The 57,671-nt window shown below is 38.7% G+C and carries 54 protein-coding genes and 1 riboswitch (1 of these 55 running past the window's edge); of the genes, 10 read left to right on the top strand and 44 right to left on the bottom strand.

Annotation, left to right across the window (positions count from 1 at the left end; all coding sequences use genetic code 11):
* Positions 1 to 139: 139 nt before the first annotated feature.
* The 10 genes from BK577_RS05600 to BK577_RS05645 form a co-directional block, all read right to left on the bottom strand.
* Positions 140 to 1,150, bottom strand: coding sequence for a LacI family DNA-binding transcriptional regulator (locus BK577_RS05600; RefSeq protein WP_078432025.1), 1,011 nt, complete (start codon positions 1,148 to 1,150; stop codon positions 140 to 142).
* Between the two features lie 183 nt (positions 1,151 to 1,333).
* Positions 1,334 to 2,941 carry a CTP synthase gene (locus tag BK577_RS05605; protein WP_078432026.1) on the bottom strand — a complete coding sequence of 536 codons (1,608 nt, stop codon included), beginning with the start codon at positions 2,939 to 2,941 and terminating at the stop codon, positions 1,334 to 1,336.
* A gap of 346 nt (positions 2,942 to 3,287) precedes the next feature.
* Positions 3,288 to 3,851: a DNA-directed RNA polymerase subunit delta gene (rpoE, locus tag BK577_RS05610; RefSeq protein ID WP_078432027.1), complete on the bottom strand. Its 564-nt coding sequence runs from the start codon at positions 3,849 to 3,851 to the stop codon at positions 3,288 to 3,290.
* Between the two features lie 459 nt (positions 3,852 to 4,310).
* Positions 4,311 to 7,571, bottom strand: a complete 3,261-nt coding sequence (gene icmF / locus BK577_RS05615; RefSeq protein ID WP_078432028.1) for a fused isobutyryl-CoA mutase/GTPase IcmF — start codon at positions 7,569 to 7,571, stop codon at positions 4,311 to 4,313.
* A complete protein-coding gene (locus BK577_RS05620; RefSeq protein ID WP_078432029.1) occupies positions 7,572 to 8,216 on the bottom strand; it encodes a TetR/AcrR family transcriptional regulator in 645 nt (214 codons plus the stop codon).
* A 191-nt stretch (positions 8,217 to 8,407) separates the two neighbouring features.
* Positions 8,408 to 9,547: an acyl-CoA dehydrogenase gene (locus BK577_RS05625; RefSeq protein WP_078432030.1), complete on the bottom strand. Its 1,140-nt coding sequence runs from the start codon at positions 9,545 to 9,547 to the stop codon at positions 8,408 to 8,410.
* Between the two features lie 27 nt (positions 9,548 to 9,574).
* The gene (locus BK577_RS05630; protein ID WP_078432031.1) at positions 9,575 to 10,717 is read right to left on the bottom strand and encodes an acyl-CoA dehydrogenase; all 1,143 of its coding nucleotides are present in this window, start codon (positions 10,715 to 10,717) and stop codon (positions 9,575 to 9,577) included.
* Between the two features lie 32 nt (positions 10,718 to 10,749).
* On the bottom strand, positions 10,750 to 11,601 hold the full coding sequence (locus BK577_RS05635; RefSeq protein WP_078432032.1) for a 3-hydroxybutyryl-CoA dehydrogenase: 852 nt from the start codon (positions 11,599 to 11,601) through the stop codon (positions 10,750 to 10,752).
* Between the two features lie 34 nt (positions 11,602 to 11,635).
* Entirely contained in the window at positions 11,636 to 12,814 is a 1,179-nt protein-coding gene (locus BK577_RS05640; RefSeq protein WP_078432033.1) for an acetyl-CoA C-acetyltransferase, read from the bottom strand.
* A gap of 125 nt (positions 12,815 to 12,939) precedes the next feature.
* Positions 12,940 to 15,054 carry a (Fe-S)-binding protein gene (locus BK577_RS05645; RefSeq protein ID WP_078432034.1) on the bottom strand — a complete coding sequence of 705 codons (2,115 nt, stop codon included), beginning with the start codon at positions 15,052 to 15,054 and terminating at the stop codon, positions 12,940 to 12,942.
* A 359-nt stretch (positions 15,055 to 15,413) separates the two neighbouring features.
* Here BK577_RS05645 and cls point away from each other — a divergent pair, with 359 nt between their 5' ends.
* Together cls and uvsE are read left to right on the top strand one after the other, a co-directional pair.
* Positions 15,414 to 16,616 (top strand): cardiolipin synthase, encoded by a 1,203-nt coding sequence (cls, locus tag BK577_RS05650; RefSeq protein WP_139367272.1) that lies wholly within the window; start codon positions 15,414 to 15,416, stop codon positions 16,614 to 16,616.
* A gap of 21 nt (positions 16,617 to 16,637) precedes the next feature.
* Positions 16,638 to 17,594, top strand: a complete 957-nt coding sequence (gene uvsE, locus BK577_RS05655; protein ID WP_078432035.1) for a UV DNA damage repair endonuclease UvsE — start codon at positions 16,638 to 16,640, stop codon at positions 17,592 to 17,594.
* A gap of 186 nt (positions 17,595 to 17,780) precedes the next feature.
* On the opposite strand, the gene argS is transcribed toward uvsE, so the two are convergent.
* The 5 genes from argS to speE all read right to left on the bottom strand — a co-directional run bounded on the left by argS (position 17,781) and on the right by speE (position 22,908).
* Positions 17,781 to 19,451: an arginine--tRNA ligase gene (argS, locus tag BK577_RS05660; RefSeq protein ID WP_078432036.1), complete on the bottom strand. Its 1,671-nt coding sequence runs from the start codon at positions 19,449 to 19,451 to the stop codon at positions 17,781 to 17,783.
* Positions 19,448 to 19,879, bottom strand: a complete 432-nt coding sequence (locus BK577_RS05665; protein ID WP_078432037.1) for a YwiB family protein — start codon at positions 19,877 to 19,879, stop codon at positions 19,448 to 19,450. Before BK577_RS05665 ends, argS begins: the two co-directional genes overlap by 4 nt.
* Positions 19,880 to 20,083: 204 nt before the next feature.
* Positions 20,084 to 20,794 carry a CAP domain-containing protein gene (locus tag BK577_RS05670; RefSeq protein ID WP_078432038.1) on the bottom strand — a complete coding sequence of 237 codons (711 nt, stop codon included), beginning with the start codon at positions 20,792 to 20,794 and terminating at the stop codon, positions 20,084 to 20,086.
* A 344-nt stretch (positions 20,795 to 21,138) separates the two neighbouring features.
* Positions 21,139 to 22,017 carry an agmatinase gene (speB, locus tag BK577_RS05675; RefSeq protein WP_026563061.1) on the bottom strand — a complete coding sequence of 293 codons (879 nt, stop codon included), beginning with the start codon at positions 22,015 to 22,017 and terminating at the stop codon, positions 21,139 to 21,141.
* Between the two features lie 60 nt (positions 22,018 to 22,077).
* Positions 22,078 to 22,908, bottom strand: coding sequence for a spermidine synthase (gene speE / locus BK577_RS05680; protein ID WP_026563060.1), 831 nt, complete (start codon positions 22,906 to 22,908; stop codon positions 22,078 to 22,080).
* A 202-nt stretch (positions 22,909 to 23,110) separates the two neighbouring features.
* Here speE and BK577_RS05685 point away from each other — a divergent pair, with 202 nt between their 5' ends.
* Positions 23,111 to 25,180 carry a transglycosylase domain-containing protein gene (locus BK577_RS05685; protein ID WP_078432039.1) on the top strand — a complete coding sequence of 690 codons (2,070 nt, stop codon included), beginning with the start codon at positions 23,111 to 23,113 and terminating at the stop codon, positions 25,178 to 25,180.
* Between the two features lie 296 nt (positions 25,181 to 25,476).
* On the opposite strand, the gene BK577_RS05690 is transcribed toward BK577_RS05685, so the two are convergent.
* The 5 genes from BK577_RS05690 to BK577_RS05710 form a co-directional block, all read right to left on the bottom strand.
* Positions 25,477 to 25,989, bottom strand: coding sequence for a YwhD family protein (locus BK577_RS05690; RefSeq protein ID WP_078432040.1), 513 nt, complete (start codon positions 25,987 to 25,989; stop codon positions 25,477 to 25,479).
* 27 nt (positions 25,990 to 26,016) lie between these two features.
* The gene (locus BK577_RS05695) at positions 26,017 to 26,691 is read right to left on the bottom strand and encodes a site-2 protease family protein (protein WP_078432041.1); all 675 of its coding nucleotides are present in this window, start codon (positions 26,689 to 26,691) and stop codon (positions 26,017 to 26,019) included.
* A 102-nt stretch (positions 26,692 to 26,793) separates the two neighbouring features.
* The gene (locus BK577_RS05700; protein ID WP_078432042.1) at positions 26,794 to 27,315 is read right to left on the bottom strand and encodes a YwgA family protein; all 522 of its coding nucleotides are present in this window, start codon (positions 27,313 to 27,315) and stop codon (positions 26,794 to 26,796) included.
* Positions 27,316 to 27,356: 41 nt separating this feature from the next.
* Complete coding sequence (locus BK577_RS05705) at positions 27,357 to 28,655, bottom strand: HD domain-containing protein (protein WP_139367273.1); 1,299 nt, start codon at positions 28,653 to 28,655, stop codon at positions 27,357 to 27,359.
* A 154-nt stretch (positions 28,656 to 28,809) separates the two neighbouring features.
* Positions 28,810 to 29,034, bottom strand: a complete 225-nt coding sequence (locus tag BK577_RS05710) for a YuzB family protein (protein ID WP_078432044.1) — start codon at positions 29,032 to 29,034, stop codon at positions 28,810 to 28,812.
* Between the two features lie 287 nt (positions 29,035 to 29,321).
* Here BK577_RS05710 and BK577_RS05715 point away from each other — a divergent pair, with 287 nt between their 5' ends.
* Together BK577_RS05715 and BK577_RS05720 are read left to right on the top strand one after the other, a co-directional pair.
* Positions 29,322 to 30,122 (top strand): RsfA family transcriptional regulator, encoded by an 801-nt coding sequence (locus BK577_RS05715; RefSeq protein WP_078432045.1) that lies wholly within the window; start codon positions 29,322 to 29,324, stop codon positions 30,120 to 30,122.
* Positions 30,123 to 30,242: 120 nt separating this feature from the next.
* Positions 30,243 to 31,064: an EcsC family protein gene (locus BK577_RS05720; protein ID WP_078432046.1), complete on the top strand. Its 822-nt coding sequence runs from the start codon at positions 30,243 to 30,245 to the stop codon at positions 31,062 to 31,064.
* A 106-nt stretch (positions 31,065 to 31,170) separates the two neighbouring features.
* On the opposite strand, the gene lipL is transcribed toward BK577_RS05720, so the two are convergent.
* From lipL to pta, 3 genes are all read right to left on the bottom strand, one after another.
* The gene (gene lipL / locus BK577_RS05725; RefSeq protein WP_078432047.1) at positions 31,171 to 32,013 is read right to left on the bottom strand and encodes an octanoyl-[GcvH]:protein N-octanoyltransferase; all 843 of its coding nucleotides are present in this window, start codon (positions 32,011 to 32,013) and stop codon (positions 31,171 to 31,173) included.
* Positions 32,014 to 32,092: 79 nt separating this feature from the next.
* Positions 32,093 to 33,502 carry an NAD-dependent succinate-semialdehyde dehydrogenase gene (locus BK577_RS05730; protein ID WP_180321211.1) on the bottom strand — a complete coding sequence of 470 codons (1,410 nt, stop codon included), beginning with the start codon at positions 33,500 to 33,502 and terminating at the stop codon, positions 32,093 to 32,095.
* A 558-nt stretch (positions 33,503 to 34,060) separates the two neighbouring features.
* Positions 34,061 to 35,029 carry a phosphate acetyltransferase gene (gene pta / locus BK577_RS05735; RefSeq protein WP_078432049.1) on the bottom strand — a complete coding sequence of 323 codons (969 nt, stop codon included), beginning with the start codon at positions 35,027 to 35,029 and terminating at the stop codon, positions 34,061 to 34,063.
* Positions 35,030 to 35,325: 296 nt separating this feature from the next.
* Here pta and hemQ point away from each other — a divergent pair, with 296 nt between their 5' ends.
* Positions 35,326 to 36,078, top strand: a complete 753-nt coding sequence (gene hemQ / locus BK577_RS05740; RefSeq protein ID WP_078432050.1) for a hydrogen peroxide-dependent heme synthase — start codon at positions 35,326 to 35,328, stop codon at positions 36,076 to 36,078.
* A gap of 192 nt (positions 36,079 to 36,270) precedes the next feature.
* Here the strand turns inward: hemQ and BK577_RS05745 are convergent, their stop codons facing one another.
* Positions 36,271 to 36,774 (bottom strand): GNAT family N-acetyltransferase, encoded by a 504-nt coding sequence (locus BK577_RS05745; protein WP_078432051.1) that lies wholly within the window; start codon positions 36,772 to 36,774, stop codon positions 36,271 to 36,273.
* A 369-nt stretch (positions 36,775 to 37,143) separates the two neighbouring features.
* Here BK577_RS05745 and gerQ point away from each other — a divergent pair, with 369 nt between their 5' ends.
* On the top strand, positions 37,144 to 37,602 hold the full coding sequence (gerQ, locus tag BK577_RS05750) for a spore coat protein GerQ (RefSeq protein WP_078433474.1): 459 nt from the start codon (positions 37,144 to 37,146) through the stop codon (positions 37,600 to 37,602).
* Between the two features lie 59 nt (positions 37,603 to 37,661).
* On the opposite strand, the gene BK577_RS05755 is transcribed toward gerQ, so the two are convergent.
* From BK577_RS05755 to BK577_RS05780, 6 genes are all read right to left on the bottom strand, one after another.
* Positions 37,662 to 38,033 carry a DUF423 domain-containing protein gene (locus BK577_RS05755; protein ID WP_078432052.1) on the bottom strand — a complete coding sequence of 124 codons (372 nt, stop codon included), beginning with the start codon at positions 38,031 to 38,033 and terminating at the stop codon, positions 37,662 to 37,664.
* A gap of 304 nt (positions 38,034 to 38,337) precedes the next feature.
* Positions 38,338 to 38,637, bottom strand: a complete 300-nt coding sequence (locus BK577_RS05760; RefSeq protein ID WP_245823437.1) for a hypothetical protein — start codon at positions 38,635 to 38,637, stop codon at positions 38,338 to 38,340.
* Between the two features lie 96 nt (positions 38,638 to 38,733).
* Entirely contained in the window at positions 38,734 to 39,033 is a 300-nt protein-coding gene (locus BK577_RS05765) for a YwdI family protein (protein WP_078432053.1), read from the bottom strand.
* Between the two features lie 13 nt (positions 39,034 to 39,046).
* Positions 39,047 to 39,226 carry a uracil-DNA glycosylase gene (locus BK577_RS05770; protein WP_078433476.1) on the bottom strand — a complete coding sequence of 60 codons (180 nt, stop codon included), beginning with the start codon at positions 39,224 to 39,226 and terminating at the stop codon, positions 39,047 to 39,049.
* 13 nt (positions 39,227 to 39,239) lie between these two features.
* Entirely contained in the window at positions 39,240 to 39,911 is a 672-nt protein-coding gene (locus tag BK577_RS05775; RefSeq protein ID WP_078432054.1) for a uracil-DNA glycosylase, read from the bottom strand.
* Positions 39,912 to 39,924: 13 nt separating this feature from the next.
* Positions 39,925 to 40,728 (bottom strand): glycosyltransferase family 2 protein, encoded by an 804-nt coding sequence (locus BK577_RS05780; RefSeq protein WP_078432055.1) that lies wholly within the window; start codon positions 40,726 to 40,728, stop codon positions 39,925 to 39,927.
* Between the two features lie 150 nt (positions 40,729 to 40,878).
* On the opposite strand from BK577_RS05780, the gene BK577_RS05785 reads away from it, so the two are divergent.
* Complete coding sequence (locus tag BK577_RS05785) at positions 40,879 to 41,202, top strand: YflT domain-containing protein (protein ID WP_078432056.1); 324 nt, start codon at positions 40,879 to 40,881, stop codon at positions 41,200 to 41,202.
* A 159-nt stretch (positions 41,203 to 41,361) separates the two neighbouring features.
* On the opposite strand, the gene galT is transcribed toward BK577_RS05785, so the two are convergent.
* The 3 genes from galT to BK577_RS05800 are packed head-to-tail and all read right to left on the bottom strand — an operon-like array spanning position 41,362 to position 45,109.
* Positions 41,362 to 42,894 carry a UDP-glucose--hexose-1-phosphate uridylyltransferase gene (galT, locus tag BK577_RS05790; protein WP_078432057.1) on the bottom strand — a complete coding sequence of 511 codons (1,533 nt, stop codon included), beginning with the start codon at positions 42,892 to 42,894 and terminating at the stop codon, positions 41,362 to 41,364.
* Positions 42,895 to 42,924: 30 nt separating this feature from the next.
* The gene (gene galE, locus BK577_RS05795; RefSeq protein WP_078432058.1) at positions 42,925 to 43,914 is read right to left on the bottom strand and encodes a UDP-glucose 4-epimerase GalE; all 990 of its coding nucleotides are present in this window, start codon (positions 43,912 to 43,914) and stop codon (positions 42,925 to 42,927) included.
* Positions 43,915 to 43,933: 19 nt separating this feature from the next.
* Positions 43,934 to 45,109 (bottom strand): galactokinase, encoded by a 1,176-nt coding sequence (locus tag BK577_RS05800; protein WP_078432059.1) that lies wholly within the window; start codon positions 45,107 to 45,109, stop codon positions 43,934 to 43,936.
* Between the two features lie 231 nt (positions 45,110 to 45,340).
* On the opposite strand from BK577_RS05800, the gene BK577_RS05805 reads away from it, so the two are divergent.
* Positions 45,341 to 46,195: an AraC family transcriptional regulator gene (locus BK577_RS05805; RefSeq protein WP_078432060.1), complete on the top strand. Its 855-nt coding sequence runs from the start codon at positions 45,341 to 45,343 to the stop codon at positions 46,193 to 46,195.
* 125 nt (positions 46,196 to 46,320) lie between these two features.
* On the opposite strand, the gene BK577_RS05810 is transcribed toward BK577_RS05805, so the two are convergent.
* The 7 genes from BK577_RS05810 to BK577_RS05840 form a co-directional block, all read right to left on the bottom strand.
* Positions 46,321 to 46,881, bottom strand: coding sequence for an ECF transporter S component (locus BK577_RS05810; RefSeq protein ID WP_078432061.1), 561 nt, complete (start codon positions 46,879 to 46,881; stop codon positions 46,321 to 46,323).
* A gap of 175 nt (positions 46,882 to 47,056) precedes the next feature.
* A riboswitch (FMN riboswitch) is annotated at positions 47,057 to 47,188 on the bottom strand.
* Positions 47,189 to 47,366: 178 nt separating this feature from the next.
* Positions 47,367 to 47,621, bottom strand: coding sequence for a hypothetical protein (locus tag BK577_RS05815; RefSeq protein ID WP_078432062.1), 255 nt, complete (start codon positions 47,619 to 47,621; stop codon positions 47,367 to 47,369).
* Positions 47,622 to 47,693: 72 nt separating this feature from the next.
* Positions 47,694 to 48,605 carry an NAD(P)/FAD-dependent oxidoreductase gene (locus BK577_RS05820; RefSeq protein ID WP_078432063.1) on the bottom strand — a complete coding sequence of 304 codons (912 nt, stop codon included), beginning with the start codon at positions 48,603 to 48,605 and terminating at the stop codon, positions 47,694 to 47,696.
* A 371-nt stretch (positions 48,606 to 48,976) separates the two neighbouring features.
* Entirely contained in the window at positions 48,977 to 49,882 is a 906-nt protein-coding gene (locus BK577_RS05825; protein ID WP_078432064.1) for an SDR family oxidoreductase, read from the bottom strand.
* A 91-nt stretch (positions 49,883 to 49,973) separates the two neighbouring features.
* Complete coding sequence (locus tag BK577_RS05830; protein ID WP_078432065.1) at positions 49,974 to 51,272, bottom strand: DPP IV N-terminal domain-containing protein; 1,299 nt, start codon at positions 51,270 to 51,272, stop codon at positions 49,974 to 49,976.
* Positions 51,273 to 51,434: 162 nt separating this feature from the next.
* Positions 51,435 to 52,184: an oxygen-insensitive NADPH nitroreductase gene (gene nfsA / locus BK577_RS05835; protein WP_078432066.1), complete on the bottom strand. Its 750-nt coding sequence runs from the start codon at positions 52,182 to 52,184 to the stop codon at positions 51,435 to 51,437.
* A 68-nt stretch (positions 52,185 to 52,252) separates the two neighbouring features.
* Positions 52,253 to 53,461, bottom strand: coding sequence for an MFS transporter (locus BK577_RS05840; protein WP_078432067.1), 1,209 nt, complete (start codon positions 53,459 to 53,461; stop codon positions 52,253 to 52,255).
* 377 nt (positions 53,462 to 53,838) lie between these two features.
* Here BK577_RS05840 and BK577_RS05845 point away from each other — a divergent pair, with 377 nt between their 5' ends.
* Entirely contained in the window at positions 53,839 to 54,117 is a 279-nt protein-coding gene (locus BK577_RS05845) for a spore morphogenesis/germination protein YwcE (RefSeq protein ID WP_051475795.1), read from the top strand.
* A 276-nt stretch (positions 54,118 to 54,393) separates the two neighbouring features.
* Here the strand turns inward: BK577_RS05845 and qoxD are convergent, their stop codons facing one another.
* The 4 genes from qoxD to qoxA form a co-directional block, all read right to left on the bottom strand.
* Positions 54,394 to 54,678 (bottom strand): cytochrome aa3 quinol oxidase subunit IV, encoded by a 285-nt coding sequence (qoxD, locus tag BK577_RS05850; RefSeq protein WP_078432068.1) that lies wholly within the window; start codon positions 54,676 to 54,678, stop codon positions 54,394 to 54,396.
* A 2-nt stretch (positions 54,679 to 54,680) separates the two neighbouring features.
* Positions 54,681 to 55,277, bottom strand: coding sequence for a cytochrome aa3 quinol oxidase subunit III (qoxC, locus tag BK577_RS05855; protein ID WP_078432069.1), 597 nt, complete (start codon positions 55,275 to 55,277; stop codon positions 54,681 to 54,683).
* Positions 55,278 to 55,279: 2 nt separating this feature from the next.
* Positions 55,280 to 57,223, bottom strand: coding sequence for a cytochrome aa3 quinol oxidase subunit I (gene qoxB, locus BK577_RS05860; RefSeq protein ID WP_078432070.1), 1,944 nt, complete (start codon positions 57,221 to 57,223; stop codon positions 55,280 to 55,282).
* 105 nt (positions 57,224 to 57,328) lie between these two features.
* Positions 57,329 to 57,671: the end of a cytochrome aa3 quinol oxidase subunit II gene (qoxA, locus tag BK577_RS05865; RefSeq protein WP_078432071.1), read on the bottom strand. It continues 602 nt past the right edge of the window; only the last 343 of its 945 coding nucleotides appear in the window; the start codon falls outside the window, past its right edge — the gene reads right to left on this strand; its stop codon occupies positions 57,329 to 57,331.

The following is a 57,671-nucleotide window of genomic DNA, read 5'->3' on the forward strand; positions in this document are numbered from 1 at the left end:
CTAAATGAGCATGTTTCATGAGAATGATTATGTCTATATATTTAATCCATAAGAGCTGTAGATAGCCATAAATTCAAGCAATCTCCTCGACTAATTTTCTCAGACTAAAAAAGATCAGCCCAGGATGAGCTGACCTACCTTATTTTTTACTAGATTCCCTTATAATGAGTTCCGTATCAATAAAAACAGGTTTTAAGTCTGTTTCACCGTGAATTAAATCATGTAGCATATGAGCAGCAAGCTTTCCTAATTGATCTTTATTTTGCTTAACTGTTGAAAGCTTTGGACTACTGTAACGACATGCATCTATGTCATCACATCCAATAACTGATATATCTTCAGGTACATGTAATCCTTTTTCTTTAATCGCTGCAATGGCACCGAAAGCCATTAAATCAGAAGCCGCAAAAACTGCTTTCGGAGATGTCGTGTCTTCAAGCATCTTGTTCATTGCAACATAGCCGCTCCCTTCTTTAAAATCACCGTATTGAAACCATTTTGGAGTGAATTGAATCCCTAGTTGATCCATCGCATCTTTAAATCCTTTTTCACGCAGCTCGGTAATGAGATAATGCTCTCTTCCCCCGATAAAACCAATTTCACGAATTCCTTGTCCGTAAAAGTGTTGAACAACCTTTCTGGCAAGGTTTACATTATCACTCATAACATAGCTTGCTTTAGGTCCTTGTAGCTCTAAGTCAATCCCAAGACTTGGGATACCTTCCCTAACAAGCTCATAAATGTCTTCCTCGATATCTTCCCCTGAGATAATGACACAACCATCTACTTGAAAGTGTCGACATCTCGCTAGATAGCTTCCATGATCTTTGGAGATTTGTTCATTTGAAAACATGATAATGTCGTAGCCCAATAATCCAATAGCTTTTTTAAAGGATGTGACGACTTCATTAAAAAAAGGATGAGTGAAATCCACATTTACTTTGCCGGCGTGTATAAGACCGATTAAATTGGATTTTTTCGTCGCTAAGGCTTTAGCAAAAAAGGTGGGCTGATACCCGGTCTCTTTAATAATGTCCATGACTTTTTTTCTTGTGTTTTCACTAATACCACTGTAGTTATTGATGATTTTCGAAACAGTTCCCGGAGAAACTCCGGCCATTTCAGCAATATCTTTTATCGTTAGATTCATTGCATTCCCTCTATTATCATCTGCATTTTTTAGTTACTTTCAACATTACTATGATTTGTTCTTTTATTCAATTCACTTTTAAAAGCCCTTACATAAAGGATTGTCGATTACCACTCCAACAATAAAAAAACTACCCTCGTCCCACTTATTAATAGTAGGTATGAGGGTAGCGTTATTTATGACTTATAATTTTTCTGCTGCTATTAATGATGCTTGAACAAAGTCACGGAATAATGGTTGTGGTTTTGTTGGTCTTGATGTGAATTCCGGGTGGAATTGGGATGCCACAAACCATGGGTGATCTTTAAGTTCGACGATTTCCACTAAGCGGCCGTCAGGTGTTGTTCCTGAGAAAACAAAGCCTGCTTCTTCCATTGCTTGGCGGTATTCGTTGTTAAATTCATAACGGTGACGATGGCGCTCATAGATGACTTCATCCTGATATGCTTCAAAAGCACGAGTGCCTTCTTGAAGCTTACTTGGAGATAAACCAAGACGTAATGTCCCGCCTAAATCTTCAATATCCTTTTGTTCCGGTAAAAGATCGATAACAGGATATTTTGTGTTTGGATCAATTTCAGATGAGTTTGCACCTTCCAATCCTAGTACATTACGTGCATACTCAATTGATGCAACCTGCATACCTAAGCAAATGCCTAAGAATGGCACTTTGTTTTCACGCGCATATGTTGTAGCAAGGATTTTTCCTTCTACTCCACGATCACCGAAGCCGCCAGGTACTAAGATACCATCAACATCTGATAGTTCATCTTTCACTGTTTCCTGTGTTAATTGTTCAGCATTTACCCATTTGATTTCAATATCCGAATCGAATGCATAGCCCGCATGGCGTAATGCTTCAACAACTGAAATATAAGCATCCTGCAGTTCAACATATTTCCCTACAAGACCGATTTTTGTTTTTTTGGATAGGCTTGTTACACGTTTTACAAGCTCTTTCCATTCTGTCATGTCTGCCTCATTGCAGTTCAGTTTTAAATGGTTACAAACAATTGTATCCAGGTTTTGTTCTTGTAGATCTAAAGGAATAGAGTAAAGAGTTTCTGCGTCACGACATTCAATAACCGCATTTGTATCGATGTCACAGAATAATGCAATTTTGTCTTTCATGTCTTGAGAAATTGGCATTTCTGTACGAACAACGATGATATTTGGCTGAATTCCTAAGCTGCGTAATTCTTTTACACTATGTTGTGTTGGTTTTGTTTTTAATTCACCTGCAGCTCTAATATAAGGCACAAGCGTACAGTGGATGTACATCACATTGTCACGGCCAATGTCACTTTTAATTTGGCGGATGGCTTCAAGGAATGGAAGGGATTCTATATCCCCAACTGTTCCACCGATTTCTGTAATAACAACGTCTGCACCTGTTTCTTTTCCGGCACGGAAAACACGGTCTTTGATTTCATTTGTGATATGAGGAATAACTTGAACAGTTCCTCCAAGATAATCACCGCGACGTTCTTTCTTTAAGACAGTAGAATAAATTCTTCCTGTTGTCACGTTGTTAAATTTTGTTAAGTTTACATCAATAAAACGCTCATAGTGACCTAAGTCCAGGTCAGTTTCAGCGCCATCACTTGTAACAAACACTTCCCCATGCTGGTATGGGCTCATTGTCCCCGGATCAACATTTATGTACGGGTCGAATTTTTGGATTGTTACACTCATGCCGCGATTTTTTAATAGTCTACCCAGTGATGCTGCTGTGATCCCTTTTCCTAGAGATGACACAACGCCACCTGTTACAAAAATATACTTTGTCATGGTCTTCCCCCTCAGAAGCTTGTATGTTTTTTATTTTGTACAAAAGATGAAGAAATCATTTAAGAACATAAAATGGGTTCATCTGAAAAACCAATAATATAGAAGCGTTACTTAAAAATATTGGAAAAACTTGGCTTATCGCCAAGTCCTAATGGTGAAAGCCTTAGTTTTTCTTATACTATCATCAATAAATTCTAATACTTTCTGATAGTATAAAATAAGAAAGCTCCCTTCCAAAACCATTTGAAAGGGAGCTGTAATTGTGTAATTGATAAAACAATTGCTTTTTTAAGAGCCCAAAATAGATTCTACCTAGTTAGAAATAGAAAGTCAAGACGATTTCTTTTTATTTTTCGTCATCGTCTAAATCGTCATCTTCGTCTTCATCATCTTCGTCATCTAAATCATAGTCCTCATCATCATCGTCAATGAGATCTTCATCATCTAGATCTTCATCATCATCATCATCTGCGTCATCCAGATCATCAAAATCTTCATCTTCGTCATCATCTGTGTCATCGAAGTCATCTAGATCATCATAATCCAGATCTTCTTCAAGCTCATCATATACATCATCCAGATCTTCTTCATCATCAGTCTTTTTAGCTTTTTTCTTCTTCGGTTTAGCGACCGGTACAATTTCTTCTTCAATTTGCTCATATGGATACCACGTACGTAGTCCCCACATGTTTTCACCTACACAAATAAAGCGGCCATCAATGTTAATATCTGTATAGAATTGTGCGATTTTATCTTCAACTTGCTGCTTTGTTAAACCTAGCAATCCTTTTATTTCCTCTACTAATTCACTGAAAATATAAGGTTTTTTGCTATCTTCAAAAAGCTCATAGGCAACTTCTACCATTGCCATTTCTTTTATTTGTTCGTCTGTTAATTGTTTTAGACTCAAGTTCCGGCACTCCCTTTCAAGGTCATCAATATCTATCGGCTAACCTCTTAACCTTCTAGCATTAGAGTAAGAAAGCCGCAATCATAAGATTATGTACAAAATAAACCTAACAAATCATACCATTCATTATAAACAATTTCTAGCGGTTTATGCCACCTTTATCAACTAAAAATTTGGTTCTTTCAAAGTTGGCTATTTTCGTAAACTTTCATGTTTAATATAATTTGTATTGCTTGTCGGGGCTGATCAAGGCGCTTCCGCATTTCTAGCAGGAGTCTCGCACCTTCCACGTAAATCAACCTTATTTGGTTTAGTTCTCAAAAAAGATCAAACAGGATAAACAGTACTGAGATAAATAGATCTAATTACTATACTAGCTACAAAAACTTATGTTTTTTAATTCAAAAATTGAAAACTAGAAAAGAAACCGACTACTTACCGGTTTCTTTCTAGTTTAAATCACATATTCCGTCTATATTGTCCTCCAACTTCGTATAGTGCTTGGGTGATTTGGCCGAGGCTTGCTACTTTTACTGTTTCCATTAGTTCAGCGAATATATTTCCTTTATGAATGGCTGTTTGTTTCAGTTTCGTTAATGCCTCGCTTACTTCGTTTTCATGTGTTTGATGGAATCTTTTAAGGTTTTGAATTTGGGTTTCTTTTTCCTCTTTTGATGCACGGGCAAGTTCTATTGTATCCATCATTTCTTCAGTTGGCGGGTTTGGGTTTAAGTAGGTGTTGACTCCAATGATCGGCAGCTCTCCCGTGTGCTTTTTCATTTCATAGTGCATTGATTCGTCTTGAATTTTTCCACGCTGATATTGAGTTTCCATTGCACCCAGCACACCGCCGCGTTCATTGATTCGATCAAATTCCTGAAGGACAGCTTCCTCTACTAAGTCTGTTAATTCTTCTACGATAAATGAACCTTGTAGAGGGTTTTCATTTTTGGTTAATCCATGCTCTTTTGTAATGATCATTTGAATGGCCATCGCACGACGAACCGATTCCTCTGATGGCGTTGTTATGGCTTCATCGTAGGCATTTGTGTGGAGAGAGTTGCAATTATCATGAAGTGCCATCAATGCCTGCAGTGTTGTACGAATGTCGTTAAAATCGATTTCCTGTGCATGCAGGGATCGTCCAGATGTTTGGATATGATACTTTAATTTTTGACTTCGTTCATTTGCGCCATACTTATCTCTCATAACCGTAGCCCAAATTCTTCGGGCCACCCGGCCGATGACGGTATATTCCGAATCCAATCCATTACTAAAAAAGAACGACAGATTTGGTGCAAAAGAATCGATATCCATTCCTCTGCTTAGATAATATTCTACGTACGTAAATCCATTAGAAAGGGTAAAAGCCAGCTGTGAAATAGGATTTGCACCTGCTTCTGCAATATGATAACCGGAGATGGACACTGAGTAGTAATTTCTCACATTTTGATCAATAAAGTATTGCTGAATGTCTCCCATAAGCCTTAAGGCAAATTCTGTTGAGAATATACATGTATTTTGACCTTGATCTTCCTTTAAAATATCAGCTTGAACCGTTCCCCTTACAGTTTGGAGGGTGTACGCCTTTACTTCGCTTACCTCCTGAGCTGTTAAAGCACGACCTATCTCGGCTTCCTTCACTTTTATCTGCTGATCAATCGCTGTGTTCATAAACATCGCCAAAATAATTGGAGCCGGACCATTAATTGTCATCGAAACAGAGGTGGATGGTGCACATAAATCAAAGCCTTCATACAGTTTTTTCATATCTTCGAGCGTACATACACTTACACCGCTTTCACCAATTTTCCCATAAATATCAGGGCGGTAAGCAGGATCTTCACCATATAATGTAACAGAATCAAAGGCTGTGCTCAGACGCTTTGCTGAATCATCTTTTGATAAATAATGAAAACGCCGGTTTGTCCGTGCAGGTGTTCCTTCACCTGCGAATTGTCTTTTCGGATCCTCACCTTCTCGTTTAAATGGGAAAACTCCTGCAGTAAACGGAAAAGCCCCTGGTACATTCTCTTTGTATAACCAAGTTAAAATATCACCATCATTTTTGTATGTTGGTAAAGCAACCTTTGGTATTGAAAGACCGGAAAGTGAAGTCGTACGTAGCTTTATGACAATTTCTTTATTGCGAATAACGGTTGTAAATTCAGTTTGTGCATACTTTTCTCTTAAATCCGACCATTTAGCCAACAGTTCCTTTGATTGTGGTGTCAGCTGCTGTTCAAGCTTATGTTGAAGTACTCGTAATGAAGTCACAACTTCCTCATTTTTTTCATGCTCTGTTAAAGCTTCAAGAGTTCCTTTTACTTGAAAAATCTTTGTGGCAAGATCTGCTTGCTTTTCTGCAAGATGATGATAGTTTCTGACGGTTTCACTAATTTCTCTTAGATAATATCTTCGTTCTGGCGGGATGATGACATTTTGCTTTTCAACTTCTTTGACGACAGGTAATGTTGACTGCCAGTTCAAGCTCGACTTTTCATTTATCATCTCTAAAATTTTAGCAAATAACGTGTTTGTTCCCAGATCATTAAACTGACTTGCAATGGTGCCAAAAATGGGCATATCATCTAAAGATTTATCAAAAAGCATCCGGCTGCGTTGATATTGCTTTTGTACTTGGCGCTTTGCATCCTCTGATCCTTTGCGCTCAAATTTATTAATAACGACCAGGTCGGCATAATCGAGCATGTCGATTTTTTCTAATTGAGATGGTGCTCCAAATTCACTTGTCATCACATACATTGAAAGATCACAAACCTCAGCGATCTCTGCATCACCTTGACCGATTCCACTCGTTTCCACGATCACAAGATCAAATCCTGCTGCCTTCACAATGGAAATTGCATCGTGAATCGCAAGGGAAATCTCTGACTTGGATTGACGGGTTGCCAAGCTTCTCATAAAAACCTGTGGGGAGAAAATGGCATTCATCCTAATTCGATCTCCGAGTAATGCCCCCCCTGTTTTTTGCTTTGTAGGATCTACAGATAAAACAGCAATTCGAATGTCTTCGATTTCATTAAGAAACCGTCTGATTAATTCATCAGTCAGCGAGCTTTTTCCCGCTCCACCGGTTCCCGTAATGCCAAGAACGGGTATGTTCTTAGTTTGTGAGATCATTTCCTGGAAAATAGGTTCTACGTTCTCAGGTAATGCTTGCTGTGAAATTTTCGCTTCAGCATAGGATATCAGTTTTGCAACTGTTTTTATATCACCAGATGTTAGCTGATCGACCTTCACATCATCCTGACCTACTGGAGAAAAATCACATTCCTTTAACATGTAGTCAATCATTCCCTGTAACCCAAGCTCCCGGCCATCTTCAGGTGAAAAAATCTTCGCAATTCCATACTCGTGAAGTTCTTTTATTTCTCTGGGAATAATAACGCCGCCTCCGCCACCAAAAAGGCGGATATGTCCTGCCCCTTTTTCCTGCAGCAGATCATACATGTACTTGAAAAATTCAACATGTCCTCCTTGATAAGAAGAAATCGCAATTCCTTGGACATCCTCTTGAATAGCAGCAGAGACAATTTCTTCTACAGAACGATTATGTCCTAAGTGAATCACTTCTGCTCCGCTTGCCTGCAAAATCCGCCGCATAATATTGATTGATGCATCATGACCATCAAACAAGCTTGAAGCTGTGACAAATCGAATATGATGTGTTGGTTTATAACTTTTAACTACTGCCATCTAATCACCCCTTTGTTCGTGCTGTTCCTCTCCTACCCCTTGTAAAATCACCTTTGTTTGCAGCTCAATATATTCGTCTATTGTATATATTTTTTGGAGAGCCCACCTGCGAAATCCCCACATTTGTCCTTGTACAAAGATGTTATGGGCAATTAATTCAGATTCTTTTTCCGAAAGTGTGAGCTCTCCATTTTTTACGCAGCAATCGATGATGTGTTTAAACATCCCGACCATTTCAATTTCTTTTTTTAATACATAAGGCAGAGCATCTTTTGAAAGAGATTTTGCTTCCTGGTACATGACAAGGACTTCATCCTGCATATCATCCATCACTTTAAAGTAGTTTTCAATCGCCTGCTTGAGGCTTTCGATTGTTCCTTGCTTTGTATCAAGGTTTTCTTCAAGTCGGATGTGGACCTGGTCATAAATCCTGTCACAGACCAGGTACAGTACATCTTCTTTTTGTCGGATGTATTCATATAATGTGCCGATGCTGAAGCCTGCCGCCCGGGCAATTTCTCTTGTTGTTGTTCTGTGAAATCCTTTTTCTTTAAAAAGGGTTACAGCACCCTTGATCATTTGCTCTCTGCGTTTTTCAATTAATTTTTCATCTTTTACAGATGCGACAACTTCTCGTTTTTTCATCTGTGTTTCCCACCTAACATAGACACTTTCGCATACTTTGTTGATTTTCAAAATAGTTGACGGTAAAAAATAGTTCGTTCCATTGCGCTCCAGACACTCACTTCCCGCAGGAGTCGAGTGTCTTCCGCTCCATTTCACTCTTGTTTTAGAATGAGATTCTAAAGCAACAAACACTAAAGGACTTATAAAATCTATTTCGTTAGCATTCTAGAAATCACCAGTCGTTGAATTTCTTGGGTTCCTTCGTAGATTTGGGTTATTTTTGCGTCTCTCATGTAGCGTTCTACAGGGTAGTCTTTTGTATAGCCGTAGCCTCCGAATACTTGGACTGCTTCTGTTGTGACCTTCATTGCTGTGTCTCCTGCAAAGAGTTTTGACATAGCCGATTCTTTTCCATATGGAAGTCCCTTTGATTCAAGCCATGCCGCTTGATAGGTTAACAGACGTGCTGCTTCAATGCTTGTCGCCATATCAGCCAGCTTGAAGCTAATTCCCTGCTGTGCGGCAATGGGCTTGCCGAACTGTTCACGTTCCTTTGCATAGGCAACAGCTGCATCTAGTGCGCCTTGTGCGATTCCTACTGCTTGTGCGGCAATTCCGTTTCTACCGCCATCTAATGTCATCATCGCAATTTTAAAGCCTTCACCAATTTGACCTAATATGTTTTCCTTTGGCACTTTGCATTCTTCAAAGATAATTTCTGTTGTTGGTGAGGAACGAATGCCCAGTTTGCTTTCTTTTTTACCGACAGAAAAGCCTTCAAAATCTTTCTCAATAATAAATGCGGTTGTGCCTTTATGTTTACTTGAAGGGTCCGTTATGGCAAAAACGATATAAAGGTCGGCAATTCCACCGTTTGTAATAAAGATTTTTGATCCATTTAATACGTAGTGATCTCCGTCTTCCCTGGCATGTGTGCGCATTCCGCCGGCATCCGATCCTGAACCGGGCTCTGTTAATCCGTAGGCACCAATTTTTTCGCCAAGTGCCATAGGCGTTAAATATTTTTGTTTTTGCTCCTCTGTTCCGAATTTATATAAAGGCCACCCCGCCAGCGATGTGTGGGCTGATAATGTCACACCTGTTGATGCACATACCCTTGAGAGCTCTTCAACTGCAATCACATAAGCTAAATAGTCACTGCCGATTCCTCCATATTCTTCAGGCCATGGAATTCCCGTTAAGCCCAATTCCGCCATTTTCTTAAAAATGTTCATGTCAAATCGTTCTTGTTCATCTCGTTCAGCTGCTGTTGGTTCAACTTCTTTTCTAGCAAAATCCCGAACTGTTTTTCTTAACATTTCATGTTCTTCAGATAGCTTAAAGTACATTGTGTTCTCCCCTTTGTACCGCATAATTTATCGTTCTCTTAATAGATGCTTACTGATGACGATTCGTTGGATTTCACTTGTGCCTTCATAGATTTCACATACTTTGGCATCACGGAAATACCGTTCAACAGGGTAATCCTTTGTATAGCCGTAGCCTCCAAACACCTGTATCGCCTCTGTTGTGACGCTCATTGCCGTTTTGGAAGCAAATAATTTGGCCATTGCGGCTTGCTTTCCACAAGGCATGCCCTGGTCCTTTAACCAAGCTGCCTGATAGACTAATAGTTTCGCCGCCTCCACATTTGTCGCCATGTCAGCAAGCTTAAAAGAAATACCCTGTTGAGCAGAAATTGACTTGCCAAATTGCCTTCGCTCCCCGGCATATTGTACAGCTTTTTCAAGTGCGGCTTCCGCAATGCCCAATGCCTGTGCGGCGATGCCAATTCGGCCGCCATCAAGATTTGCCATTGCAATTTTAAAGCCTTCCCCTTCATGTCCAAGAAGGTTTTCAATTGGAACCTGTGCATCTTCAAAGATAAGCTGAACCGTTCTCGATCCATTTAAGCCCATCTTGTGTTCATCCTTGCCGATAATCAATCCAGGTGTATCTTTTTCAATAATAAACGCAGAGATGCTGGTACTCGCTTTCTCTTCCCCTGTTCTGGCAAACACGATATAGGTGTCTGCTTCCCCACCATTTGTAATGAACATCTTTGATCCATTCAGCACATAAAATTGACCCTTTTTTACGGCTTTTGTTTTCATGCTTGCCGCATCGGATCCTGAGCCCGGTTCTGTTAAACAAAAGGCTCCTAAATGTTCCCCTCGTGCCAGCTTTTTTACGTACTTTTCTTTTTGCGCTTCCGTGCCAAACGACAAAATCGGATATGTTCCAACCGATGTATGAACAGATAAAATAACTGCCAATGTTGCACTTACCTTTGCCAGTTCATGAATAACCATCATATAAGAAGTAAAATCCAGATTCCCACCGTCATATTTGCTTGGAACCGGGATTCCCATCAGCCCCAATTCCGCCATTTTGTTGAGAATTGTTCTGGGAAATACTCCTTTTTCCATTTGCTCAACAAACGGCTCTACCTCTGTTTTCGCAAAATCACGTACCATTTTTCGTAACATCATTTGTTCATCTGTTAACGCTACATTCATAGATGCCCACCCCTTTGGTCATATCAGATGTTTTACGAATACTGATAAAAGCCTCTGCCTGATTTTCGACCGAGCCACCCTGCTTTTACGTATTTTCTTAGTAATGGACATGGTCGGTACTTATCATCACCGAAGCCCTCGTGAAGGGTTTCCATAATATAAAGACACGTATCTAAGCCAATAAAGTCAGCAAGGGTTAGCGGTCCCATTGGATGATTCATGCCAAGCTTCATGACTTCATCAACCGCTTCCGGCTCTGCTACACCTTCATATACTGTAAAAATGGCCTCATTAATCATTGGCATTAAAATTCGGTTTGACACAAATCCCGGAAAGTCCTGGACTTCAACAGGTGTTTTATTAAGTTTCCTTGTTACGGCATCAATTTGCTCATACACCTCATCTGATGTTGCTAATCCCCGTATGATTTCGACCAATTTCATGACTGGCACAGGATTCATAAAGTGCATGCCTATAACCCGATCAGGTCTGGTTGTGGCGGCAGCGATTTCTGTGATCGGCAATGATGAGGTGTTTGTTGCTAAAATCGTCTTTTCACTCGCCAACTGATCCAGTTTTTCAAATAGACTGGTTTTGACTTCCATTTTTTCGATGATTGCTTCAATAATAAGATCTGCTTTCTTCACATCATCAAGAGTTGAGGAAACGTTTAGTCTTTGAATGATTTCTTCTTTTTCGCTGTTTGTTAGCTTTTCCTTCTCCACCTGTTTTTGAAGTTGCTTTTTAATGGAGTTGATACCTTTATGGACGATTTCCTCATTTAGATCATGAAGAATAACCTCATAGCCTGCCATTGCACAAACTTGGGCGATCCCTGAACCCATTTGCCCTGCGCCGATCACCATGATTTGTTGAATTGTCATCGAAACCCTCCTTGATTTGCTTGATCACTCTCTATTAAACTTCTATCATAATCGCATCACCTTGACCGCCACCTGAGCAGATTGCCGCAATCCCAATTCCTCCGCCTCTTCGCTTTAATTCGTGAATGAGAGTAATGAGTATTCTCGCTCCGCTCGCACCGATCGGATGTCCAAGCGCTACTGCGCCACCATTTACATTGACCTTTTCAGGATCAAGATTTGCCAGTTGGTTTGCAGCCAACGCCACTGTCGCAAAAGCTTCATTGATTTCAAACAAGTCAATTTCTTCAACTGATTTTCCTGTTTTCCTTAATAGTTCATTAATGACAAGTCCAGGTGTTTTCGGAAAATCTCCTGCCTCACCAGCGATGGCTGTATGAGCTAAAATGGTTGCAAGAGGTTCTCTGCCTTCTTTTAGAGCCTTTTCCTCACTCATAAGAACAAGGGCAGCTGCTCCATCATTTATTCCCGGGGCATTTCCAGCTGTTATTGTTCCGTCATGGTCAAAAACAGGAGACAACTTAGCTAAACGTTCGATTGATGTATCTTTTCGCAGTGCTTCATCTTTGTCGACGATGATTGGATCTCCCTTTCGTTGCGGCACTGATACGGGAGTGATTTCTTCTGCCAGAATCCCTGACTCTTGAGCAGCAACTGCCCGCTTATGACTTCTTAATGCCCACTCATCCTGCTGTTCTCTCGTAATCTCGAGCTCCTTTGAGGTGCTGTTTCCGTATGTTCCCATATGGACGCCAGTAAAGCTGCATGTTAATCCGTCATGAATCATTAAATCCTTCACCGGATGATCACCCATTCTTAAGCCCCATCTTGCCTTTGGCATGATATAAGGTGCATTGCTCATTGATTCCATCCCACCTGCGACGATCACTTCTTCATCACCTGCACGAATGATTTGGTCAGCCATTGTGACACTTCTTAAACCAGATGCACACACTTTATTCACGGTTTCTGTTTTCACATTCCAAGGTAAGTTTGCAGCGCGTGCGGCTTGGCGCGAAGGGATTTGTCCCTGCCCGCCTTGCAGGACATTTCCTAAAATCACTTCTTGTACATCTTCAGCTTGAACCTTTGCTCTTGATAGTGCTTCTTTTATCACAATTCCGCCCAGTTCTGCGGCTGTTAATGTTGACAATGCTCCACCAAATTTTCCAATCGGTGTTCTCACGCCACTTAAAATCACTGTTTTTGCCATATATAATCTCCCCTTCGATGTTAGTAAACGCTTACAACTTTGACTGAACGCTCGCTCAATTTCTTTTCAATTAAAGAGGGGTATACCCCCTCTTTTTATTTTAGCTTATCAATCTTTGAAAATGTCTATGAAACTTGCTCATTTCGTTCGCCAAAAATCGACTTCTCTAATAGTTCTGCTACATCATAGGTGCTCACGGCTTCTTCCACTTCCTTCGCCTTCGTCCCATCACTTAGCATTGTTAAACAGTACGGACATCCAGAACTGATAACAGACGGGTTAACAGCCAAAGCCTGCTCTGTTCTTGCGACATTTATGCGGCTTCCTGTATCTTCCTCCGTCCACATTAAGCCCCCGCCTGCACCACAGCACATACCCTTTTCACGATTTCGTTCCATTTCAACAAGCTTCACACCAGGTATTGCTTTTAAAATATTTCTTGGTGCATCATACACTTCATTGTATCTTCCTAAATAACAGGAATCATGGAAGGTAATCGTCTCGTTAACTGGAAGTGTTGGTTTTAACTTTCCTGATGCCACTAACTCAGCAAGTAATTCAGTATGGTGATAAACTTCAGCTTCAAGACCAAAATCCGGGTATTCATTTTTAAAAATGTTGTAAGCATGCGGATCAATCGTGACGATTTTCTTAACATCATTTTTCATGAATTCATCGATGTTTTTTGTTGCAAGCTCTTGGAATAAAAATTCATTTCCTAAGCGGCGCGGTGTGTCTCCGGAGTTTTTCTCTTTGTTTCCAAGAATCGCAAACTTCACACCTGCTTCATTTAAGAGCTTTGCGAATGATAGGGCAACCTTTTGGCTGCGATTATCATAAGAACCCATGGAACCAACCCAAAATAAGTACTCAAACTCTTCTCCCGCTTTGCTCATTTCTTTCACTGTAGGAACGATCACATCGGAACGAGCTTCACGCCATGTTTCTTTTTCCTTACGGTTAAGCCCCCATGGATTTCCTTGGCGTTCTATATTCGTCATTGCGCGTTGTGCATCTGCATCCATTTTACCTTCTGTTAAAACAAGATAGCGGCGCATATCAATGATTTTATCAACATGCTCATTCATAACAGGACATTGATCCTCACAATTACGACATGTTGTACAAGCCCAGATCTCTTCTTCTGTAATCACATCTCCGATTAAAGAAGCATGATATCCCGAAGTTGTAGCCGCAGATTCCTGTGCACCTGAGCTTGATGCCATCATTGCAATTTGATTTCCCTTTGTGTTACTGAATGCAACGGCCGGAACCCATGGTTGCTTTTGCGTCACAGCGGCACCTGTAAAGGTTAGATGATCTCTCAGTTTAATAATTAAATCCATTGGTGACAGCATTTTTCCTGTTCCTGTTGCCGGGCACATATTTGTACAACGGCCACATTCTACACAGGCATATAAATCAATTAATTGCGGTTGTGTGAATTCCTCAATCTTTCCGACTCCAAAGGTTTCCTGTGTTTCATCTTCAAAATCGATTTTTTCAAGCTTCCCCGGGTTTGTTGTGCGATTAAAATACACATTTGCCGGTCCTGCAATTAAGTGTGCATGCTTTGATTGAGGTACATATACTAAAAACGTTAATAAAAACAGCAAGTGAACCCACCATGCGATATAGAACAGGACGATGGATCCCGTCTCTCCTACAAACCCTAGAATAAAGGCGAAAGAAGATGCGAGCGGTTCAGACCAGGTTAGGTCATGATTATGCCAAATAAGTCCCATTCCATTTCCCAGTAACACAGAAAGCATTAGGCCGCCGATAAAAAGTAAGACAAGCCCTGATTTAAAGCCCCTTTTTAATCGTACAAGCTTTTCAACATAGCGCCGATGAAATGCCCAAACAACTGCCACTAAAATCATAAATGTAACAATCTCCTGGAAAAATGTGAAAGCCGGGTATAGCGGTCCAAGCGGAAGATGCGCTCCCGGTAAAAGACCCTTGATAATGAAGTCAATTGCCCCGAATTGAACAAGAATAAAACCATAGAAAAACATCACATGGATAATGCCGCTCTTTTTATCCTTTAACAGCTTTTTTTGACCAAATACATTCACCCATATTTTTTCAAGCCGCTCCTTCACTTTCCCATCGAATTCAACCTTTTTTCCTAGCTTGATGTACGCCATCCTCGTGCGGATTAAATAAACAAAAAGATGAATTGCGTAAGCGGCTACAAATAAAAATGCTACAAAATTAATCCATAATAATGCATCCACTTTTGTTTCCCCCAATCTCCCATTTGTTGCGGTCTATGTCTTTCCCCTATGAAAAGCGTAAGCGCCTTGGTCAGCCTCAGGCAAATAAGACGCAAATGAATAGAAGACGTTCTTTGTCTTCAATTCATTTGTGGCTAGGCGCTGGAGCTAGACACTAAAACTAAGTACAAAATTTTACCCTACCTTTAACATTTCATTATACTCCTATCATAATAAATGAATGAGCATTCAGTCAATACCTTTTGTTTCTTTGTACAATGTATTCTTTTCTATAGGAAATATGCCGTGTACATAAAAATGTGAAGTTGCGCAAAACCTATTAGGAAATGGTGCAGGAATGCTGCTAGGAGGTATGCTGGTTGAAACTATTTTTCATCTTGAGCTTTATCATAGTGGCAATTATTTGTTGGTGTATTGTCGATTATCACCTTGGACGAAAAAGTCATCTTCTTAAGTCTAAATACACACAGTATCCACCTAGAAAAAGTGATATTACCTTATTCACTGATGGCGATTCTTTATACAAGGATTTGTTTGAGCACATTAAAAATAGCCGAAAAAGTGTTCACGTGTTATTCTTTATCATAAAAAATGATCAGATTAGCCATGAGTTCCTATCTCTTTTAGGTGAAAAGGCGAGTCAGGGTGTTGAGGTCAGACTTCTTATTGATTATGTTGGCAGCTCTAAATTAACAAAAAAGAAAATGACCCTTTTAAAAGAAAAAGGTGTAAAGGTTGTTTACTCTCATAAGCCGAAGTTTCCGTTTCTTTTTTACACTCTTCAAGCCCGAAATCACCGAAAAATTACCGTTATTGACGGTGTAATCGGCTATTTAGGCGGTTTTAACATTGGCAAGGAATACATTGGACAAGATCCAAAGCTTGGGTTTTGGAGAGATTTTCACCTCAAATTAACCGGTGAAGGTGTGACAGATTTACAGACGCAATTTTTAACTGATTGGTTTGATTCAACCGGTGAAAATGACTTGAAGGAAACACAGTATTTTCCAGAACAGGTTACAGGTAAAAGCACCCAAATGTTTATTTCTACATATGGTGAAAACCTGGAAAAACATTTTATTTCATTTATTCAAGACGCAAAATATGAAATAATCATATGTTCTCCATATTTTATTCCCGGGAAAAAAATACTCAATGAATTGTTATCTGCTTTATCAAGAGGGGTAAAGGTTAAGATTACAGTACCAATGAATAAAGATCATCCATTAGTAAAGGAAGCATCTTATCCTTACTTCCGCCCCCTTCTGCTAGCAGGGTGTGAAATTTATCAGTTTTACCATGGTTTTTATCATGCCAAGATGGTTATGATTGATGACGATTTTTGTGATATAGGCACAGCAAACTTTGATAAACGAAGCTTCTATTTAAATGATGAAATGAACTGTTTAATTTACGATAAAAAGCTAATTGAGGAGATCAAACAGTTTGTTTACACAGATTTTCGTCGCTCACAATTATTAACATATGAGAAGTATCAAAAGAGACCTTTTTCTCAGCGGATAAAAGAGGTATTTGCTACACTAGTGTCTCAATTTTTATAGAACCGGCAAAGGAGGAGTCCAATGATTATTCGATTTGGATATGTATCACATGCACTTTCCCTTTGGGACTGCTCCCCTGCTAAATCCTTAACGTTTACTCGTTGGAAAAAACTCGACGTAGAAGAGCGTCATGACCAGCTTTTATATGTCACAAAGCAAAACCTGGAACATACATTGCGGATGTTACACTACAATATCGCCCACGAAATATGGGTTTATCGCTTATCCTCATCCATTGTTCCATTAGCGACACATCCTGATGTGCTTTGGGATTATCGGACCCCATTTAAGGAACTTCTTTTGGAAATTGGGACACTGGTAAAAAAATACAAGCTGCGTGTAAGCTTTCATCCAAACCAATTTACACTATTTACGAGTGATAAAAAGCATATTACTGAAAATGCTGTTAGTGACATGTCTTATCATTATGATGTTCTGGAAGCAATGGGTCTTGCAGATGAGGCGATTATTAACATCCATGTTGGCGGGGCTTATGGGGACAAACAAAAAGCAACAGAGCGCTTCCATCAAAACATAAAAAGCTTGCCTTCACATATCAAAAAAAGAATGACACTTGAAAATGATGATAAAACCTATACAACCTCGGAAACTTTAGCTATTTGCCAGAAGGAGCACATACCGCTTCTCTTTGATTACCACCACTTTATGGCGAATAAAGAAGAGGATGAAAAGGTTGAAGAGCTGCTGCCTAAGATCTTTCCAACATGGGAATGGGTTGGGCTGCACCCTAAAATTCATGTTTCTTCCCCTAAGTCTGAGAAGGAGTTTCGAAGTCATGCTGATTATGTAGACGCTGATTTTTTAATGCCTTTATTAAAGGTATTGAAAGAAATGAATGTTGATGTCGATTTTATGATTGAAGCGAAGCAAAAAGATAAAGCTGCATTGAAGCTTTGTGAAGATATATCGAGGATTCGGGGGGTAAAACGGATTGGTGGGGCTACGATTCTGTGGTAGCTTGTACTTGGAATATAGGTTGTGGAGATTTATTTTCGATTCTCAGATTTTATTTGCTATTTTAGAGATTTATTTGCGATTCTAAGATTTTATTTGCTATTTTGAATATTTATTTGCGATTAGACAATTATCGACTCATTTCGAGCAAAACAAAACTCAGATGCCCACAGCATCTGAGTTTTTCTTTTACATTTTTTCCGGAGCAGAAACCCCAATGATTGTTAACGCATTTTGAAGCGTTACTTGCGTTGCCTTCATTAGCCCAAGTCTTGCACGGCTTTTTTCTGTATTTTCAGGATCCAATACTTTTTCAGCATTGTAGAAGCTGTGTAGTGTGGATGCCAAGTCATAAATATAATTTGTAATACGGTGAGGAATTCGTTTTTGCGCAGCTTCTGTGACAGCTTGCGGGAATTCTCCAAGCTTTTTCAATAAGTCGAATTCTTTTTCAGATGTGATTTCATCTAATTTTAGATTCTCTTCATATGAAAGTCCTTGTTCTTCACCTTGGCGCAGCATGCTGCAAATACGTGCATGAGCATATTGCGCGTAGTAAACCGGGTTTTCGTTTGATGTAGAAACAGCTAAATCAAGGTCAAAGTCCATATGTGTGTCCGCACTTCTCATCGCAAAGAAATAACGTACTGCATCAAGACCAACTTCTTCGATTAAGTCTCTCATTGTGACAGCTTTTCCGGTACGTTTGCTCATTTTCATCTTCTCACCGTTTTTATATAGGTGAACAAGTTGAATGATTTCTACTTCAAGTGTATCTTTGCCATAGCCTAACGCTTCAATAGCTGCTTTCATACGTGGAATATAACCGTGGTGGTCTGCACCCCATACGTTAATCAGCTTTGTGAAGCCGCGGTCAAGCTTGTCCTTGTGATACGCGATATCTGGTGTTAAATATGTGTAGGAGCCGTCGTTTTTAATTAATACACGGTCCTTGTCATCACCGAACGTTGTAGAACGGAACCAAGTAGCCCCTTCTTCTTCATAGATATGGCCTTTTTCTTTTAACGCAGCAAGTGCATTGTCAATTTTTCCGTTATGGTAAAGAGATGTTTCCGAATACCATACGTCAAAAGGTACACGAAACTCTTCCAGGTCCTCTTTTAATTTTGCCATTTCGTATTTTAAGCCGTACTCTCTGAAAAATGCTAAACGCTCATCACTTGATTGCTCAGCAAATTTATCGCCGTACTCTTCGGCAAGCTTTTTCCCGATACCAATGATGTCTTCGCCATGATAGCCGTCCTCCGGCATTTCATTGTCTTTACCAAGTGCTTGGAAATAACGTGCTTCTACAGATAGAGCCAGGTTATTGATTTGGTTTCCTGCATCGTTTATGTAATATTCGCGGGATACATCATAGCCTGCTTTTGCTAAAACATTACATAATGAATCACCAACAGCCGCTCCACGTGCGTGACCTAGGTGAAGGTCACCGGTCGGATTTGCGGAAACAAACTCAACTTGTACTTTTTCATTTTTGCCCACATTCGTTTCACCATAGCTTGTGCCAGCTTTTAGAATGGATGGAATCAAATCTGTTAAATAACTGTTGTTCATATAAAAGTTAATAAAACCAGGACCAGCGATTTCAATTTTATCAATAGATCCTTTTTGCTTATCAAAATTCGCTACAATGTCTTCTGCGATCATACGCGGAGCTTTCTTTGCGACACGTGCAAGCTGCATCGCCATGTTTGTAGCGTAATCTCCATGTGCTTTTTCCTTAGGAAGCTCTAATAACACTTCAGGAATCTGTGCTTCTTCTGCTAAACCGGCTTTTATGACTGCCGCTTTAATTTCTTCTTTTAACCGTTCTTTTACTTGCTCAACGATGTTCATTTTTTGTCCTCCTTGTATGTGATCATCAGTTTATGTACATGTTTCTCATTTTCGTCTATTTGCAAATCATATAAAATAACGAGCCTATCTTCAAGCTCTGTTTTATCTATTGTTAATGAGTTGGTGTTGATTTCAAGCTGAAGCTTACCAAATGGTGTCGCATAATCTGTCATTGTTTTTTGTCCTTGAATGAAACGCTGTTTCATTGTAACAGCTCCGGAACGCATGACTATGACTTCTTCAGGTGCGATTTTCACCGTTGTTTTGACAGATCCAAGTTCATGCTGTTCATCATATCGCAGGTAAACGGTGTTACCCTTTAGAAATTGTTCACCTGTTGTGTTCATTTCAATTGTTTCTTTATCTTGTTCATGCTCTTTACGAATTTCAGATAAAACATGGATTTGAATAGGCGTGCTTTCTGACATGTCGACACTCCCTTTCCATCATTTCCTTTAACTTTAATAGTATAAAGAACCAAATGCAACTGCGCAAGAGGTGTTTGGGACGGAGGGACAGGTTCATTGTCCCGATTTTCCATTTTATTACGGGACGCGGTACCTGTCCCCCTGGCCCAATTACGACAAAAAGCGGCTAACCCTTTTTAAGGATTAGCCGCTTATTTCTAAATGTTATTTTCCGATAAATTGTTGAGTCCAGTAGTTACCTTCTGCTACGTAGCCTACTCCAATGTGAGTGAAGTTTGAGCTTAGGATGTTTTGGCGGTGGCCTGAGCTGTTCATCCATGCGTTAACGACTTCTTGTGGAGTACGTTGGCCTTTGGCGATGTTTTCACCTGCTGCTTTATATGAGATGCCAAACTGTTTCATCATGTCAAATGGTGAACCATATGTTGGGCTTGTATGTGAAAAGTAGTTATTCTTTTGCATGTCTAGTGATTTTTCACGTGCTACTTTGCTTAATTCAAGATCTACCTTTAAAGCTGGGAGTCCTTGCTTTGCACGCTCTTGATTTGTTAAGTCAACGACTTGCTGCTCATACTGACTTAATTGATAGCTTGCTTGTTCGTTTGTTTCTTCTGTTTGAGCCGGTTGCTGTTGAGCAGGCTGTTGTGTTACTGGCTTTTCAGTTGCTTGCTGCTGCTCAGTTTGTGTTTGTTCTTCTTTTGGTGCTTCTACTTCTTTTTGAGTAGTAGATTTCTGATAGTTGCTGAAATATTTTTTAATGAATTCATTGATTTGTTCTTGGTCTAGATTACCTGATTGATAGTAATAGACTTTTGCTTGTGTTGTGTTTGAAGCAGCATCTGCTTTTTGTGCAAGTGGATTTGCCATTAATAGAGCCGCACCTGCTACAACTGATAAAATGATTTTTTTCTTCATGTATATTCATCCTCCTTATCAACTCATGTGCTGACGAGACAATCGTAACATGTGTTTTTTTGTCATATTTGAGGATAATTTTAACAGTTAGTTACCATTATAGGCTGATGGTCTTATGCGGATTGACATAAGTCTCGGAATCTATCATTGTTTTCACCGATTTACTAGCAGGAACAAAACTTCCACCAAATAACCTAATTATTGGGAATTAATCCACTATTTTGGTCAAAACATCATGTTGACAAGGTTTTTCTAAAGCCTGTTTCTTTACATTTATATCGGTATTGTTACAATTTTTTCAATAAAAAAAGCCTGATACATCAAGTACCAGACTTCCAATCCGTCTATTTTTTCTGCACTAATCCTAAAATCATTTCTCTGATTATTTTACTTGCTGTGTTCGCTGTTTGTTCAGAGTGATCATAAATTGGTGCAACCTCTACCAAGTCAGAACCTACAACACGTATATCTGATTTTGCGATTTCATGAATAGACGCTAAAAGCTCTTTGGACGTAATGCCACCAGCGTCCACTGTTCCTGTTCCCGGGGCGTGCGCAGGGTCAAGAACGTCAATATCAATGGTTAGGTAAACAGGGCGTCCTGCCAGTTTTGGCAGTATTTCTTTTAGAGGTTCAAGAACCTCAAATTTCGAAATGTGCATGCCCACTTCTTTTGCCCATTGGAATTCTTCCTTCATTCCTGAGCGGATTCCGAAAGAAAAGACATTTGTTGGTCCAATTAAATTAGCGATCTTTTTAATTGGTGTTGAGTGGGAAAGTGGTTCTCCTTCATAGTCATCACGAAGATCTGTATGAGCATCAAAGTGAATTATCGCAAGATCAGGGTATTTTTTGTACATAGCTTTCATAACAGGCCATGATACAAGGTGCTCTCCACCCATTCCTAGTGGATATTTATCATCTGCCAGGAGCTGGTCAATATATTCCTCAATCATGTCGATGCTTCGCTGCGGATTTCCAAATGGTAATGGAATATCTCCTGCATCAAAGTATTTTACTTCCTCTAACTCACGATCTAAGTAAGGGCTGTATTCTTCAAGACCAATTGATACTTCGCGAATGCGCGCAGGGCCGAAGCGGGAACCCGGGCGATAGCTTACAGTCCAATCCATCGGCATGCCGTAGATAACAGCTTCACTTTCTTCGTAATTAGGATGGCTTTTAATAAATACATTACCTGAATAAGCTTCATCAAATTTCATTGATTATTACCTCCATTCAAAAAGTGAGAGATTTCCTTCTCTCACTTTTCCATTTCTAAATTATTTAATTAAATCACTTACAAACTTAGGTAATACAAAGCAAGCTTTGTGTAATTCTTTTGTGTAGTATTTTGTTTCGATTTCATGGAAACGGTCTTCGCTTACTTCTAGTGGATCATATTTTTTCGAACCAATTGTGAAAGTCCATAAACCGCTTGGATATGTTGGAATGTTCGCTGTGTATAGGCGTGTGATCGGGAAAATTTCTTTCACATCACGTTGAACATTTGTGATTAATTCCGGTGTGAACCAAGGGTTGTCCGTTTGAGCAACGAACACACCGTCTTCTTTAAGTGCTTTGGAGATACCAGCATAGAAGCCTTTAGTAAATAGGTTTACTGCTGGTCCCATTGGTTCTGTGGAATCAACCATGATCACATCGTATTCATTTTCACTTTCAGCGATATGCATGAACCCGTCGCCTACTTTTACTTCTACTCGAGGATCGTCAAGTTTTCCAGCAATTTCAGGAAGGTACTTTTTAGAATACTCAATTACCTTACCATCGATATCAACAAGTGTCGCTTTTTTCACTTGTGGGTGTTTTAACACTTCACGAATAACTCCACCGTCACCGCCGCCAACTACTAGAACATTCTCAGGGTTTGGGTGTGTAAATAAAGGCACATGTGCCACCATCTCGTGATAAACGAACTCGTCCTTCTGTGAAGTCATTACCATACCATCAAGGAACAACATGTTTCCGAACTCTTCCGTTTCCACCATTTCTAAGTACTGAAAATCAGTTTGTTCTGTATGTAACGTTTGCTTAACTTTTAACGTAATCCCAAAACTTTTCGTTTGCTTCTCTGTATACCATAATTCACTCATTATAATCATCCTTTCAAAACTGGGACAGAGGGACAGGTCCCCTGTCCCGTTCATTATGGGACACGGAACCTGTCCCCTTGTCCCTTATAGCAGAAAATGAGAAAAAAATCTATGACTTTTGTTTAAAATGTTTAAAATTCTGATAAAAAACTCATAATGGCTAACAGTATGTCTTTTATGACGAATATAGGAGGTGAGCTTCATGGATGTGATGACACCGAGACGATTGCGCATCACCCTAAAAACAGTACGGGCACTTATTTTTATTAGTTTATTATGTTTAGTTCTTTTTTCCACGATTATTTTAAGTATTGTGTTATATGCAAAGTGGCTGGGACCTCCTTCTTTATCAGTTCCACAATCAACTCTCATTTATGCAAGTGATGGGTCAAAAATAGGTGAATTGCATAATGGTCAAAAACGATACTGGGTTGATATTGATCATATTTCCCCACATGTCCGTGAAGCAACCATCGCAATTGAAGATCGAAGTTTTTACCAACACGATGGTTTTGATTATAAACGAATTGCAGGTGCTGCATTAGCCGACTTAAAAGCTATGGCAAAGGTACAGGGTGCCAGTACGATAACCCAGCAATACGCCCGGAATTTATTTTTAGAGCATGAAAAAACATGGCAGCGTAAAGCGAATGAAGCATTATATACCATTCGATTGGAGCAAAACTACAGCAAGGACCGGATTATGGAAGGCTATTTAAACACTATCTATTATGGACATGGTGTTTATGGGATTGAAGCAGCAGCTAATTATTACTTTGGAAAAAGCTCAAGTGACTTAACCCTTGCTGAAGCTGCCATGCTTGCCGGCATTCCAAAGGGACCAACCCTCTATTCTCCTTACGCAAACAGGGAAAAAGCAGAGGAAAGACAAGAAATCATTTTAAAAATGATGAAAAATGAAGGGTATATTACGGAAAAGCAATTCCAATCAGCACTCACAGCAGAGCTTGTATATAAAAAGAAAACAGACACTGTTCAACCAAAATTAGCCCCATATTTCCAGGATGCAATGTTAAGTGAGATATCCGACAAGTTAGACATAGACGCACAAGCTATCCAAACAAAAGGGTTAAAAATCTATACAACACTGGATGCAGACATGCAAAAGCTTGCTGAAGAAACGGTTGGAGAAACGATTGATGAGTCCTCTGACATTCAAACAGGTATAGTCGCGATGGATCCTAAGACCGGTTATGTTCGGGCATTAATCGGTGGACGAAATTATGAGGAAAGTCCTTTCAATCGTGCTACTCAGGCAAAAAGGCAGCCGGGTTCAACGATTAAGCCTTTTCTTTACTACTCTGCGATTATGAACGGCTTTACACCTTCTACCGAGATGAAAAGTGAACCAACTTCATTTACCTATGATGATGGAAAAGCGTCCTATAAGCCGAGTAATTACAACGACTATTATGCGAACGACTTTATCACAATGCTCCAGGCCATCGCTTTGTCTGACAATATTTATGCCGTGAAAACACATATGTTTATCGGGATGGAGGAGCTTATCAAAACAGGGAAACTCCTTGGACTGAGTACAGGCATAAAGAAAAACCCTTCAGCTGCATTAGGTACATCACCTGTCCGTTTGATTGACATGGTCAATGCATACGGAATGCTGGGTAATGGAGGGGAAAAAGTTGAACCTACTTTTGTGACAAAAATTGAAGACACTGCTGGAAATGTCATCTACGAATCTAAACAGGCAAAAGAGCAAGTATTAGACGAACAAGCAGCCTTCGTCACAACACATATGATGAAGGGAATGTTTGATACAACATTAAATGATTATACATCTGTTACAGGTCACAGCATTGCTGACTCCCTCACCCGGGACTATGCAGGCAAATCAGGTACAACCTCATCAGACAGCTGGATGATTGGATTTGCCCCACAACTTGCCGTTGGTGTTTGGACAGGGTATGACAAAGGAAAAACGATCAACCTTGTCCAAGAACGCGGCTACGCAAAGGAAATTTGGTCCACCTTTATGGAGGAAGCATTAGATGATCAATCTGTAAAAGCTTTTCGCCCGCCGGATGGGGTTGTCGGGGTTTATATTAATCCTGAGAGCGGCAAGCTCGCCACAAAGGGCTGCCCAACGAAGCGTCTCACTTATTTTATTGAAGGCACTGAGCCGACTGAGTATTGTGAAGAACATATGAGTGATGGTGAAGCTTCGGAAACGGAGCAGTCCTCTGATCAGAAGGAAAAAGAAAGCTGGCTAGATAAGTTTAAATGGTGGGATTGAGGTTGAGAATGAGGATGGGTCGGTTTCTGTCGAAAATTGACAAATCGTTAATATATTCTCAGAATCGAAGATAAATCCTTATAATCGTTGATAAATCCTCAAAACCGGAGATAAAATCTCATAATCGAAAATAAAATCTCAGCATCAAATCAAAAACCCCCGGGCAACTAATATGCCCGGGGGTTTTTGTGTCCTAGTTTTATAAACTGTATATTCAGTCTACTAATTTTCATGAAGAATCACAAGATTTTACCAATTTGTTCACGAAAACGTCACACTTTCGACAAATTTATATTCTAGAATTTTAAATCGTCTTTTAATTTTTGCTCGGAATTTTCCCACATTTTTTTATCGTGATGTTTTAAGAAGTTGGTTAAAATCTCTTTTGAACGATCGTCCATATGATCAACGATAATATGACGTTTCATTGATTTATCCATGCGGTTTACATGCTCAGGCAGTGATTTGTAGCCCCTTCTTATTGAGCGGTCAACTGTAAGTTCGCATGCTGCTACTCCTGCATAGTAAGGACCATCTTCTTTACGGTCAATTGTGACCCAAACTAACCAATACGGCTTTCCGTTTGGAACCTCTTCTTTTGTTTTCAAAAATTTAATCCCTTTTTCCACGACACTTCTCGCATGCATGGCACCGATATCAACGAAGGCCTCTCCTTCTTCGATATCAATGAAAACCGGGGACACATTATCCAAACTAAGGGCACCCACACCGAAACCGCCGTGGCCATCTGTTGGATCGCTTTTTATTATATTAAAACCAATGCTTTTTTTCTTTTTTTCTTGTTCCATATCATGGACCTCCTCATATGTAAGACATCATAATAATGGGCTAAGCAATAAATGAAAGATATTCATAACAATTGCCCGGCCAATTTCAAAAACAGGTTGAATCGTGTAGGCATCCAGTGGTGTGATGACTAAAACTAAGAAAATAATAATTCCATAACTCTCAAACTGAACGAGCTTTGGCCGAATATGTGCCGGGACCAAATCTTCAATAATCCGATATCCATCCAGCGGCGGAAATGGAAGTAAGTTAAAAATAAACAAAATCACATTAAGTGACACAAAAATATTAAAAAACTGCTCAAGTCCTGTTACATATTGTGATGGCAGATATGTCACTGCGTTTGTCGCTAATAGTATATACCAAATTGCGGTTCCTAAGAAGGCTAAGAAAAAGTTACTTAGCGGTCCGGCAACAGAAACTAATACTCCGGCTAATCGGGGCCGTTTAAAATGAAATCGGTTTACCGGGACCGGTTTTGCCCAACCAAACCCTGCAATAAATATTAAGATTGTTCCAAATGGATCCAAATGTGCTAACGGAGAAAGCGTTAATCTTCCTTGTCTTTTTGCAGTTGGATCTCCAAACTTGTAAGCTACATAGGCATGTGCAAACTCATGTAATGTAAAAGCAATCATTAGCGTAATGACCACATATGGAATCATTTCTAACGGAAAGGCTAAAAATTGGCTAAATTCATTCATCACTGGCTCCTCTGTTATAAATGTACTCTTTCTTAAGCTTACCATGATTAGGGGGTAATTTCGACTAATGGATACTGACAAAGATATAAAAAAACCGCCAGATTATTGATTGGCGGTTTCGTTTTGAGCGACTTGTTTAATTTTTTCAATATAATCATATGCTTCAGCAATTTCTTCTTCTGTGTAACGCTGCTTACTTTTTAACGTAAACACCTTTTCTTTTACTTCTTCTCTGCTAAGTCCGTCAAAATATAACACGGTTGAAACTAATTCCAAAAATCTGGAGCTTTGCTCATTCAAATCCAGCATGCAGTTCTTTAATGGAGGCATGTCCACATCATAATGGCCAAGGAATTCATTTCCTGTTTCTGTTAAAGTATAACGATATTGAAAATATCCACCTTTTTTTTCATGTACCTCATCAATAAACCCTAAGTTACAAAGCTCTTCGATACGCAATGTAAGTTCTTCAGAGTATGGTCCAAAAAAGTGAAAATTGTATTTTTCATAGAAAGGTAAATCAATTTTCTTTGCGATATAAATCATTTTTTGCAATTTTTTCCGGCCAATGATTTCCCCTGCTGATGAGATAGCCTTCATCAGCTTCGCATGTTCTTTCATCAATTCCCCGTCATCTCCTAACTTTTCTTTGTTACCGATAAACACTATTTCTTTATATTTAATAATTCAAGTATTTTCTTTTTAGCCGTACGCTTTGTTGAGAAATCGTCAATTAAGTCCAATGGAAAATACAATTTATGATCTGTTCTTCTTTTCCCCGAAATAGCATCGACAATCTCTGATTCCCGTGACAATTCGCGCAAATCTCCATTTGACATTAATAGATGGATCGGCAGTCTTTCCTCTTCTTCACCAGGACGATAAAAATCGTATGGAAGATCTGAGGAAGAATCAACAACAAGATAGTAATCCGGATCGATTCCCGCTTTTTTAAATAATGATGTTAATTCCATTAATGTCATCATCTGTACATTCGGGTTAAATTCCACATATTTAAAAAGCTGGCGGTTCATAAAGCGGGTACATAAGTCACGCAGGATTGGATCTTCTTCCTCCTGCCATGCCTGAAAATAAAACATAATAACAGACTCATCAAGTTTTAAATAGTCTTGAAGTGACAGCTCTTCTTCAAATAAAGAATAAAAATGAACAGGATCATGTTTAAAGGAATAAAACTCTTGATGCAGATGTTTTGCACGGTGAAGAATTTTTGTTAAAATCACTTCAGCACTTCGTGTGACCGGGTGAAAATAAACCTGCCAATACATTTGATAACGGCTCATAATATAATCCTCAACCGCATGCATGCCACTGCTTTTTATGACAACCTGCTCTTCCCGCGGACGCATCACTCTTAAAATCCGTTCCATATCAAAGTGACCATAGCTAACACCTGTATAGTAGGCATCACGCTGCAGATAATCCATTCGATCAGCATCAATCTGACTAGATATTAAACTTACAACCTGTTTATTTTCATAGGTTTTGGCAATAACCTCTGCTACCTTTTTTGGAAAATCCGCTTCTACCGCTGTTAACACTTTGTTAACCTCTGTATCTCCCAGAATAATGGCTTGGGTGAAATCCTCATGATCAAGGTGAAATACCTTTTCAAAAGAATGGGAGAATGGGCCATGACCTAAATCATGCAACAACGCGGCACAAAGGCATAAAAGCCTTTCTTCATCATCCCATTCAGGTCTTCCCTTAAACACATCATCCACAATTCTGCGGACAATTTCATACACTCCTAGTGAGTGATTAAACCTGCTGTGCTCAGCCCCGTGAAATGTTAAATACGTTGTTCCAAGCTGGCGTATTCTTCTTAATCGTTGGAATTCTTTCGTCCCAATGAGATCCCAAATGATTTTATCACGCACATGTATATATCGGTGAACGGGATCTTTAAAAACCTTTTCTTCAGACAACTTTCCATTTTCCATTGTCTTCCACATCCGTTCTACTTAGTAACTTCTCTACCCTCTATTATATCGGCTTCCAATCGACAATAACACCCAAAATCTGATAAATGATTCGACAATGAGGGTACGTTTAAAAAATAAAACATCACCCATGCTCACAAACACAAAGGTGATGTTATTTTGATATTTTCTGAACGATTTTTTCAATTAATTCATCTTCTGTCGGCGCAGATAGCGGGCGATTGTTTACAAAACAAAAAGATTTCTTTCTTCCCGGGCCACAATAAGATTGGCAGGCAATATCTATCTTAGCTTCTGAATCTACCTTTTTTAACTTAGGCACAAGTGTTTTAATATTTGTTGCTTGGCAATCATCACAAATACGAAATTCATTTGCCATTGATTTCCCAATCCTTTCCTTACAATAGGCGTGCTACCGTTTTTCACTAAAAGGTATTTTACCGTTATTCTTCCCTCTATGCAAGTAACGCCAGGCAAAGGACAAAAAGTTTTCACTTCCTTCAAAGGATTGATTTACCATCGTTTTTCAGTAGATTTTAAAAAAGCTATGAACATTTTTAAAAAATCTACTATCCTCTTAACAAATTTGTATAAAACATCTTCAACTTGTCCATGCTTACTAACAGTTGCAAGTAAATAATCTATTTATATAGGGAGTTGGAAAAAATGAAACAAAGACAAGACGCATGGTCTGAAGAGAATGATTTATTACTAGCTGAAACCGTTTTACGTCATGTGAGAGAAGGAAGTACTCAATTAAATGCTTTTGAAGAAGTAGGAGATAAATTGAATCGTACGTCTGCTGCTTGTGGTTTCCGCTGGAATGCCGTTGTTCGCCATGATTATGAGAAAGCTTTATCACTTGCTAAAAAACAACGTAAACAGCGGATGAGAGCTTTAGGAAAAGGTCAACCAGTGAAAAAGCAGCTTTTGTATACTCCTGATACACCTACTATGGAGATGGAAATTGATGATTTTGATCAGCATGAAGAGCAATCCATGTTGGCAAGTTTAGAGAGTCATATGGCTGAAGTCATGCCGGCTGATGAAGACGTTAAAACACCATTCAGCAATCAAGCACCTGCAGCAACATCTGCAGCCCAACCAAAAGAAATGCCGCAAACGCCAATCAAGCAGCCTGTAAGCACAAATAACAGATTAACAATGGATCATGTTATTGCATTCTTGCAGTCTTATAAAACAAACAATCTACAGTCAGAAGCATTACTAAGTGAAAATAAACGATTGAAGAAAGAAAACCAAGATCTATCTTTACAAAATGAAGAACTGATGAAAAAGGTTGGAAAACTAGAACAAGATACAGTAACCGTTCAAGAAGACTATGAAACACTAATGAAAATCATGAACCGCGCTCGTAAGCTTGTCCTATTTGATGAAGAAGACCGCACAGCACCAACAACATTTAAAATGGACCGTAATGGAAACTTGGAAAAAATGGCAGAGTAATAACGAGTAATATCTAAATGGTGTGCCTATTTGTGGCACGCCTTTTCATTTTTTTGAAACTATTAAAGGACCTCCTACGTATTAACTTTAACATCACATTTTGAAAAGGTTGGTTTGATCATGGAAAATAAAGACTGGCTATTAACTGAGCTAAAAACAATAGAAAAATGGGAGCAGGATCAGAAAGGAATATTTTTTTGGGAGAAAATTGGCAGACTTCCATTTAAACTATTAGATAAAATTACACCGGCATTTATCCAAAAGAAAATAGGTGTTCTTCTAGATGAACTGGGACAATTCGTACAAACTGGCGGTCAATATTTAACACAAGAAAAATTAATCTTAAAAAGGCTTCAGAAACAATCGAATCAACACCAAGAGCTGACTATACAAGATATCGCCTCCCTCCCTCTGTCAACTATGGATGAGATTAGTGATCAATTAAAAACGAATCGAGGAAACCTCGCTACCATTCAGGGGGCAACAACAGGTGTTGGAGGAATTTTCACCCTTGCCATTGATATCCCTGTCTTATTGGGTCTGTCGCTGAAAACATTGCAGGAAATTGCCATTACATATGGCTACGATCCTAAAGATCGAGACGAACGTATCTTCATTGTAAAATGCCTGCAGTTTTCTTCTGCTGATATTGTTGGAAAACAGGCCATTTTAAATGAATTATCTTCTTTTTATAAAAGAAAAGAAGTAACAAATAACGAAATGATTTCACAGCTCCAAGGATGGCGTGAGGTTGTCTATACGTACCGCGATCAATTCGGCTGGAAAAAGCTGTTGCAAATGGTTCCCATTGCAGGAATTTTATTTGGAGCGATTACAAACCGCTCTATGATCAATGATTTATCAGAAGTAGGTATTATGTTGTATCGAAAACGAAGAATTCTGGAAAAACTTAATGAAAACGAAAAGGAGCTAGCTGAATGATTATCGGCTAGCTTTTTTTACTTTAAGAAAGTTTAACTATATTAAAGGATTAAAGGATAAGAAAAGACATCGACTTCCGCCATTCTTGGCGGTAAGTTGTGTTTTTCTAAGAAAATACCTTTTCATTCCGATCAATCATCCGAACCAAATTTTGCTGAAATAAAAGCTGTTCTTCAACAGTTAAAGATGAGGAAATTAGGTCCTGGCTGTGTTCTTTTAATGTAAAAAGCAACTGATATAAGAGCTTTTCAACAGTAAGGTCGACTCCCAATAAATCACTGAGAGATGACATTGTCTCAGGCTTTATTGTTGGAAAAACAAATTTCGTTTGTTCCTTTTTAAGAGAGAGCTCGTAAAATTGACGAATAAGATCTGCGCGGTCTTCTCCACTGCCTGTTACACAAAGATAGATTTGAACCGCAACTCCGCCGCGAAGCCTTCTTTGTGAAATACCTGCAAACTTCTTTCCATTTATACTTAAATCATAGCTGCCCGGGCAATATGAGCCGACGATTTCTCTTGCTTCAATGTTTGCATCATAATCTTTTAGCATATGCTTGATTAAATCGAGCATCGCGTCATATCCACGGTCTATATCAATTCCCTTTTCAGACTCAGGGAAGATGAGAGAAATGTTTAAAACATCCTTATCCAACACAACTGCCAGCCCGCCGGAATTTCGAACAATCGCTTGATAGCCCTGATCATGAAGAAACTGAAGTCCATCCTCTAAGAATGGTAGTTTTGTATCCTGTATTCCTAACACGATCGTTTGATGGTGCACCCATGTTCGGACTGTCGCTGGTGATTCTTTTTTTCCGACACTCGCACAAAGTGTATCATCTATAGCAAACGAATGCTTAGCGTCAAACTGCGGTCCTAAGCTTGATTGATCAATGACTCTCCATTTTGGTTGGTTGATTAATGAGGACGGCTGTAATAGGTTCATGCTGTTTACTCCTTAACTTTTACTATCCCTTATTATATCACTATCAGCCTGACGGCAAAAACCTATTAAACAGAACCTCCTAAAGCCCCAATGAGATATATTTCACTTCCAAATATTCCTCAATTCCATAATGTCCGCCTTCACGACCAAGTCCACTTTCTTTAAAACCTCCGAATGGTGCTTGCGCAACAGATGGTAATCCATCATTTAGTCCAACAATTCCATATTCAAGGTCCTCTACAATTCTGATACCTTTGGAAATATTTTGTGTAAATACATATGCTGCTAAGCCATATGGAGATTGATTTGCCCGTTTGACCACTTCTTCAATTGTTTCAAATGTTGTGACTGGTGCAACAGGGCCAAATGTTTCCTCTTTCATACAAAGCATGTCATCACTGGCGTTACCGACTATAACAGGTGTCATAAAGTAACCATTCTCACTGTCTAATGATTGTCCTAAATAGGTAATATCTCCACCTTTATTCGATGCATCTTCTAAGTGGTTCTTTACTTTTTTTAGTGCATTACGGTCAATTAATGGTCCAATTGTCGTTTGATCTTGGAGCCCATCGCCAACACGGAGCTCTTTAAAGGCATCTTTCAGCTTGTTCATGAAAGGCTCATAGATTGATTGGTGAACATAGACTCTATTCGTACACACACATGTCTGACCGGCGTTTCGGAACTTAGAGCTTATCACGCCTTCAACAGCCTGATCGAGATCAGCGTCCTCCAATACAATTAGTGGAGCATGTCCTCCCAGTTCTAAGGAGATTTTCTTAACCGTATCAGCTGCTCCTCTCATTAACAGCTTTCCAACTTCTGTTGAGCCTGTAAAGGAGATTTTGCGTACGCGATCATCCTTTAACCAAACATCTCCTATTTCCTTTGCATCTCCGACAACTACATTGAGGACACCCTTTGGAATTCCTGCTTCATGTGCCAGTTCGATAAGTCGAATGGCTGTTAATGGCGTTTGTTCTGCCGGTTTAATAACTGCTGTACAGCCGGCGGCTAATGCAGGTGCTACTTTTCGGGTAATCATGGCAGCTGGGAAATTCCACGGTGTAATGGCTGCCATGACGCCTACCGGCTGCTTACTCACAAACAATCTTTTATTCGGATGGGAGCTCGGTATGGTCTCACCGTAAATCCGTTTGCCTTCTTCTGCATACCATTCAATAAAACTATTAGCATATTGAACTTCTCCAAGGGCTTCCTTCAAAGGCTTTCCTTGTTCACTTGTCATGATTTTTGCGATTTCTTCTTTATGTTGATCAATTAATTGATACCATTTTTTTAGGTAGCCGGCACGCTCTCCAGCGACAAGCTTTGACCAGCTTGAAAAAGCGTCATATGCAGCTTCGACTGCCATGGCTGCTTCTTTTTTTCCGCCATAGGCACTTTTTGCGATGATTTCGTTTGTTGCAGGGTTTTCTATATCAATTGTTGTGTCTGTTTGATGCCAGTTGCCGTTAATATACATTGGTTTGGTTTCCATGTTTTCACCTCATGTCTTTTGTATGTAGCTCTTGTATACTATTATTCGCTGTTTTGTTTGAAGCTTCCTGTTACTATTTATTTAATTACCTTATGATTTGGTGGATAAACACCTTTTGGTAAGAAAAGGATTTTCCCACACACTTTGTTGTTATTAATGCAACTAAAGGTAAAATTTAGTCCGTTCCATTGCGCTCCACTAATATTTTTAAAATATATTCAAATTCAACTAACTTTACGAATACATAATTGCCCTCTATAAAAAGGCTCTTTTCTAAAAGATTGTTGTTTTTAATGTGCTTTGAAAAAAACTAAGTTAGTTGATTTGAGCGGAAGGCGCGAGACTCCTGTGGGAGCTGTGGGATAGGTGAGACCCCGCAAGATGCATAGCGTTGAGGAGGCTCACCGCCCACCCCACGGAAAGCGAGCATCCTAGAGCTCAAATCAACCACCTCAACACTTATTACTGAGCAACAAAGTTTGCGAATACAGCCATAAAAAAGAACCGACAAAAATGTCAGTTCCTTTTCTGCTATTTATGAAATTACGCCTGCGCAGCAGTAATCAACGCTAGCTTATAAACATCCTCTGCATTACATCCGCGGGATAGGTCGTTTACTGGTTTATTTAAACCTTGCAGGATTGGTCCTACTGCTTCAAAATTACCTAAGCGTTGGGCGATTTTGTAGCCGAGGTTTCCAGCTTCAAGGCTTGGGAATACAAATACGTTTGCGTCACCTTTAATAACTGAATCCGGAGCTTTTTTCTCAGCTACAGATGGTACAAATGCTGCGTCAAATTGGAATTCACCATCTAGAACAACACTTGAATCAAGTTCTTTTGCAATTTCAACTGCGTTTGCTACCTTTTCTGTTTCAGGAGATTTAGCAGAGCCTTTTGTTGAGAAGCTTAGCATCGCAACACGTGGATCGATGTCAAACATTTTTGCTGTTTGAGCACTTGCGATTGCAATTTCTGCAAGATCCTGGCTATCTGGTGCAATGTTGATTGCACAATCAGCGAATACATATTTTTCGTCACCACGGACCATGATGAATACACCTGAGGTCTTTTTAATGCCTGGTTTTGTTTTAATGATTTGAAGAGCCGGACGAACCGTATCAGCCGTTGAATGTGCAGCACCACTTACTAGACCCTGAGCTTTTCCAAGGTGAACAAGCATTGTTCCGAAGTAGTTTTCGTCTAATAAAATTTTGCGGGCATCTTCTTCTGTTGCTTTACCTTTACGTCTTTCAACAAACGCTGCAACAAGCTCGTCCATTTCCGGATAGTTTTGCGGATCATAAATGTCTACACCGTCTAATGTTAAGTTAAGTTCTGATGCTTTATTCGTAATTTCCTGTTGATTTCCAATTAAGATCGGTCGAAGGATGCCTTCACCTGATAAACGGTTTACTGCCGCAAGAATACGTTCATCTAATCCTTCCGGAAAAACGATTTTAATTTGTTGACCGCTCACTTTTTCTTTTAACGTTGCAAATAAATCTGACACAAAAAAACCTCCTTGATTATGTATAAATAATGCTTCCTTTATTAGCATACTCCACTTATTTCTGTTTTCAAACTGTTCTGTGACGCTATAACGCTTACATACTAATTTCTTTAATTTCAAAAAACTCTAACTTTTTTCACTATAGTTTTTTATCCTTTTTCAGTTTCTCACAGATTTATTTTTTTACTCTCTTAGGTCATGATTGAAGTTCAAGTTTTATTCACAAGGGTTCATGGACAAACTATGATATAGTTAAACTGTGTACATAATCATTAACTTTTTAGGAGTGAATATATATGAGTGAAGCAGCACAAACATTAGATGGTTGGTATTGTCTGCATGATTTCCGTTCGATTGACTGGTCTTCATGGAAACTTTTATCAAGTGATGAGAGACAAGCAGCAATTAATGAATTTTTAGGCTTACTTGAAAAATGGACTGTCACAGAAAATGCTGAGCAAGGTAGTCATGCACTGTATTCTATTGTTGGTCAAAAGGCAGATTTCATGATGATGATCCTGCGTCCTACAATGGAGGAGCTTAATGAGATTGAGCTTGAATTCAATAAAACAAAGCTTGCTGAATTTACACTCCCTACATATTCTTATGTTTCAGTTGTTGAACTTAGCAACTATCTTGCTGGTGAAAGCAATGAAGATCCTTATCAAAACCCGCATGTTCGCTCAAGACTTTATCCAAAGCTTCCACAGTCTAAGTATTCTTGCTTCTATCCAATGGATAAGCGTCGTCAAGGGAATGATAACTGGTACATGCTTACGATGGAAGAGCGCCGTAATATGATGAGAAGTCACGGCCTGATCGGTCGTTCATATGCTGGTAAAGTAAAGCAAATCATTACCGGTTCTGTTGGTTTTGATGATTATGAGTGGGGAGTAACACTATTCTCTGATGATGTTCTTCAATTTAAAAAGCTTGTTTATGAAATGAGATTTGATGAAGTGAGTGCACGCTATGGAGAGTTTGGTTCCTTCTTTGTCGGAAACCTGCTGGATTCTGATAAGCTTCAAAACTTTTTTGAAATAAACTAGAAAAGCGTAAGCGCCTTGACCAGCCTAGGGCAAATAAGGCGATTTGGAATAGAAGGCGTTCATTGCCTTCAATTCCAAATTAATTCCAAATTGACTTATGACCTCGAGGGGCTAGGCGCTGTAGCTAGACACTAAAACTTAGTACTAAAACGTTATAATTCCTTATCTTTAAAAACCATACAGTAAACAGACTCAGAATGTATAGGCTATTTTAGAGTCTGTTTTTTCTTTTATCACCTTTTCAAAGCAGTCTACTTTTTTCCCCTCTTTATAAGGCTTTGTTTCATACCTTCTATAGCCTAGCGATTCCCAAAAGGTTCTTGCTGAGATATTCTCTGTTAATACTGCTAAACGTAAGATTTGCATCCCTGCTTTTCTTGCTTCCGTTTCAAATAATGAGTAGGCCATTTTACCATATCCTATCTCTTGATAATCATGATGAATCATAAGTAACCCAAGCCATGGATATTGGTCGTTAGGATTTTCAACTAAATAATCCAGAACACCAACATACTCATTGTTTAATTTTATAAAGAAGCTTTCTGTCATTTCATTTAAAAACTCTTCTTCCATCTCCTTCAAAGTGCGCTCTTCCCGCCCATTTTCAAGCACATTATACCTTTTATTAGAATTCACAATATCTCTTGCTATGTGAAGAGTTTCTGTTGAGATTTTTTCTAAAGAAAAGTTAGACATATTTCATCCCTCATCCGATTATTTTGTTGTTTTTGAACATTATTTTACCTTTATAGTGGGAGGTAGAGGAAAGGCTGAGACTCCACAGGCGAAGCCGAGGAGGCTCAGCTTCCTCCCCGGCGCATGGAGTGTCTGGAGCGCAATGGAACGAAATAATTTCCACATTTAGCACTATATTAAAAGCAACAAAGCATGCAAAAAAAACCATTTTTTTCATGGATAAGTCATAAGTTGTTTTTCTTTTACATACGTATGAATGAGCAAAGATTGAGTAATGAAATGTCTTTTCTTACAGCACCATCTTGCTTCATTTCTTTTTTCAAACAGTCCTTATGTTTATTAATATTTTAAGGAGGGGTCATTTTGGCAATGAACCAAAACCAGCAGTATGGATACCCAATGCAAGGCATGCAACAAGGAGCAGGCTACCAACAACCTTATCCTACATATGCCTATCCTAGTCCATATGGTCAATATGGTCAAAACGGAGTTCAACCACCTCAAATTCTACCGCAACAACAGCAGCAAGGGGTAGCTCAAAACATTCCCGGCATGCTGCCATTAGAACAGTCTTATGTTGAAAATATTTTGCGGTTAAACCGTGGGAAAGTTGCAACTGTTTATATGACATTTGAAGGAAATCGTGAATGGAATGCGAAGATTTTCAAAGGTGTAGTTGAAGCTGCAGGAAGAGATCATCTCATTTTAAGTGATCCGCAAACAGGTAAGCGTTTCTTACTACTAATGGTGTACTTGGATTATGTAACATTTGATGAAGAGCTTAATTATGATCCGCAATTCACACTTCCTGCAGCTCCTCCAAGGTGATGGTAACAGCTAAAAAGCCGATCTTAAAGGATCGGCTTTTAGATTTATGTATTTCTGCTTTATAAATATCGAATTGCCGCATATCCTACCAATAGCCATCCGCCTAAAAACGCTAAGCCGCCAAGTGGAGTAATGGCACCTAAAATACTAATTTGTGTCACACTTAACACATAAAGACTTCCTGAGAACAAAATAATCCCTGCTAAAAATAACCACCCTGCAGTTGTAAGCGCCCCAATGTTTGTAAACTTATCTACTAAAAAGGCAACAACAAAAAGGGCTCCGGCATGAAACATTTGATATTGCACACCTGTTTGCCAAGTTTTTAAATATTTTTCAGGGATTTTCCCTTCTAATCCATGGGCACCGAAGGCACCTAATGCTACTGCTAAAAATCCATTAATCACACCTAGAATAAGAAAAAGCTTCATCAAAAACACACCTCCCCCTTTCATCTTACCCTACTATCTTTTAAATTCAACTTGAAATCTTGACTAAATGATGGATTTTATTATTCTGTGAAGATAACGTTTTTGCTTTGTAATAGTGTTGGGTTAGTTGATCGGAGCTCCAGGATGCTCGCTTTCCGTGGGGTGGGCGGTGAGCCTCACAGCTCCCACTGAAGTCCTAGCACCTTCCGCTCCAATCAACTTACCTAGTTTCAATTGAAAGAACTTTTTAAAGGAAACAATTTAAAAAAAGCGGCCAATAATAGAAAAAGAGCCAAATAGGCCCTTAACGATTTTGCAGATACACTTTTAGCACGTCTGCAACTTTGTGCTCGTTTTCGATTGCTTTTATATGATAGTGATCTCCATCTACTACCGATTGGAAATTTGAAATTCCTTCGTTTTTCAGGAAATCATCGATATCTTGAACAGATTCTTGCGCTGTTAATAAATACTTTTGACCAACATAGTCTTGGTTTACATATACATCATATCGGTCATGAGAGAGCTTTGTTGAGGAAAAATCATCAAACGCTCCCATCGTAAATCTGCCTCTTCCTACATTTAAAAATTCATCATATGCCATTTCACTAACCTCCACTAATAATTTACTTATCATTGTGTCCTGATTAGTTTTAGAATATGATGGATTTCTTTGGAGAGTATGAACAGCTATGTTCAATTAAAAATCAAATAATGAGTCACCATTTGCATCATCTTCTTTTCTAGCCTCAGAGCTTGATGGATTTTTAACAACCGTTGCCATATTACCCATCATTTTTTGAAGTTCAGCTGGACTTATTGAGCTTGAAGAAGGAGAAGTGATCGTTTGTACCTGTGGTGATTTTTCATCTAAAATCAATTCACATAAAGATTGAATGACAACAATTCGCTCTCTTCTTTCCTTTTCTGATTGACTGTTTTTAGCTTTTGTTAATTCTGCTTCCATTTTAGAAAGAAGCTTTGATATTGGTATATCCAATCTTATCCCTCCACTAAGCCTTCATGGACTTTTTTTCATATTTTAAGCAGGCCATTCCAGATGATTTCTTTACCATGATTGCCGGTCTTCCGGCAGATTTAAACCCGTATGCGCGGCAGCCATTTGGAAATCTATTATCCCATGTTACATAGAAATGCTTACACTTCACACAATTTATTGGTGTTTCTTTCATCATCCATACTCCCTCATCTTAAGGTCCAGTCAATTTCACCTAACCCGTGTTGCTTTAAAAACTCATTTGCCTTTGAAAATGGTTTACTGCCAAAGAATCCTTTTCTTGCTGAAAATGGACTTGGATGTGCCGACTCGATGATGAAATGATTTGGTGAGGTTATCAATTGTTTTTTTGCTTGAGCATGTTTCCCCCATAAAATAAAGACAACCGGCTTTTCACGGTTATTTAATACATGTATGATTTCATCGGTTAAGATTTCCCACCCTTTTCCTTTATGGGAATTAGGCTGACCTTTCCTAACAGTGAGCACCGTGTTTAAAAGCAAAACACCTTGCTTTGACCATTTGACTAATGACCCATTTTCGCTTTTTTCACACTTTATATCTTCACAAAGCTCGGTAAAAATATTTCGCAGAGAAGGAGGAAGTTTTTCGCCTGGTTGAACAGAAAAACTTAACCCTTGTGCCTGCCCTTCTCCATGATATGGATCCTGTCCGATGATGACCACCTTCACATCTTCATAAGGTGTTTCATTTAAAGCGCGAAAAATATCCTCCCGCTTTGGAAATATAGTTTGTTGCTTATATTCGTCATCTAAAAAATCTATTAGTTTTTTAAAATAGTCCATTTCAAATTGTTTACTTAGTAACTTGCTCCAGCTTTGTTCCATTTGCTCATTCATCTTTTAGTACCTCTCATCTGCTATAACGGGTATGAATTGGTTGTCCATCCCATACAATCATCGTTTTTGCTTCACGCTCTTTCATTTCGGGCTCTTCAAGCAAAACAAAGAAATTTTTCTGTGGTAATGATCCTAAGTGATGTTTTTCACATAACTTATCCAGATAGGTTTTACGCTTGTCATTTAAGCTTGCTGACTGATTTGTTCCACTCTCTGCAAATGCATAAATGACACTGGCAACAGGCACTCTTTTCACCTGAAAAGCCTGTGCAGCTCTTAACATGAAATCCCAATCCCAATAGTTATGTACATTCGGATCAAACATTCCGATTTTATCATGCAATTCCTTTTTATACACACTGCCTGAGGGGACATAGGTGGAAAACTTCCTCATTCCCTGCTCATCATAGTGATAGGCAAACGTTCGCCTTGTTACAGGAATACGGGTTTTTCCATGCTTCTCAAAATTGACAATTTCCGCATCAAAATAAACAAAGTCTGCTTCACGTAAGGCATCTTTTGCATATTCCATATGCTTTGGTGAAAGGAGGTCATCATCATCACAAAGCATGATATAATCTCCAGTCACATGACCAACCCCGATATTTCTTGCACGAACATGTTTCATATTTTCTTGTAATTCAATTGTTTTTATTGGCAGCTCTTTATAAAGATTAACGACTGGCTCAATGCTCTCTCCACAATCATTGACAATAATGATTTCATATGGTGCCTCCGTTTGAAGGGAGATGGATTCAAGAAGCTCGGCTAATTCGTCCAGTCGATTATGCGTCACAATCACAATGGATATTTTCATCATCATCACCTGTTCTTTTATATTCTTTTATTTTAACAAAGACCTTACTGTCTTTTATAGTCAAAACATCTTTTTAGCCTGTAACTTATTTTCCCATTATGTTTCATTTACTTTTAGAAGGGGTACAAGTTTATTAATCATGCAAAGGAGATGATGAACTTGAAAACATATGTTGTAGAAAATGGTGTACAAGCAACTCAAATCATTCAGGAGCTTGAGGGTCAAGGATACGATAAAGATCACATCTATTTATTTGCACATGATACTACCCGCTCCAAGCATTTAACAGAACAGACAGATACTCGTCATATCGGATTAAAAGAAGAAGGTGTTTTTGATAAAATGGCCAATGTCTTCCGATCTCGAGGAGATAAACTAAGAGAGAGAATGACATCTCTAGGAGTTTCACAAAACAAAGCAAATGAATTAGAGGAAGAGCTTGATGAGGGCAGAGTTGTTATTGTAGCTCAATGATGATGATAGGGACAGTTCATAGCTGTCCCTTTTAGTTTTCTATCAAAAAAAATACCCCCTTACAAGTAAGGAGGCAACATACATATATAAAAATTAGGGGGGGATTACTAGCATCATTGACACATTTAAGACATCTTATACTAGTAAATATACATTTTTTTATTTTAATGAAGTTTGTAATTGCTGAACAAAGCGCTTAAATCCTTGTTGACCGGCTTCATCCTGCTTAAATACTCCTGCATGCTCTAAAATGGTTGCAAAAACAAGTCCTACTTCTTTTAACAGCACATTATAAACATTGGCTTCTGTTAGATCTGGGTATTTATTATATACCTGTTTCGCCCATTCATAATGTTTGTTAACCTCGTCATCTTTTTCAATCTTACCTAAGCCATCTGCTTCAACTAAGAATTCTGCTAATTTTTTCAGCTCATCCAGTAGTCTACCCGGCAATACAGCTAATCCCATTACCTCGATTAAGCCGATATTTTCCTTTTTAATATGATGAACCTCTTGATGAGGATGAAAAATTCCAAAAGGATGTTCATCACTAGTTCGGTTATTTCTTAACACCAAATCAAGTTCAAAAAGGTCGCCTCTTCTTCTGGCAATCGGTGTGATCGTGTTATGTGGAGTTTCACCGGAAAAAGCGTGTATATCTACAGTCTCGTCACTATAGGTCTTCCATTCCTGTAATATATCATCTGCTGCTGCAATTAAGTCCTCTTGATTATTTCCTTGCAGACGCAGCACAGACATCGGCCACTTCACAATGGCGAAATCAATGGATGGATATTTACTTACAGAAAAAGTATACATTTTTTCTGCTACTTCCATCGGGAAGGTATGATGTCCCCCCTGGAAGTGATCATGACTTAAAATAGAGCCTCCGACAATCGGTAAATCTGCATTTGATCCAAGGAAATAATGAGGATACTGCTCAACAAAATGCAGAAGCTTTTTGAATGAGTCTTTGGAAATTTTCATTGGCTTATGTTCACCCGAAAAGACAATCGCATGCTCATTGTAATACACATATGGTGAGAACTGTAGAAACCATTGCTCATCATCCAGTGTAACAGGAATAATGCGGTGATTTTGTCTTGCCGGGTGATCCAAACGACCTGCATATCCGACATTCTCTTTACATAACAGGCAAGCAGGGTACTCACTTTTTTGCATATTTCTTGCAGCCGCAATGGCAACAGGATCTTTTTCAGGCTTTGACAAATTAATTGTCATTTGCAGATCACCATATTCCGTACCAACAAGCCATTTTTCATTTTTCGCAATGCGGTCTGTCCGAATATAATGAACATCCTGTGAAAACTGATAAAACCATTCTGTTGCTTGTTTAGGTCCGCCCTGAAAGACAAGCTCATCAAAACGACGTATGATTTCCCCTTGTGAAGGAACAAGACAGCCCATTATTTTTGTGTCAAATAAATCACGGTAGGTAACAGTGTTATCTTCGATAAGTCCCTGTTCAGCAGCCCAATCCAATATCGTTTCTAAAATGGTTACAGGAGAATCCGGTAGTTCCTCATCAACTGTTACAGCTTTCACATCAGAAAGCTGTAACACCTCTAAGATTTTATTGCGGGCTAAATCCACGTCCCAGATTGTAATAATTTCCTTTTTTAAAGCAAATTGAAGTAATCTTTCTATTTCAGCATCAATATGAATAGACATGGTATACACCCTTCCGTCTTTTCAAGAAATTTATTTTTGATATCCCTTAGGATTCTTTTGAAACCAGTTCCAGGCGCTTTCAATCATTGTGTGAAGATCTGCATATTTAGGTTTCCATCCAAGCTCATTGATCGCTTTTTCGGATGAAGCAATTAAAACAGCCGGGTCACCTGCACGACGCGGTGCAACTTCAGCAGGAATTGGATGACCTGTTACATTTCGAGCAGTTTCAATTACTTCTTTTACCGAAAAGCCGTTTCCATTTCCAAGATTATACGTAGCACTCGTATTATCTTTACGCAGCTTTTCAATTGCTAAAATATGAGCATCTGCTAAGTCTGTCACATGAATATAATCTCTTATACATGTGCCATCTTCTGTGTTGTAGTCATCACCAAAGATCATAATTTTCTCACGATCGCCTAATGCTACTTGTAAAATGATTGGAATCAAGTGTGTTTCCGGATCATGGTCTTCGCCAAGTTTTCCTTCCATATGAGCACCTGCAACATTGAAATAGCGAAGTACAACATATTTTAACCCGTATGCCTGTTCACTCCACTTCAGCATTTTTTCAACTGCAAGCTTTGTTTCGCCATATGGATTAGTTGGAACTGTAGGATCTGTCTCAACGATTGGAATATTTTCTGCTTCCCCATAGGTTGCCGCTGTTGATGAAAAGACAATTTTCTTTACACCAAACTCTTGTATCACCTTTAAAAGGCACATTGTTCCATACACATTGTTTTCATAGTATTGAAGTGGTTTTTCAACACTTTCGCCTACTAGTGAATCAGCAGCAAAGTGGATGACTGCTTCGATATCATTTTCTTGGAAAACGTTTTTTAAGAAAGCTTCATCACGTAAATCACCGTTGTAAAATTTCGCTCCTTCTAAAACAGCCGGTAGATGTCCCTTTTGAAGATTATCAACCACCACAACCTCTTCATTTCGATCTAACAGCTCGGAAACCGCGTGACTACCGATATATCCTGCTCCACCGCAAACTAATACTGCCATCTTTTCATCCTCCAATTGTTTAGTTCATGTTTATTTCTTTTGCTCCATCGCCAACATTCGCTACATAAAAATCAGCCGTTAATCCTGTTTTTTCGTTATAGCGTTTGCCTACTTCTTGAATGAATTCTTCAATTTTATCATTTTTCACAATCGATACTGTACAACCTCCAAAGCCTGCTCCTGTCATTCTTGAGCCGATAACACCTGCTTGGCTAAGGGCTGCTTCTACTAAAGTATCAAGCTCAAAACCGGTTACCTCATAATCATCTCGTAAAGATGTGTGAGAATCACACATTAATTGACCAAAGCTTTCAATATCACCTTGTTGAAGTTTTTCAACTGCTAGAATCGTTCTCGCATTTTCATAAACAGCATGTTTTGCACGCTTTTGATCAACATCGTTTTCAATTAAATGGCGATGTTGTTCAAATTGCTCTGGTGATAAGTCGCCAAGAGATTGAATCGATAATTCCTTTTGTAATTGTGAAAGAGCACGTTCACATTCCGAGCGTCTTTCATTGTATTTCGAGTCTGCAAGTGTTCTGCGTTTATTTGTGTTGGCAATAACAAGTGAAGCATCCTCAAGTACTATCGGGCTATATTGATAGTCAAGCGTTTGACAATTTAACAAGATCGCATGGTCTTCTTTTCCCATTCCGATTGCAAATTGATCCATAATGCCACAGCTAACGCCGATAAATTCATTTTCTGCATGCTGACTCATTTTAACAAGATCCACACTGCTGAACGTTGTTTCCAAGATTGATTGTAAAGCAACTGCTGTAACAAGTTCAATAGATGCTGAAGAAGATAATCCCGCACCATTCGGGATATTACCGTAGTATAAAACATCAAATCCTGTTTTAAGCTGATTGCCTCGATCAGTGAACTCTTTAATCACACCTTTTGGGTAGTTGGCCCAATCATGCTCTTTTTGAAATTCAAGCTGATCCTGAGTTGATAGTTCAATGATTCCTACATTTGGAAAATTGACCGAGTACAAACGAATAGATTGGTCATTTCTTGGTGCAACTAATGCGTATGTCCCAAACGTTAACGCACATGGAAACACATGACCTCCATTATAATCTGTATGTTCTCCTATTAAATTCACTCGGCCTGGCGCAAAAAAAGTGCGTATAGGCTGATCTGTGTTGAATATCTGTTTAAATTGTTGTAGTAATTGTTCTGTCATTGGAAATCACCCTTCATCTCGCGTTTTTGTTTGTGATAACGTTATCTTTATTGTAAGTTCCATTTTCTCCTCGAACAATGGTAAAATTATTTTATAAATTAGCACTTATTTGCTTAGAAGTTTTATTTAAATACATTGAATATAGCTATATTTAATACGTTTTACGATCATACTTCAGTCTTTTTTTGCTCACCTCAACGAAAAAGGGTAAGAAAGGGGGATTTTTTTGCTATGGAAAAGAAAAAGGGCGCAATTGTTTTTCGGTTTAATGAACCCAATGTGAACAAAGTTGCACAAATTTGGTCTGTTGGTTGGGATGAACAGGATTCTTCTATTTATTCCTGGAGCGGTACGGAAAGAAAGGACCAAGATAAATACATTTTTCAATATACGTTATCAGGACATGGTGAAATCAATATTGACGGAAAGATTCATCAACTAAAAGCAGGTCATGCGTTTATTGTGAACAGTCCAAGCAATTATCGTTATTATTTACCTAAGCAATCAACAAAATGGGAGTTTCTTTATCTAACCTTATACGGAAATGAAGCAAAGCGCTGTTGGGAGCAGGTTAAAATATCAGACAACCAGGTTGTTCGCTTCCATCCAGAGTCAACACTCATTAAGCTGCTTAAGCAAATTTACGATGATTCAATTGAAAAAAAAATAACCAATGCCTACCATGGCTCAAGCATTGCCTATCAATTCTTAATGGAATTATCTTTATCCTTAAAAACAGTTGATAAATTTATGGAAGATTGGTCAGAAGGAATTATAAGCGCTGTTTTATTCGCCCAAAACTATTACCAGGATGATATTGGAGCAGAGGAAATGGCAGAGGCTTCAAAATTATCAAAGTATCACTTTACAAGATTGTTTAAAGAAGAAACCGGGACAACCCCTATTCAATATTTAACAAATATTCGCTTACAAAAGGCCATCGAGCTCTTGCAGCATACAAGATATACTGTTGATGAAATTGCACAATTAGTTGGTTATAAAAATGCGAATTATTTAAATAAGATAACCCGCAAGCTTACCGGAAAATCACCAGGAGAAATTAGGCAAGAGAGACATACTGTTTAGGTTGATTCACATGTTGCCGTTTGTAATTATTAGCAAAGGCTTCAAAATTTACCTAGTTTCCCCTGATGATAGCTTTTTCGGCAAAAAAATAGCCCCAGTAAATCACTGGGGATGTCATCGTTCTTTTATGCAACTTTCGTCATCCAACTTTTAATTCGAACAAATACCAATACAAACATAGTTGACATCAGCACACCTTTTATTACATTAAACGGTAATATTGCAGGTATAACTAAATTGCGCATATCTGGTGCCTGCAGGAAGTAGGTATATGCTGGAAGGATAAATAAATAGTTTAATATACTCATAATTATTGCCATTGAAAGTGTTCCAACCGCCAGAGCAATCATCATTCCTTTTCTTGTTTCCATTCTTTTATATACAAAATAAGTAGGTAAAATAAAGACAATTCCTGCTAAGAAGTTTGCAATGTGACCAACAGGCACTCCGGTTGGGCTCCCCATCATTAAGAAATTAATGATATTTTTAATTAATACGACTAAGACACCTGCCAATGGACCAAACATAATGGTTGCAATTAGCGCAGGAATGTCACTAAAATCAATGAATAAAAAGGTAGGAAATAACGGCAACGGAAAAACTAACAGCATTAATAAATACGATATACTGCTAAGCATTGCAACTGAAGCCATTGTTCTTACACTAAATCTTTCTGTTCTAATCATTTGTCTTTCTCCTCCATGGATCCATCGCGTTTGGAAGAGGTGTTCGCAAAGTAAGATACCTTATGCGGCCAAACATATATACCACATAAAAAACTCCCTCACAAATGTATGAGGGAGTTTATGAAGGCATCTTAAATAAACGTTCATCTAGTTAATTTTTGAACGTTAGCTGAACCTCCATCTTCTCCCATCCAGACTATACTGTCGGCTTTGGAATCGCACCAAATCCTGCCTAAAAGGCTCGCGGGCTTAAAGAAAGTTTCTTAATACCGCCGATCGGGAATTTCACCCTGCCCCGAAGATAGATCGTTATTTTGTTTATGTCTTCATTATACAGAAAACTTCATATTTTAAAAGATATTTGCATTTTATTCCTAAATATTTACTTGGTGAAAATTTCTCCTTTTTTCTTATCCGATCATCCATAAAAATATTATGCTTTCTAATAGAATAAAATAAAGGCGTGTGTCGCAACGACTCTTCTCTCAATCATTTAGATCTATTTGAATGGTCCCTTTTTGATGCATAATCGTCATCTTTGTTCCAGGTGTCATGATATTTTCTAAAATATCCTTAGCCGCTTGCAAGGCAAATTCAACTCTTTCCAGCTTCTCTGTCACTTCTTCAGATTGGGTGATTGGGTATTCTGAAAGCTTTTCTGTGTAGTCAAAAGACTTTTGATGATATTCAGCCAGTTTCTCATACACTTCATCGTACAATTCCTCAATTTCCTTTTTCAAATCCAACCTCTCCCTTATTGATTCCTATTCTCTCTATGATACAAAACATCACGAGGAAGGAAAACAGAGATTTCACTTATTATTTTTCAATAGTCGTTTATGAATCCATATCGCTGCCTGACATCCATCTGCCATCGCGATCGTCACTTGCTCTGAGTGGGCAATAAGATCTCCTGCTGCCCATACATTTGTTATATTTGTTTCCTTTGTTCGAGGATTTACAAGGACATGTTTGTTTTCAAGTCTCTCCACACCTAATTGTTTTGCAAGCTCCGAATGAACAGCATTTCCGCCAAATCCGATAAATCCTTTTTCTCCATGAACGGTTTGTCCATTTTTTAATGTCACACCTTTAAAGTCTGATTCATTCTCAGTGATAATCCCAGCAATCTCTTCATTGATAACAGCTATGTTTTTTTGCTTAAGCTCTTTTAATAATGACGGCTCTATTTCTCCATCATGATTAATGAACGTAATCTTGTCTGTCCAATAGGTAAGAGTCAGCGCCAAATTTGCACCTGTTTTCCCTGACCCTAACAGGAGAACACGCTGATTCCTTACCTCATAGCCATCACAATCCGGACAAACATAGATGGAAACACCTAAACACGGGTTTATGTTTTTAATCTCGGGTATTCGATCTTTTATTCCTGTGGATAACAAAAGTGTTGTGGATTCATAGGTTTTACCTGATTTCGTTTTGACCGTTATTCTTTCTTGATCTTTTTTGGCTTCGATAACATAATCTTTTTTAAATTCAATTCCATACTGTGATGCTTGTTTCTTCCCCAATTCTCTAAGGGTTTCACCACTTACGCCATCCGGCCACCCCAAAATATTATGATAGCCTCTGCATAAGTTTGACCTTCCATCTTCAGAATCAATTACTACTACCTTATGCATATATCTCCCTAATTGAATAGCCGCCTGCAAACCAGCAATTCCTGCCCCAACGATCACACATTCATATGTATTCTTTGACATCATGACACGTCCTTTGAAGTAGATACTACTTATCGTGCGTCAAAGTAAAATTGTTCATTCAAATATAAAAGGACCTTTTTATAATCGGTCCCCTCAAATACTTCAAATTTTATTTTTCAATTGTGGATAACTACGCTTTCATTTGCGAATTGTTGATATTTCTTGAGGTATTTACCTTTTATAACGTAAAAATTTAGATATTAACAGCTTATTATCCAGTTAACAACAACTTATCCACAAAAGTTATCAACATATCCACAATTTCTATCCACATTTTGTGTGGGTACATTCGTTCGCCACAATATATATAGGACTATTATCTCCTATAAACAAGTTATTCACAGGGCGTTTTGTCGTAACTAAAGTTCTCCTTACGAAGTACGAAATTGACCTCCATTTACGTGTAATACCTGACCTGTAACATAGCGTGAATCATCTGATGCAAGATACACATATGCAGGTGCAAGCTCAAAAGGTTGCCCCGGTCTTTTCATTTCCGAATCAGAACCAAAGGTTGATACATTTTTCGCTGAAAAACTCGCCGGAATTAACGGAGTCCAGATCGGACCAGGTGCTACACCGTTCACCCTTATTCCTTTATCCACAAGTGACAAGGATAAAGATCTTGTAAATGTTGTGATCGCTCCTTTTGTTGCAGAATAATCAATTAAAGTTTTATTTCCTTCATACGCTGTTACGGATGTTGTATTAATGATGGAGCTCCCCTTTTGTAAATAAGGCAAGCTTGCTTTTACCATGTAAAAAAAGGCAAAAATATTCGTTTTAAACGTTCTTTCCAGTTGCTCGGCCGAAATATCCAAAATACTTTTCTGCACAAATTGTACAGCATGATTATTTACCACAATGTCCAAGCGGCCAAAGGTTTCAATGGCCAATTTTACAACTTCATAAGACGTTTGCTCCCGGGACAGATCTCCTGAAAATAATAAGCATTTTCCACCCAACTCCTCAATTCTGTGCTTCGTTGTCCTGGCATCTTGATGCTCATTATAATAAGGAATCACAATTGCAGCTCCCTCTTTCGCAAATGCATAGGCAACTGCTCTTCCGATGCCACTATCTCCTCCGGTTATAATCGCCACCTTATTCTTTAACTTTCCACTTCCCTTATACCCTTCCCATTCTGATATCGGCGGAGGATTCATTTCATATTCAAAACCAGGTTGGCGATTTTGATGTTGCGGAGGAAATACAATCGGCTGCATCTTTGTTTGTTGTTTTTGACCATAATACGGATAAACAGGATATGGATACATGAACGGCCCTCCCTCATTCAATTACTTCGCTTAACTCTATTCACAAATAGCTTGTAAAAATAACAAAAATCCTAAAGAAATGATTATTTCCTTAGGATTTTCCAGTAAATCTTTTTATAATAAATGAAACCATTATAAGAAAGAGCGAACAAACAAACATCGTAATAGCCACAATACTCAAGCCTATTCCATACCATGGATTTGTCAAAAATCCAACAACAAAGCTGCCAACAAACGTAAGTACAGAAAGAGCAAGACTAATCAATGAAGGCAAATAAACTCTCCCCGATCTTCTCTTGGCAACCAGGATCAGTCCGACAAAAAAGAGAACATAGTACACGGCAATAGCTTGTTCACTTAACAAAAAATCTATTGTCTTAGGAATAATATACGTTTCACTTGAGACAGGAAGTTCAAGATCAATTAACTCCGGCTTTACATCACCCTCGAGAGAGACTGACATTAATTGAAAATATTCAGGTTCCTCAGGCCAATTTTCATACTGCAGAAATGCAATATGATCTGTCTTATGCAAAAAGACCGGTGATTGTACATTCGCTTGTAAATCTGTTAACTGCTTCACTTTATTACTTTCCACATTTTTTATGAACAACTCATAATGAAACAAGCTACTATTCTTTGATTGCTCAGTTACTGCTGTATAAGCGAGTAAACTTCCATCTTCGGAAAACACAGAAGAATACATATCACCACTGACTTGTGCAACAGGTGTTTCAGTTTTTTTCTCTAAAGAATAGGCAACAGGCTGTTCATTACTTTCAAATAAACCATAATACAAGGTTTCTCCATCAGTCGAGATGGACAGATTATTCATTGAAAAATGGTCTTTATCTGTCAGTTGTTCAATTTGACCACTTTCACGATCTACTTGATAAAGATCATACCCTTCCTTTGTTTCACCTTCTAATTTTCCTACCTCAGAGGCTAGCATTGCAGTAAAGTATATTGTCTCATTGTCAGAGGCGAAGACAGCATCTGTTACGTGAAGACCATCCAGCGTCAATCTATTTGCGTCACTTCCATCATGATTCATGACTGTAATTGTTTGAATTCCTTGATCATCCTCTGATAAAAACAACAGTTCTTCTCCATCATGTGAAAATTTTGGTGAATGGGATCTTCCTTCTATTTTCTCACTTAATCTAGTAACATTAGATCCATCCAGATTTGACATATAAATGGCTTCATGTCCATCTAAAAAGTAAGAAAAAGCTAATTGTGAATCATCTGGGGCTATATCAAATTCCTGTCCCAAGCCTGTATAAAAACGATATGGGTCTCTGTCCTGTAGAGTTTGGTACAGGATTGAACCGAACATGAGAAGCAGACTTACCACTGTGAAGATTATGAGTATTCGCTGTTTTTTCACCAGTTCTCAACTCCTTCCTATTTTACGGGACGATCTCACTTGTACACAAAGTAAAAATCCACTTTTATCCAATTATACTATATTTACTAGTAACGGGACTTTTTAAAAGTGAAATTTATAAATGAAAAAGCCAGATGCAAAAAGCACCTGACTATAATGAATTTACCGCTTATTAAATCCTTTTTTCTCCACAAATTCTTTCATATACATTCTAGTCGGTCTAGATAATAAGCGTGCCATTTGACCAGTCCATGTGTCTTTTCTTTCTCCATTTGTACGCTGTTCATAATACGCAGAAATTTGTTGATCATATTCTTTTAGTTGACTTAAATAGCTTGCCTGATCTTGCTGATACTCATCTTCATGGTACACATGTTCAAACGGAAGTCTTTGCTTTTGATCCGGCTCCTGTGCCGGGTATCCCACTGCAATACCGAAAAGCGGCAAAACATGTGAAGGCGTTTTTAATAAACTCGACACTTCAGATAGTTGGTTTCTTAAACCTCCAATATAAACCGCTCCAAGCTCCATTGATTCAGCAGCTAGCACAGCATTTTGCGCAGCAAGAGCCGCATCAATTACAGCAACCATAAACTTTTCAGTACTCTCGAGGATTTCACTTGCATCCTGATGATATTGATCAGCAATTAACTGATGTCTATGTAAATCTGCACAAAAGACAAAGAAATGGCCATTTTCCGCTACATAGTTTTGCCCTCCGGCTAACTCTGCTAATTTCCGCTTTTTCTCTTTATCTTTCACACCAATTATAGAATATGCCTGAATATAGCTTGAAGTTGATGCAGCTTGGGCACTTTGAACAATCAGTTTAATCTGTTCATCTGATAATATTTTATCCTCAAATTTGCGGATGGAACGATGATTTAAAATCGTTTTAATCACATCATTCATTGTTGCCGCCTCCTTTTTTCTATTATAAAAAGGATAACTCTTTTTTCGTTCATTACATACTGTTTTGCTTATACTAATTCTTTTTGCTTCGTTTCTTCGCCAAGCAGCAGGACAGCTAATGCCCCAATAATAATTGATATGGAAAAAATGAGGAAGATAGTGTTGATAGAGTAATCAGCCGCAACAAAATAGCCGACAACTAACGGTCCCAAAATACCTCCAACTCTACCAAATGATGCAGCTAATCCTGCGCCGGTACCGCGCACCTCTGTTGGATAGTGCTCAGGTGTGTAGGCATAAAGCGCACCCCACGCCCCAAGGTTAAAGAATGATAAAAAGATACCTGATGTGAGTAATAATGGTAGAGTATCAGCATTTCCGAAGAAATAGGCACTAAGAGCTGTCCCTATCAGAAACGAAATGAGAACAAACTTTCTTCCTGCACGTTCAATTAGATAGGCCGCAAGAAAATAACCCGGCAGCTGTGCAAGCGTCATAATAAGCACATACTGAAAACTTTTAATTAAGCTAAACCCTTTTAACACCATCACACTTGGTAACCAAAGAAACATACCGTAATAAGAAAAAACAACACAAAACCATAGAATCCAAAGCATGGTTGTTTGCTTAACATAAGGCTTCGCCCACACTTTCGCTATTTTTGTGAACGAGGATTCTTTTTGTTTTATCATTCCAACCGCTTGAAATCTTGGAGAGTCCGGGAGTTTCATTCTTAAATATAATGCATAGAATGCTGGTAAAGCACTTAATAATAGTGCAGCTTGCCAACCGTAAGTTGGAATAACAAAATAAGAGATAAGTGCAGCAATTAACCAGCCGCCAGCCCAAAAGCTTTCTAATAAGACAACAACCTTTCCTCTCTCATTGGCTGGAACACTTTCAGACACTAATGTAGAAGCAACCGGAAGTTCTCCTCCTAAGCCAGCACCGATAAAAAATCGTAAAGTAAGAAATAGTGCATATGATGTGACAAATGCAGACAGTCCACTTCCCACCGAGAAAAGTAATAAGGTAACAATAAATACTTGCTTACGACCAACTTTGTCAGCCATTAATCCAAACACTAAAGCCCCTACAGCCATTCCGATCGAATTCATACTCCCTATCCAACCCATTTGAGAGGAAGTTAAATTCCATTCCACTTGTAGAGCAGCAATGATGAACGAAAGGATTCCAACATCCATGGCATCAAACATCCATCCTAACCCCGCTATGCTCAGAAGCTTTCGTCTTGAAATTTCTTGAGTTGTGTTCATGTAATCCACCTTTCATTAAGGTCTTTTCCAAGTCAAATTCATGTTTCATCTTTTTCACTCAGGGAAACGTATAAGTAGATATACAAAAAGTGCATGAAATGGTAAAGGAAACACGACAAGGATCTTAGGAAAACCCGAATTTTACAAACTAACAAAGCATATACTATTTTACTCTCCAACTTCACTTATACGCTATACAAATTCTTGTCGTCAATTCATATTGCTTAACATGCCAAATTCTTTTTTACTCCATGCACTTTTCTCTTTATTTCTTGTTGGCAAGTGTGTTATATTAAATGTAACAAAAAGTTCACAAAGTATTCTTTTTTTAGACACAGACTTGTAAACGCAATCAATGTTAAAGGAGCGTGTCAAATATGGATGTATTTTTCGCTTATTTATTAATAGGAACAGCCACACCATTGTTTTTATGGAAAGAAAATAAAAAGCTAGCTATCTTACAAGTGCCACTTATTATTTTAATGTGGACAACATTAGTTCTCTATATGTACTCTGATTTCGGAACAGGCCACCTGGTATTTGGGGCAATGTTCATCTTTAATATCGTTGCAGCCCACTTAACTGTCCTTTATGTCCTTTGGAAATCTGAACTACCGGAATTTTTACAAAGCAGATCTGAAGATTATTTGCATTAAGAACTAAAGCGCAAGCGCCTTGATCAGCCTCAGGCAAATAAGCCAAATTAGAATTGAAGGCAAAGAACCCTTCTATTCTAAATTGGCTTATGACCCTAGAGGGGCTAGGCGCTGGTAGTCAAAACACGCGACGTCCTTTCGCACTGACTGCACTTGCACATCCTGTGCTTCGGAGCTGGATGTCGTGCGCTTATCCAAATTTCAAGAATTTTATCGTTTCTTAAAGTATAAGAAAAGGGTATGACTCTAGTTGCGAGTCATACCCTTTTTTACTTTTTAGCCCATATCCCAAACCATTGCTAGAAGTGTACCAAAAATAGTTACTAATGCAATGATTACTCCGTAGTAGATGTTTGTATAAATTGCCGCTTTGTCTTCAGTTTCTCCTGCGTGCATGAAGACAACAAGCTGAAGACCAGCTTGTATGAATGCTGTAACAAGAAGTACAGTCATTCCTACTTGAAACGACATATCAAAGAAGTAAACACCAAGTGCAATGACCGTTAGGACTAATGAAAAAACAAATCCCATAACTTGTTTAAGAGGAAATAATTCGCTCATGTTTACATCATTCCTTTCAGATAGATGAAGCTGAAGATAAAGATCCAGACTACATCTAGGAAATGCCAATACAGTGAAAAGATAAACGATTTATTCGCTGTTTCCGGAGTTAAGCCACGCTTTTTCACTTGCATGACGATAAATAATCCCCAGAAAAACCCGAGTGTTACGTGGGCACCGTGCGTTCCTAATGTTGTCAATAAGATTGACGTAAAGGCACTTGCTCCGATACCTGCTCCTTCATGAGCATAATGGATAAATTCATAGACCTCAATGCCTAAGAATCCTAATCCAAGAATAAGTGTAAGAATAAAGAAATTGATCATCGCCTTTTCTCTGCCAAGACGCATGGCATGAATACCAAGACCAATTGTAAAACTACTTGTTAAAAGTAAGAATGTTTCAAAGATAACAGGCGTGATAACGAAGATTTCAGCTCCATCAGGGCCTGAACCTGTACGGTTATATAATGTAAAATAGGTTGCGAAAAGTGTTGCGAAAAGCATGATTTCCGCACCAAGGAAAATCCAAAACCCAAAAATCTTTAATCGATTTTCTTCTGTACTATATTCTAGTGGAAGCGAGTTATCAATTTTCAAGTTTAAGCACCTCGCAATTCTGATTCAGTTTCTTCTACTTCTTTAGCAGTAATATATCGACCATGATCTTTTTCAAACGAACGAAGAGTCATAAAGACGAAAATTCCAATCGTTGTAATAATTGCCGGAATCCATAGACTAAAGATCAGCGAGAAGCCCCACGCAAAGAAGAAACAACTCATAATGAAAGGCATTCCACTGTTATTAGGCATATGAATTTTTTCAATTTTACCTTTAAATAGTTCATGACCATGTTTCTTCGCATCCCAGAATGCTTCACTAGTTTTTACTTCAGGTACAATCGCGAAGTTATATTCTGGAACCGGAGTGTGTGTAGCCCACTCAAGTGTACGCGCATCCCATGGATCTGAACCGATGTTTCTAGGTGCATAACGAATACTGTAGTAGATGTTATATACAATTAAGGCAAATCCGATCATCATAATTGCAGCTCCGACAAATGAAACCATATTTAATGGACCGAATCCAGTTGATTCTGAATATGTGAAGCTACGACGAACTTGACCATCTAAACCAGTAATATACATTGGGATAAATGCTAGCACGAATCCGATAGAAAGTAACCATGCTGTCCATTTCCCAATTTTTTCGTTCAACATAAAGCCGAACATTTTTGGCCAGTAATATGTTAATCCAGCAAGCATAGCATAAACTACACCCGGAATAATAACATTGTGGAAGTGAGCAACTAAGAACATTGTATTATGGTATTGGTAGTCAGCTGCAGACATCGCAAGCATAACCCCTGTTACCCCACCCAATGTGAAAAGCGGGATGAAAAGCATTGAATAAAGCATTGGCGTTGTCATGCGAATCTTACCTTTTCGCAGCGTGAACAGCCAGTTAAAGATCTTAACACCTGTCGGTACAGCAATCGCCATTGTTGTAATAGAGAAAATACTGTTTGTAAACGCACCTTGACCCATTGTAAAGAAGTGATGCGCCCATACTAAGAAAGAAAGAAGTGAAATTAACACCATAGACCAAACCATTGACTTATAGCCGTATAAGTTACGTCCTGAGAATGTTGAAATAATCTCACTGTAAAGACCAAATGCAGGTAAAATCAAGATATATACTTCAGGATGTCCCCAAACCCAGAAAAGGTTCGCCCAAAGCATATCCATACCACCGTTGCCTAATGTAAAGAAGTGAGTACCAAATAGGCGGTCCATTGTTCCCATCGCCAACGCTACTGTTAAAACAGGGAAAGCGAAAACGATGATTAAGTTTGCAATAAGTGCTGACCATGTGAACATTGGCATCTTCATTAAAGTCATACCAGGTGCTCTCATTTTCATTATTGTCGTTATAAAGTTAATACCCGTCAGCAGGGTACCGATACCGGCGATCTGTATCGCAATCATATAATAATTCGTTCCAACAGATTTACTGAATTCCTCACTAGCCAGTGGGAAATACGAAGTCCAACCTGCGTCAGGTGATCCACCTACAACGAATGAAATGTTAAATAACATAGCTCCCATAAAGAACAACCAGAAGCTTAATGCATTTAGACGTGGAAATGCAACATCACGCGCTCCAATTTGCAGCGGAACAACCAAGTTCATGAAGAACATGATAAATGGCATTGCCATAAAGAGAATCATCACAACCCCGTGAGTTGTAAAAATCTCATTATAATGCTGTGAATCTAGTAATGTATTATCAGGAACGGCAAGCTGTGCACGCAACATTATTGCGTCAACGCCACCGCGGAATAACATAACTAATGCAGAAATTAAATACATAATACCGATACGCTTATGGTCAACAGTCGTTAACCATTCACGCCATAAATAACCCCATTTTTTAAAGTATGTTAATCCAGCAAGGATGGCAATTGTTGTTAATCCAATCGCAACCATTGATGCATAGATCGCAAAACTAGGATGAGGCACGGCAAAACGATCAAAGAAATCCATACGTTTGTGACTCCTTTCGGAAGTAAATTATTTTGGAAGAAGAAAACTGTGATTGAACCCGGTTTTCTTCGTAAAGGTAGTAAGACTTGGCGAAAGCCAAGTTTTCTAATGATTCATGTGTTCATGCTCTGATTGAGTCATGTCCTCATGTTCTGAATGATCCTCATGTGATTCTTCTGTTTCTGTTTCTTCATCTGAAGCTTCTTCTTCCTCATCCCCACCATGATGATGTTCATTTGGAGGTGAGAATTCTAAATGAGTTCCAGTATATGTTAATTGCCCAAGATGTCCCGGCTCTAACAACTCTGTAAATTCTTGTTTTGTAAGAGGGTCAGCTGTTTCTTTTACCTCGTCAACCCAATCATCAAAGTCTTCCTGAGACATAGCTGTTACATTAAATGTATTTTCAGCAAATCCTTCACCACTAAAGTTTGAGTTACGTCCCATA

Source organism: Metabacillus halosaccharovorans (assembly GCF_002019635.1).
In the GTDB taxonomy this organism is placed as follows: domain Bacteria; phylum Bacillota; class Bacilli; order Bacillales; family Bacillaceae; genus Metabacillus; species Metabacillus halosaccharovorans.

Coding starts and splice junctions, on each gene's coding strand:
- BK577_RS05600 (WP_078432025.1), bottom strand. CDS start 1,150: ATGAATCTAACGATAAAAGATATTGCTGAAATGGCCGGAGTTTCTCCG.
- BK577_RS05605 (WP_078432026.1), bottom strand. CDS start 2,941: ATGACAAAGTATATTTTTGTAACAGGTGGCGTTGTGTCATCTCTAGGA.
- icmF (WP_078432028.1), bottom strand. CDS start 7,571: ATGGCAGTAGTTAAAAGTTATAAACCAACACATCATATTCGATTTGTC.
- BK577_RS05620 (WP_078432029.1), bottom strand. CDS start 8,216: ATGAAAAAACGAGAAGTTGTCGCATCTGTAAAAGATGAAAAATTAATT.
- BK577_RS05625 (WP_078432030.1), bottom strand. CDS start 9,547: ATGTACTTTAAGCTATCTGAAGAACATGAAATGTTAAGAAAAACAGTT.
- BK577_RS05630 (WP_078432031.1), bottom strand. CDS start 10,717: ATGAATGTAGCGTTAACAGATGAACAAATGATGTTACGAAAAATGGTA.
- BK577_RS05635 (WP_078432032.1), bottom strand. CDS start 11,601: ATGACAATTCAACAAATCATGGTGATCGGCGCAGGGCAAATGGGTTCA.
- BK577_RS05640 (WP_078432033.1), bottom strand. CDS start 12,814: ATGGCAAAAACAGTGATTTTAAGTGGCGTGAGAACACCGATTGGAAAA.
- uvsE (WP_078432035.1), top strand. CDS start 16,638: ATGATTATTCGATTTGGATATGTATCACATGCACTTTCCCTTTGGGAC.
- argS (WP_078432036.1), bottom strand. CDS start 19,451: ATGAACATCGTTGAGCAAGTAAAAGAACGGTTAAAAGAAGAAATTAAA.
- BK577_RS05665 (WP_078432037.1), bottom strand. CDS start 19,879: ATGTCAGAAAGCACGCCTATTCAAATCCATGTTTTATCTGAAATTCGT.
- BK577_RS05670 (WP_078432038.1), bottom strand. CDS start 20,794: ATGAAGAAAAAAATCATTTTATCAGTTGTAGCAGGTGCGGCTCTATTA.
- speB (WP_026563061.1), bottom strand. CDS start 22,017: ATGAAATTTGATGAAGCTTATTCAGGTAATGTATTTATTAAAAGCCAT.
- speE (WP_026563060.1), bottom strand. CDS start 22,908: ATGAGTGAATTATGGTATACAGAGAAGCAAACGAAAAGTTTTGGGATT.
- BK577_RS05685 (WP_078432039.1), top strand. CDS start 23,111: ATGGATGTGATGACACCGAGACGATTGCGCATCACCCTAAAAACAGTA.
- BK577_RS05690 (WP_078432040.1), bottom strand. CDS start 25,989: ATGGAACAAGAAAAAAAGAAAAAAAGCATTGGTTTTAATATAATAAAA.
- BK577_RS05695 (WP_078432041.1), bottom strand. CDS start 26,691: ATGAATGAATTTAGCCAATTTTTAGCCTTTCCGTTAGAAATGATTCCA.
- BK577_RS05705 (WP_139367273.1), bottom strand. CDS start 28,655: ATGGAAAATGGAAAGTTGTCTGAAGAAAAGGTTTTTAAAGATCCCGTT.
- BK577_RS05710 (WP_078432044.1), bottom strand. CDS start 29,034: ATGGCAAATGAATTTCGTATTTGTGATGATTGCCAAGCAACAAATATT.
- BK577_RS05715 (WP_078432045.1), top strand. CDS start 29,322: ATGAAACAAAGACAAGACGCATGGTCTGAAGAGAATGATTTATTACTA.
- BK577_RS05720 (WP_078432046.1), top strand. CDS start 30,243: ATGGAAAATAAAGACTGGCTATTAACTGAGCTAAAAACAATAGAAAAA.
- lipL (WP_078432047.1), bottom strand. CDS start 32,013: ATGAACCTATTACAGCCGTCCTCATTAATCAACCAACCAAAATGGAGA.
- BK577_RS05730 (WP_180321211.1), bottom strand. CDS start 33,502: ATGTATATTAACGGCAACTGGCATCAAACAGACACAACAATTGATATA.
- hemQ (WP_078432050.1), top strand. CDS start 35,326: ATGAGTGAAGCAGCACAAACATTAGATGGTTGGTATTGTCTGCATGAT.
- BK577_RS05745 (WP_078432051.1), bottom strand. CDS start 36,774: ATGTCTAACTTTTCTTTAGAAAAAATCTCAACAGAAACTCTTCACATA.
- gerQ (WP_078433474.1), top strand. CDS start 37,144: ATGAACCAAAACCAGCAGTATGGATACCCAATGCAAGGCATGCAACAA.
- BK577_RS05755 (WP_078432052.1), bottom strand. CDS start 38,033: ATGAAGCTTTTTCTTATTCTAGGTGTGATTAATGGATTTTTAGCAGTA.
- BK577_RS05760 (WP_245823437.1), bottom strand. CDS start 38,637: ATGGCATATGATGAATTTTTAAATGTAGGAAGAGGCAGATTTACGATG.
- BK577_RS05770 (WP_078433476.1), bottom strand. CDS start 39,226: ATGAAAGAAACACCAATAAATTGTGTGAAGTGTAAGCATTTCTATGTA.
- BK577_RS05775 (WP_078432054.1), bottom strand. CDS start 39,911: ATGAATGAGCAAATGGAACAAAGCTGGAGCAAGTTACTAAGTAAACAA.
- BK577_RS05780 (WP_078432055.1), bottom strand. CDS start 40,728: ATGAAAATATCCATTGTGATTGTGACGCATAATCGACTGGACGAATTA.
- BK577_RS05785 (WP_078432056.1), top strand. CDS start 40,879: ATGATGAACTTGAAAACATATGTTGTAGAAAATGGTGTACAAGCAACT.
- galT (WP_078432057.1), bottom strand. CDS start 42,894: ATGTCTATTCATATTGATGCTGAAATAGAAAGATTACTTCAATTTGCT.
- galE (WP_078432058.1), bottom strand. CDS start 43,914: ATGGCAGTATTAGTTTGCGGTGGAGCAGGATATATCGGTAGTCACGCG.
- BK577_RS05800 (WP_078432059.1), bottom strand. CDS start 45,109: ATGACAGAACAATTACTACAACAATTTAAACAGATATTCAACACAGAT.
- BK577_RS05805 (WP_078432060.1), top strand. CDS start 45,341: ATGGAAAAGAAAAAGGGCGCAATTGTTTTTCGGTTTAATGAACCCAAT.
- BK577_RS05810 (WP_078432061.1), bottom strand. CDS start 46,881: ATGATTAGAACAGAAAGATTTAGTGTAAGAACAATGGCTTCAGTTGCA.
- BK577_RS05820 (WP_078432063.1), bottom strand. CDS start 48,605: ATGTCAAAGAATACATATGAATGTGTGATCGTTGGGGCAGGAATTGCT.
- BK577_RS05825 (WP_078432064.1), bottom strand. CDS start 49,882: ATGTATCCATATCCTGTTTATCCGTATTATGGTCAAAAACAACAAACA.
- nfsA (WP_078432066.1), bottom strand. CDS start 52,184: ATGAATGATGTGATTAAAACGATTTTAAATCATCGTTCCATCCGCAAA.
- BK577_RS05840 (WP_078432067.1), bottom strand. CDS start 53,461: ATGAACACAACTCAAGAAATTTCAAGACGAAAGCTTCTGAGCATAGCG.
- BK577_RS05845 (WP_051475795.1), top strand. CDS start 53,839: ATGGATGTATTTTTCGCTTATTTATTAATAGGAACAGCCACACCATTG.
- qoxD (WP_078432068.1), bottom strand. CDS start 54,678: ATGAGCGAATTATTTCCTCTTAAACAAGTTATGGGATTTGTTTTTTCA.
- qoxB (WP_078432070.1), bottom strand. CDS start 57,223: ATGGATTTCTTTGATCGTTTTGCCGTGCCTCATCCTAGTTTTGCGATC.